Source organism: Saccharopolyspora sp. NPDC002686 (assembly GCF_040295745.1).
GTDB classification, from domain to species: Bacteria; Actinomycetota; Actinomycetes; order Mycobacteriales; family Pseudonocardiaceae; genus Saccharopolyspora; species Saccharopolyspora oryzae.
The window spans coordinates 1-42940 of record NZ_JBEOVY010000015.1 but is presented as its reverse complement, the minus strand read 5'-3'; the positions used below and the strand labels follow the sequence as shown (position 1 = coordinate 42940).

General features: G+C 69.4%; 39 protein-coding genes and 1 pseudogene. 9 read left to right on the top strand and 31 right to left on the bottom strand.

Annotated features, from left to right (window positions below; all coding sequences use genetic code 11):
* The 7 genes from ABTZ89_RS03870 to ABTZ89_RS03840 form a co-directional block, all read right to left on the bottom strand.
* Positions 1-181 (bottom strand): hypothetical protein (locus ABTZ89_RS03870; RefSeq protein WP_351039784.1); only part of this gene is annotated, 181 nt, incomplete at its 3' end.
* 23 nt (positions 182-204) lie between these two features.
* The gene (locus ABTZ89_RS03865; RefSeq protein ID WP_351039781.1) at positions 205-1626 is read right to left on the bottom strand and encodes a TRAP transporter large permease subunit; all 1422 of its coding nucleotides are present in this window, start codon (positions 1624-1626) and stop codon (positions 205-207) included.
* Entirely contained in the window at positions 1626-2972 is a 1347-nt protein-coding gene (locus ABTZ89_RS03860; RefSeq protein ID WP_351039778.1) for an RraA family protein, read from the bottom strand. Before ABTZ89_RS03860 ends, ABTZ89_RS03865 begins: the two co-directional genes overlap by 1 nt.
* A gap of 426 nt (positions 2973-3398) precedes the next feature.
* On the bottom strand, positions 3399-4070 hold the full coding sequence (locus ABTZ89_RS03855; RefSeq protein WP_351039776.1) for an IclR family transcriptional regulator: 672 nt from the start codon (positions 4068-4070) through the stop codon (positions 3399-3401).
* A 154-nt stretch (positions 4071-4224) separates the two neighbouring features.
* Positions 4225-5607, bottom strand: coding sequence for a 2-hydroxycarboxylate transporter family protein (locus tag ABTZ89_RS03850; RefSeq protein WP_351039773.1), 1383 nt, complete (start codon positions 5605-5607; stop codon positions 4225-4227).
* Between the two features lie 120 nt (positions 5608-5727).
* On the bottom strand, positions 5728-6606 hold the full coding sequence (locus tag ABTZ89_RS03845) for a hydroxymethylglutaryl-CoA lyase (RefSeq protein WP_351039771.1): 879 nt from the start codon (positions 6604-6606) through the stop codon (positions 5728-5730).
* The gene (locus ABTZ89_RS03840) at positions 6606-7841 is read right to left on the bottom strand and encodes a CaiB/BaiF CoA transferase family protein (RefSeq protein ID WP_351039768.1); all 1236 of its coding nucleotides are present in this window, start codon (positions 7839-7841) and stop codon (positions 6606-6608) included. The genes ABTZ89_RS03845 and ABTZ89_RS03840 overlap by 1 nt, the downstream gene beginning before the upstream one ends.
* A 342-nt stretch (positions 7842-8183) precedes the next feature.
* On the opposite strand from ABTZ89_RS03840, the gene ABTZ89_RS03835 reads away from it, so the two are divergent.
* Both ABTZ89_RS03835 and ABTZ89_RS03830 read left to right on the top strand, forming a co-directional pair.
* Positions 8184-9155, top strand: a complete 972-nt coding sequence (locus tag ABTZ89_RS03835) for an aldo/keto reductase (RefSeq protein ID WP_351039765.1) — start codon at positions 8184-8186, stop codon at positions 9153-9155.
* A 117-nt stretch (positions 9156-9272) separates the two neighbouring features.
* Complete coding sequence (locus tag ABTZ89_RS03830) at positions 9273-10076, top strand: aminoglycoside 3'-phosphotransferase (RefSeq protein WP_351039762.1); 804 nt, start codon at positions 9273-9275, stop codon at positions 10074-10076.
* Between the two features lie 45 nt (positions 10077-10121).
* Here ABTZ89_RS03830 and ABTZ89_RS03825 read toward each other — a convergent pair whose 3' ends face one another.
* The 8 genes from ABTZ89_RS03825 to ABTZ89_RS03790 form a co-directional block, all read right to left on the bottom strand.
* Positions 10122-10499 carry a Rieske (2Fe-2S) protein gene (locus ABTZ89_RS03825; protein ID WP_351039759.1) on the bottom strand — a complete coding sequence of 126 codons (378 nt, stop codon included), beginning with the start codon at positions 10497-10499 and terminating at the stop codon, positions 10122-10124.
* A complete protein-coding gene (locus ABTZ89_RS03820) occupies positions 10496-10786 on the bottom strand; it encodes a hypothetical protein (RefSeq protein WP_270948187.1) in 291 nt (96 codons plus the stop codon). The genes ABTZ89_RS03825 and ABTZ89_RS03820 overlap by 4 nt, the downstream gene beginning before the upstream one ends.
* Position 10787: 1 nt before the next feature.
* On the bottom strand, positions 10788-12053 hold the full coding sequence (locus tag ABTZ89_RS03815) for an amidohydrolase family protein (protein ID WP_351039755.1): 1266 nt from the start codon (positions 12051-12053) through the stop codon (positions 10788-10790).
* A gap of 22 nt (positions 12054-12075) precedes the next feature.
* The gene (locus ABTZ89_RS03810) at positions 12076-13239 is read right to left on the bottom strand and encodes an ABC transporter ATP-binding protein (RefSeq protein WP_351039753.1); all 1164 of its coding nucleotides are present in this window, start codon (positions 13237-13239) and stop codon (positions 12076-12078) included.
* Between the two features lie 46 nt (positions 13240-13285).
* Positions 13286-14401 (bottom strand): ABC transporter substrate-binding protein, encoded by a 1116-nt coding sequence (locus ABTZ89_RS03805; RefSeq protein ID WP_270948184.1) that lies wholly within the window; start codon positions 14399-14401, stop codon positions 13286-13288.
* Positions 14402-14417: 16 nt separating this feature from the next.
* Positions 14418-16181, bottom strand: coding sequence for an ABC transporter permease (locus tag ABTZ89_RS03800; RefSeq protein WP_351039751.1), 1764 nt, complete (start codon positions 16179-16181; stop codon positions 14418-14420).
* Positions 16182-16380: 199 nt separating this feature from the next.
* A complete protein-coding gene (locus ABTZ89_RS03795; RefSeq protein ID WP_270948182.1) occupies positions 16381-17430 on the bottom strand; it encodes a pyridoxal phosphate-dependent aminotransferase in 1050 nt (349 codons plus the stop codon).
* A gap of 87 nt (positions 17431-17517) precedes the next feature.
* On the bottom strand, positions 17518-18246 hold the full coding sequence (locus ABTZ89_RS03790; RefSeq protein ID WP_351039747.1) for a FadR/GntR family transcriptional regulator: 729 nt from the start codon (positions 18244-18246) through the stop codon (positions 17518-17520).
* Between the two features lie 119 nt (positions 18247-18365).
* On the opposite strand from ABTZ89_RS03790, the gene ABTZ89_RS03785 reads away from it, so the two are divergent.
* Entirely contained in the window at positions 18366-19571 is a 1206-nt protein-coding gene (locus ABTZ89_RS03785; protein ID WP_351039744.1) for a M20 metallopeptidase family protein, read from the top strand.
* A 15-nt stretch (positions 19572-19586) separates the two neighbouring features.
* Here ABTZ89_RS03785 and ABTZ89_RS03780 read toward each other — a convergent pair whose 3' ends face one another.
* A complete protein-coding gene (locus ABTZ89_RS03780) occupies positions 19587-21197 on the bottom strand; it encodes a thiamine pyrophosphate-binding protein (protein ID WP_351039741.1) in 1611 nt (536 codons plus the stop codon).
* A 132-nt stretch (positions 21198-21329) separates the two neighbouring features.
* Between ABTZ89_RS03780 and ABTZ89_RS03775 the strand changes: the two genes are divergently transcribed.
* Together ABTZ89_RS03775 and ABTZ89_RS03770 are read left to right on the top strand one after the other, a co-directional pair.
* Positions 21330-22493 (top strand): PucR family transcriptional regulator, encoded by a 1164-nt coding sequence (locus tag ABTZ89_RS03775; RefSeq protein ID WP_351039739.1) that lies wholly within the window; start codon positions 21330-21332, stop codon positions 22491-22493.
* Positions 22494-22574: 81 nt separating this feature from the next.
* On the top strand, positions 22575-23963 hold the full coding sequence (locus tag ABTZ89_RS03770; RefSeq protein ID WP_351039737.1) for an aldehyde dehydrogenase family protein: 1389 nt from the start codon (positions 22575-22577) through the stop codon (positions 23961-23963).
* Between the two features lie 53 nt (positions 23964-24016).
* On the opposite strand, the gene ABTZ89_RS03765 is transcribed toward ABTZ89_RS03770, so the two are convergent.
* From ABTZ89_RS03765 to ABTZ89_RS03710, 12 genes are all read right to left on the bottom strand, one after another.
* The gene (locus ABTZ89_RS03765; protein ID WP_351039734.1) at positions 24017-25666 is read right to left on the bottom strand and encodes an FAD-dependent monooxygenase; all 1650 of its coding nucleotides are present in this window, start codon (positions 25664-25666) and stop codon (positions 24017-24019) included.
* A 10-nt stretch (positions 25667-25676) separates the two neighbouring features.
* Complete coding sequence (locus ABTZ89_RS03760) at positions 25677-26654, bottom strand: flavin reductase (RefSeq protein WP_351039731.1); 978 nt, start codon at positions 26652-26654, stop codon at positions 25677-25679.
* 4 nt (positions 26655-26658) lie between these two features.
* A complete protein-coding gene (locus ABTZ89_RS03755; protein ID WP_351039728.1) occupies positions 26659-27309 on the bottom strand; it encodes a 4-carboxy-4-hydroxy-2-oxoadipate aldolase/oxaloacetate decarboxylase in 651 nt (216 codons plus the stop codon).
* Positions 27306-27959 carry an RraA family protein gene (locus tag ABTZ89_RS03750; protein ID WP_351039725.1) on the bottom strand — a complete coding sequence of 218 codons (654 nt, stop codon included), beginning with the start codon at positions 27957-27959 and terminating at the stop codon, positions 27306-27308. Before ABTZ89_RS03750 ends, ABTZ89_RS03755 begins: the two co-directional genes overlap by 4 nt.
* A complete protein-coding gene (locus ABTZ89_RS03745) occupies positions 27959-28627 on the bottom strand; it encodes an RraA family protein (RefSeq protein ID WP_270948172.1) in 669 nt (222 codons plus the stop codon). The genes ABTZ89_RS03750 and ABTZ89_RS03745 overlap by 1 nt, the downstream gene beginning before the upstream one ends.
* 2 nt (positions 28628-28629) lie before the next feature.
* On the bottom strand, positions 28630-29646 hold the full coding sequence (locus tag ABTZ89_RS03740) for a DODA-type extradiol aromatic ring-opening family dioxygenase (protein WP_351039722.1): 1017 nt from the start codon (positions 29644-29646) through the stop codon (positions 28630-28632).
* A gap of 22 nt (positions 29647-29668) precedes the next feature.
* Positions 29669-30670 carry an amidohydrolase family protein gene (locus tag ABTZ89_RS03735; protein ID WP_351039719.1) on the bottom strand — a complete coding sequence of 334 codons (1002 nt, stop codon included), beginning with the start codon at positions 30668-30670 and terminating at the stop codon, positions 29669-29671.
* A gap of 30 nt (positions 30671-30700) precedes the next feature.
* Entirely contained in the window at positions 30701-32161 is a 1461-nt protein-coding gene (locus ABTZ89_RS03730; protein ID WP_270948169.1) for a 4-hydroxyphenylacetate 3-hydroxylase family protein, read from the bottom strand.
* Between the two features lie 159 nt (positions 32162-32320).
* Positions 32321-33769: an aldehyde dehydrogenase family protein gene (locus tag ABTZ89_RS03725; RefSeq protein ID WP_351039715.1), complete on the bottom strand. Its 1449-nt coding sequence runs from the start codon at positions 33767-33769 to the stop codon at positions 32321-32323.
* Positions 33770-33930: 161 nt separating this feature from the next.
* Positions 33931-35421, bottom strand: a complete 1491-nt coding sequence (locus ABTZ89_RS03720; protein ID WP_351039713.1) for a sodium:solute symporter family protein — start codon at positions 35419-35421, stop codon at positions 33931-33933.
* Between the two features lie 115 nt (positions 35422-35536).
* A complete protein-coding gene (locus ABTZ89_RS03715; RefSeq protein WP_351039710.1) occupies positions 35537-35827 on the bottom strand; it encodes a hypothetical protein in 291 nt (96 codons plus the stop codon).
* A 400-nt stretch (positions 35828-36227) separates the two neighbouring features.
* Complete coding sequence (locus tag ABTZ89_RS03710; protein ID WP_351039707.1) at positions 36228-37223, bottom strand: LacI family DNA-binding transcriptional regulator; 996 nt, start codon at positions 37221-37223, stop codon at positions 36228-36230.
* Positions 37224-37335: 112 nt separating this feature from the next.
* Here ABTZ89_RS03710 and ABTZ89_RS03705 point away from each other — a divergent pair.
* The 3 genes and pseudogenes from ABTZ89_RS03705 to ABTZ89_RS03695 form a co-directional block, all read left to right on the top strand.
* A pseudogene (locus tag ABTZ89_RS03705) lies at positions 37336-37482 on the top strand (hypothetical protein); the annotation flags it as partial.
* Positions 37483-37763: 281 nt separating this feature from the next.
* On the top strand, positions 37764-38285 hold the full coding sequence (locus ABTZ89_RS03700) for a Rid family detoxifying hydrolase (RefSeq protein WP_351039705.1): 522 nt from the start codon (positions 37764-37766) through the stop codon (positions 38283-38285).
* Between the two features lie 58 nt (positions 38286-38343).
* Entirely contained in the window at positions 38344-39726 is a 1383-nt protein-coding gene (locus ABTZ89_RS03695) for an aminotransferase class V-fold PLP-dependent enzyme (protein WP_270948165.1), read from the top strand.
* A gap of 63 nt (positions 39727-39789) precedes the next feature.
* Here the strand turns inward: ABTZ89_RS03695 and ABTZ89_RS03690 are convergent, their stop codons facing one another.
* From ABTZ89_RS03690 to ABTZ89_RS03680, 3 genes are read right to left on the bottom strand one after another with little or no spacing between them, the layout of a single operon-like run.
* The gene (locus tag ABTZ89_RS03690; protein WP_270948164.1) at positions 39790-40050 is read right to left on the bottom strand and encodes a hypothetical protein; all 261 of its coding nucleotides are present in this window, start codon (positions 40048-40050) and stop codon (positions 39790-39792) included.
* A gap of 2 nt (positions 40051-40052) precedes the next feature.
* Positions 40053-40637, bottom strand: a complete 585-nt coding sequence (locus ABTZ89_RS03685; RefSeq protein ID WP_351039700.1) for an RNA polymerase sigma factor — start codon at positions 40635-40637, stop codon at positions 40053-40055.
* Positions 40618-42168 carry a sodium:solute symporter family protein gene (locus tag ABTZ89_RS03680; protein ID WP_351039698.1) on the bottom strand — a complete coding sequence of 517 codons (1551 nt, stop codon included), beginning with the start codon at positions 42166-42168 and terminating at the stop codon, positions 40618-40620. Before ABTZ89_RS03680 ends, ABTZ89_RS03685 begins: the two co-directional genes overlap by 20 nt.
* A gap of 396 nt (positions 42169-42564) precedes the next feature.
* On the opposite strand from ABTZ89_RS03680, the gene ABTZ89_RS03675 reads away from it, so the two are divergent.
* Positions 42565-42940: carbon starvation CstA family protein (locus ABTZ89_RS03675; protein ID WP_351039695.1), on the top strand; the 376-nt coding region annotated here is incomplete at its 3' end.

The following is a 42940-nucleotide window of genomic DNA, read 5'->3' as shown; positions in this document are numbered from 1 at the left end:
GGTTACGTGGGTGGGCGGCCGTGGCATCACCAGCGGCGAGGATCGCGATCTGCCCGATCACGATGGCCGCACCCGCGATCAGGAAGAACACCACGGAGATGACGAACAGGGCGGTCGCGATGCGGGTCGGGCGGGCCGGCGCCGATGACGTCGGCGCGGGAGCACTTGTCGTGGAACTCATCGTCGAGTTGCCTCCAGATTCGGCTAAACGGGGAGTGCGCCGATGGCGATCAGGACGCCCATGCCGAGGATCGGCAGGCAGTAGTAGCTCAGCAGCGGGAGGAACGTCTTGACCGGATCGACTCGGGCGATGCCGGAAGCGACGTAGATCGGCGCCCCGGAGGGCGGTGATGCTCCCTCCGTGGAAGCGAAGATCAGCACCGCGGCAGCCGCGATCGGGGCCGGGATCCCGGCTCCGACCAGCGCGGCGACCGCCACCGGACCGACTGCCGCCATGGTCGCGCTCGCGGTGAGCGGGATGGCGATGGCCACGATGATCACGCCGATCGCGATGGCCATGATCCAACCCGGCGCCTGCAGGCCGGAGAGCACGGTCTTGAGCTGGTCGGCCAGTCCGAGGTCCGCGAGCAGGTTCGACGCCGAGAACGCCGCGACGATGGTGATGCCGATGACGCCGAACGACGGTGCGGCCTTGGCCACCGTCGACCACCAGCCGGACGCGCTGCGGGGCAGGTGCTTCCGGCCGAGGAGCAGCACCAGCACGATCATCAGCACCGGGATCCAGGTGATCAGGCTGATCACGTCCGGCATCGCGTAGGCCTGCGCGGGCAGGGTGGTGCCGTCGGCGAGCTCGACCGGTTTCTTCAGTGACTCGCCCACGCCGGAGTAGGTTCCGAGCAGCTCGGCGATCGGTCCGCGGGTCAGCAGCAGCGGGACCAGGATCGGCACGAACAGCAGCAGCGACGTCCACCCGGTGCGCAGGCTGCGCCCGAACGGCGTCCGATCCGCCGCCGAGATCGGCTCGATGTCGTGCCGGCGGACGAGGAAGAACACCAGCACCAAGCGGTAACCGAGGCACCACAGCCCGGCCAGCGCCAGCGGTTTGACGATCTCGTCCGGCTGCATGATGCCCTGGGCGGCGAGACCGCCGACGAGGATGAACATCGTCGAGGAGAACGGGAAGGTGACCCCCATCCCGGCACCGCCGGCGACCACGGTCGCGGCGAGCTCCGGTTTGACGCCGGAGCGCTTCATCCACGGCACGGTCACGGATCCGACCGCAGCGGTCACCGCCGCGCCGACGTGGGCGATCGCGCCGAAGATGCCGCCTGCGACGGTGGCGGTGTAGACGGGTCCGCCGCGCAGCCGGCCCAACACGGAGTTGAGCAGGTCGATCAGCTTGTCCAGCACCGGGGTCCTGGTGAGCAGGTAGCTCATGAACACGAACGCCAGCCCGGCGAAGGTGACTTCCTCCTGCATGGCCTCGAGCACCGCGGCACCGATGGACTCCAGCGGCGACCCGCCACCTTCGACCCCGCCGAACAGGGCGAACGCGCAGACGGCGAGGAAGCCGAGGATCATGGCCTCCCCGATGTTCCGCTTGAACACCGCGTTCCAGATGATGATGACGCCGACGAACGCGACCAGCGCCCACACCCCGGCCATCACGCTCTCCCGGCGAGGATCGCGGCGCGGCGCTGCGCCTCGTCGGCTTCCACGGCACGACCGCCGAGCAAACCGGCGACGGCCTCGGCCGCCGGTACGACGATGACGCCGTCGTCGTCGGCCACCACCACGTCCCCGGGGCAGGCCACCACACCCCCGACGGCAACGGGCACGTCCAGCTGCCCCGGGCCGTGCTTGTACGGGCCGGCCGGGGAAACTCCGCGAGCCCACACGCCGAAGCCGATGCGCTCCAGCTCGACGACGTCCCGCGCGGCACCGTCGATGACCATGCCCACGACGCCCCGCGCCTTGGCGCGCTCGGCGATCAACTCGCCGATCAGCGCACGGCTCGTGTCGCCCTGACCGTTGATGACCAGCACATCACCGGGCTGGGAAACCGCGACCGCGCGTTGCACCGCCAGGTTGTCCCCGCTGCGCACCGACACCGTGCGGGCCCGCCCGACCAACCGGGCCCCCTTCCACAGCGAGTGGATTCCGCCGTCGAGCATGCCCATCCGGTCGCGCGCGTCACCGATGTTGGCCACGGCCAGCCCGGCGTACCCGGCCAGCACGTCTTCGACCGGGGCTTGCGCCGCATCGGCCAGACCGCGGTGCAGCTCAGCGGTGGCGCGGGTGAGGATCGGCCGCTGGCCGAGCGAGTCGAGCAGTGCCGTCGCCGCATCGGCTTCGACGGAGCGCCGCTTGGCGTGCTTGTACGTGCCGTCGTGCAGCCGGTCCAGCGCGCCCGCTCCCCCGCTGAGCTCGTTGGAGATCTGCTCGCGCACCCACTCCTCCGCCCCGGCCGCACGGCCCGCGGCAACGGATTCCACGATCAACGCGCCAAGACCTTTCATGAACGTGCTGCGCAGCAACTTGCGCGCAGTGGCCTCGCCCGGACGGCCTCCGATGTTCTCGACCTCGGCGCCGAGAGCGGCGAACACGCGCGCAGCCGCCTGCGCACCCGCTCCGCTGATGACCACGCTCGTGGCCTCACCGTTGGTCGGCACCGAACCGATCACCGAGACATCGGCGAACCGGTCCTCGCCGACCCTCGCCGCGATCTGCGCCTTCACCGCGGGGTCGCCCGCGTTCATGTCCGCGTAGACGGCGTCCGGGTGGAGGAACGCTTCGACGGATTCCGCCGCCGAGAGCGCTGCTGATCCGCCCACCAGGCTCAGCACCACCTCGGCGTCGTCGACGGCCTCCCCCGGAGTGCTCGCTCTGACGACTCCGGGCGGCGTGGCGTGGTCGGCCGGATCGTAGCCCGAGACCGTCCAACCCTGCTTGACCAGCCCGGAAGCGTACAGGCTCCCGGCCTCACCGAGCCCCAGCACTGAAGCACGCATGCCATACTCTTTTCACACAGTGGTAAGTACTCTCAATGTGTGAGTAGTATTGCCGCAAGATGAGAGGATGGTCAACAGATCATTTCGAGCAGGGGGATCTCGACGCCCAGACGACGGGACGCCTCCTCGGCTCGTTGACCGCGCAGCGTTGACGAACACCGACGCCGCGGATTCGACAGAAGCCCCGGACGATCATTCGTCCACAGTGGACGCGCGATTCCAGTGCAGCGATGCATGCCGGGGTTGCCCGCATTCGGTGTCGGGCCAAGCTTTTTCGTGGCCGCGCGCATGCTGCCGGGCTCGGCAGAGACTCGCCCGGAGGGCGGCAGAAGTGGAGAACATCGCTCCGGCTGCACGGCAGCTGCGATTCGATCCCGGCCCGATCCAGCTAGGAGACCTCAGGCGGGAGGTGCCGACGCGCGCCGGTCAGTGCCGGTGGAGCGCGTCCGAGAGCTGCGCGGCTGCCGCGAGGACGTCATCGCCGTAACGGGCACCGGGGCCGTCGTCGCCGACCCGCAGGAGCGGCGCGGAGACGCACACCGCGGCGACGACCTCGCCTGAAGGCAGCCGGACCGGGGCGCTCACCGAGCAGAGTCCGGGAGTGCGGTCGGAGATGCTGTCCACCCAGTCGGCTGCGGGTGTCGACTCGCCCAGCACCCGGGCAGCCGACCCACCGGCGGACAACGGCAGCAGAGTCCCGACCGGGACCGATGCGCGCAGTTCGGCGGGAGATTCGACGCTGGCCGTGCAGAGCCGGTGCTCGCCGCGAAGGACCCAGACCTGAGCGGTCTCCCCGGTCTGCTGCTGCAGCGTCGACAGGACCGGTGTGATGACCTGGTCCAGGTGGGGCAGCGAGAACCGCGCCCCGAGGCGCAGACGTCCGTCCTCGTCACGGCTGAGCAGTCCGTGCGTCATCATCGACCCCACCAGCCGGTGCGCGGTGGGGGTGGACAGCCCCAGGTGGCGTCCGAGCTCGGACGCCGTCAGCCGGCGGACCTCGACGACGTCGAGGACGGCGATGACCCGGTCCAGCACTCCGACCCCGGTGGACCGGATGACCGGGCCGCTCTCGGCGCCGGCGAGCGGATCAAAAGTCACCGCCCCAGCATAGGGCTGGGAACCGCCCGGGCGCGGCGGACTGGCGTTCATGGCGAGTGGCTCCCTCCCCGCAGGACCCGGGAGCGGACGTCGATGCCCCGCTCCCGGGTCCCGGCTCGTCAAGTGGTTGGTGTCGGCGACCGCGGTGAGCGGATCAGAGGGGAACCGCCAGCAGCGGGGCGATGAGCGAGGTGATGAACAGGACGACCGCGCCGCCGAGGCGGTTGGTCAGCGCTGCGAACGGCATGAGGTGCATCCGATTCGCCGCGCTGAGCACGGATACGTCGCCGCTGCCGCCGGTGTCGGCCATGACCAGGCCCGGGGTGATCGCCGCTTCCACGAAGTAGAACTTCACCAGCCAGCCCAGCAGACCGGAGGTCAGCGTGGCGATGATGACGGTCGCGGCGGTCAGGACGAGGAACTTCGGGCTGCTGACCGCGGCCAGGACATCACCGATGTCGATGTAGGTCACGCTGACCGCGACCAGCAGGGCGGGCACGAACAGCGCGGTCGCCATCTCGCCCCAGCAGGTGCTCGATTCCTCCAACTGCCCGGGCAGCAATCCGGCGATCTTGACCGCGGCCGCGGCGATGATCGTCCAGGCGTAGGGGTGCAGCACCGGAACCAGGCCGCCGAGCAGCTGACCGAACACGAAGAGCAGCCCGGCGATGAGCAGGCCTTGGCCGAGCGCGACGAAAGTGGCGCCGCTGCGGGCGGAACCGGTGTCGATCTGGATGTCGCGGCGCTGGATCCGCATGAGCTGGCCGTTGCCGTTGAAACCGACGAACAGCTGCTTTCCGCGCCTGCCGAGACCGTTGTAGATGCCGGCGATCACGATGCAGAGGATGTTGGCGATGACGACGGCCGACATCAACTGGCCCATGAAGGCATCCGCGTTGCCGCCGCTGGCTCCGGCGTACATCTGCGACATCGGAACCGCGCCGATCCCCAGTCCACCGGCCATGATCGGCGCAGCGACGAGCAGGATCCCCGGCACGAACCCGAATCCGAGCGCTGCGCCGAGCGCGCCGACCAGCAAGAAGGTCAGCACGAGGCAACCCAGCAACGGCACCGCGAACCGCGGTCCGGCTTTGAGCAGCAACGCTCGGGGCATGCCCAGGATGCTGCCCGCGATGATGGTGATCACCAGGAAGTCGAGGAACCCGCTGTCCTCGACGAAACTGCTGACCACGGTGGCGGCGGTCTGCGGGAAGAGGCCGAAGAACAGCAGGATCGCCGGGATGAACGTGCAGAGGATGGTCGGCAGGCCGTAGTCCCGCAGAACCGGCACCTGGTGACCGGCCGCCATCAGCAGACCACCGCACAGCATCGTGACGGCGAATCCGGACAGCAGGGAGTTGGGCAAGTTTCCGGTCAGCGCGGCGGCCAGCACGACACCGGCGCCGATCAGGAACACCGCTGCCGGCAGACCGGCGAGGCGGGGCCCGCGCAGCAGGAACGGCACCTGGCGCTCGGTGGCCGCGCGGTCCGGCCGCGCTTCCGAAGGGGCTGGGGTTCTGTCGTGGGAAGTGGACATCGTTGTCTCCCAAACGCATCGGCCTCGGGCCGACAGACAGTGTGAAGGTGATCGCGCAAACGCGAATGCGAGTGGTGTGCTGGCCCGCCACGCGCGGGCCGACCGCCGATGTGCTCCCGATCAGCTGATCGGGCTGCCGCGGAGGAGCGCGTTCTCGACTGCGGCGAGGGCTTCGGCGAGCAAGCCGACGTCGATGCCGGTGTCCACTCCCCGCTCGTGGAGGTGCTCCACGAGGATCTCGGTGGCGATGTTGCCGTGCGCACCGGGTGCGAACGGACAGCCGCCGTAGCCACCGGTGGCGGCGTCGAACCGGGTGATGCCCAGCCCCAGGGCCAAGTCGACCGTGCGCAGGGCCTGCCCCAGAGCATCGTGCAGGTGCAGGCCGACCGCGGCGTCCGGAACGGCTTCTCGCACCGCGCCGACCGAGCGCACGACGTGCTGCGGATCGGCGGTCCCCAGGGTGTCCGCGAGACCGAGATCGGTGATGCCGATCCGGGCATAGGCACGCGCGACCTCGGCCAGCCGCGCCGGTGCGATATCGCCGTCGAAGGGGCACACGAACGCGGTCGCCACTCCGCCGGTGAACCTCACTTCCGGGTGCTCGGCCACGACGCCGTCGAGGTCGGCCAGCGCGTCGGCCACGGTGCGGCCGGCGTTGGCCCTGCTGTGCCCCTCGGCGGCGGACACGACGACGCACACGTCGGTGACACCGGCGTCGATCGCCCGCTGCACCCCGCGACGGTTGAGCGCGAGCGCGCTCCAGCGAACCCCGCGGCGACCTGGCAGCGCGGCGACGAGCTCCTCGGCGCCGGCCATCTGCGGAACCCGGTCCGGGTTCACGAACGACGCTGCCTCGATCCGGGTGACCCCCGCCGCGACCAGCGCCTCCGCGATCCGGACCCGGCCCTCGACGGCGACCACGACCGGCTCGTCCTGCAGGCCGTCCCGCAGCACGACGTCGGTGATCTCGACCCCGTCGACACTGCCCGGCCCGGTCATCAGACGACGCCTTTCGCTCGCAGCGCCGCGATCCGGTCGGCATCGAGCCCCAGGACGCCGCCCAGCACTTCTCCGGTGTGCTCCCCGAGTTCGGGGCCTACCCACCGAACGTCACCGGGCGCACCGGGCAATCGGGGGACGACACCGGGGAACCGGATCTCCTCCGGGGCCTCCTCGACGACGACTTTGAGGGGGCGCACCATGTCCCGAGCCTGGAAGTGCGGGTCCTCGGCGATACCCGCGGCGTCGTACACCGGGCCGACCGGAACCCCGGCCGTTCCGAGGACCTCGACGACTTCCGGGGCCGTGCGCCGACGGGTCCAGTCGCTGATCGCAGCATCGAGCTCGCTCTCGCGCGCGTCGCGGGCGCTGCCATCGGCCAGCGCCGGGTCCTCGCCGAGGTCCGGGCGTCCGACCGCGGCCATCAGCCGGCCGAACACGCCGCTGGAGTTGCCCGCGATCATCACCGACTGCCCGTCGGAGGTCGGGTAGACGCCGCTCGGCACGACACCCGGGAGGTTCCCCGCCGTGCGCCGGCGGATCTCGCCGTACGCGTCCATGTCCGGGACCAGCGACTCCATGGCCATGAACACGGACTCGTAGAGCGCCACATCGGCCACCCTCGGCCCGACGTGCGGCCGCCCGTGCGCCCTGGCCAGCAGGAGCATCAGCGCGCTGATCGCACCGTAGAGCCCGGCCAGCGCGTCGCCGATCGGAGCCGCGGGCCGTACCGGTGGGCGATCCGGGTGCCCCGTGACCTGCCGCAACCCGGCGAACGCCTCGGCGACCCCGCCGAACCCGGCTCGGTCCCGGTACGGGCCGGTCTGCCCGTACCCCGAGATCCGGACCAGCACCACGTCCGGGTTCGCCGCGGTGAGCTCCTCCGGACCGAGGCCCCACCGCTCGAGGGTCCCCGGCCGGAAGTTCTCGATCACCACGTCGCAGGAGCGGGCCAGGTCGAGGACCAGCTCGCGCCCCTCGTCGGTCCGCAGGTCCAGCGTGATCGACTTCTTGTTCCGGGCGATCGTCCGGAACATCATCGAGGTGCTGCCCCGGCTGCGCCGCCAGCCCCGCAGCTCGTCACCCGCACCCGGGCGCTCGATCTTGACGACTTCGGCACCGAAGTCCGCGAAGATCCGGCTCGCGAACGGTGCTGCGATGAAGTTCCCGAGTTCCAGCACCCGGAATCCGGACAACGGTGGATCGACCTGCGACGCACTCTTCGGGTGGGCCATCGCCGACTCCCTGAGTTTATCAATATATGAGCATCGCTGCTCAATTAGCGAGAGGGACGCTACAGTCGGCTCCAACACCCGGTCAAGACTTCCCTTGCAAGCCAACGAAAGTCGTTGCTCGATATATGAGAAAGCGCGGGATCTCTGTCCACAACGGATGCTTCGGGCCAACAATGCCGGGCAGGAATCCGCCCGCTCCGGAAAGCGAAGTCCGTTCCCACGTCGGACTGGAATCGCGTCCTGGGGTCGGCTGCGTTCTGCGCAGGATGCGGGCTGAGTTGAACAGCGGTCCTCCGACCGGTAGGTACTGGAGCAGCAAGCAGGACCAGTAGGAGGACGAGCATGCGCTACACCCGACTCGGAACGACCGGCCTGGAGGTCTCGTCGATCTGCGTGGGCTGCATGAGCTTCGGGGAGCCGGATCGCGGCAGCCACACCTGGACCCTTCCGGAGGAGCCCAGCCGCGAGATCATCCGCGCCGCGCTCGACGCGGGGATCAACTTCTTCGACACGGCCAACGTCTACTCGAACGGCTCCAGCGAGGAGATCGTCGGACGTGCTCTGAAGGACTTCGTCCCGCGCGAGGAAGTCGTGATCGCCACCAAGGTGCGCAACCGGATGCGCCCGGGGCCCAACGGCGCCGGGCTGTCGCGCCGGGCGATCCTCGCCGAGATCGACAACAGCCTGCGCCGGCTCGGGACGGACTACGTCGACCTCTACCAGATCCACCGGTGGGACTACGACACGCCCATCGAGGAGACCATGGAGGCGCTGCACGACGTGGTGAAGGCGGGCAAGGCCCGCTACATCGGTGCCTCCTCCATGCACACCTGGCAGTTCGCCAAGGCCCAGTTCACCGCCGAGCGCAACGGCTGGACGCGGTTCGTCACCATGCAGAACCACTACAACCTGCTCTACCGCGAGGAAGAGCGGGAGATGCTGCCGTTCTGCGCGGACCAGGGGGTCGGTTCGATCCCGTGGAGCCCGCTGGCGCGGGGTCGGCTGACCCGCCCCTGGGACGTCTCGACCTCCCGCTCCGAGACCGACGAATTCGGCAAGACCCTGTACCTGGACAGCGATCGGACGATCGTCGAGCGGTTGCAGGAGATCTCGGGCAAGCGCGGGGTCCCCGCGGCGCAGCTCGCTCTCGCGTGGCTCCTGCGCAAGCCGGTGGTCTCCGCGCCGATCGTGGGGGCGACCAAGGTGACCCACCTCCAGGACGCGATCGCCGCCGTGGACGTGACGCTCGACGACGAGGAAGCGCAGTACCTGGAAGAGGCCTACGCCCCGCACACCACGGCGGGCTTCGCGTAACCCTTCCTCCGCAGCAGCGCTGCTGGTGCGCCCGTTGCCCACCACACCGCGGGTGGGCGACGGGCGACGCCCAAAATTGGCTGGCCGACCACGGGCGGGTCCGGCGAGAATGAGCGGGTGATCGCCGCAGCACCTCAAGGCCCCGTGGACATCCCGCGCATCGTCACCGAGCTCGCGGCAGGGCGGCCGACGCGGGCCGTTTGGGAGAACGAGCTCGGTGGGCTGACGTTCCAAGTCGGCCTGGGTGACCAGCGGCAGTTCGTGAAGTGGACACCGGCAGGCAGCGGCATCGACCTCGCGGCCGAGGTGGCACGCCTGCGCTGGGCGGCGAAGTTCACCGTGGTGCCGCACGTGCTCGACGAGGGCGCTGACGAAGCAGGCTCCTGGATCGTCACGCGCGGCCTGCCCGGACGCACGGCGGTGGACGACCGCTGGAAGCGCGACCCCGGCACAGCAGTACGCGCGATCGGAGCCGGGCTGCGCGCGCTCCACGACGCGCTGCCCGTCGCGGACTGCCCCTTCGACTGGTCCGCCGAAAAGCGCCTGGAAGCAGTGCGATCACGAGCAGCGGCAGACCGCATCGATCCGGCGGACTGGCATGAAGACCTCCAGCACATCGGCACCGTCGAGCGCGCGCTCGGCGTGCTCACCGACATCCCGCCTGCCGACGAGCTCGTCGTCTGCCACGGCGACGCCTGCGCCCCCAACACCCTGGTCGGCGACGACGGCACGTGCACCGGACACGTCGACCTCGGTGCCCTCGGCGTCGCCGACCGCTGGGCCGACCTCGCCATCGCCACGTGGAGCACGCAGTGGAACTACGGCCCGGGCTGGGAAGACCCGCTGCTCGAGGCCTACGGAATCGCCCCGGACCAGGAACGGATCACGTACTACCGGCTCCTGTGGGAACTCTCGGACTGACCAAGTCGCCGGGGCAGCAAGGTCCCGGGGACGTGCCACCAGTCGTCAGATCGTCACGATGACCTCGTCGTCCTCCACGCGTACCGGGATCGGCCGCAGCCCGACGTCAGGATTCGCCGGATGCCGGCCCGTGAGGACGTCGAATTCGAAACCGTGCCAAGGGCACACGATGTTGCGGTCGGCCGGGTGGAAGGCGGGTCCGGCGTTCTTCCGGTCCTCGCGCAGCGGCTGGATCGTCCGCGGCATGATCTTCCCCTGGCAAACCGGGCCTCCCTGGTGCGGGCACGCGTTGTGCCATGCCCGCACCTCGCCTTCGTGGAAGTAGACGCCCAGTTCCAGACCGTCCACTTCGACCACGATGCGTTCGCGTTCGCGGAGGTCGGCCAGTCCGGCGACGACGACGTCGCGGTGCGCGGTGCTCATTCCGCCCTCCGGTACCAGATTGCCATGTCGAACAGGTTCACGTCGGCGGCGTCCAGCAGCGCTGTCACCAGAACGACCGTCTCGGTCGCGGTCAGGGCGTCCTCGTGGACCGGCCACGCGATCTTGCCCACCCGGTCGGTTTTCGCCGAGAACAAGCGTGCTGCCGCGTAGAGGAGGTCGGCGATGTCCTCATCGGCGACCTCGGCGGCCCGGTCGTGCTCGGTGACATCGCGGGTCAGCTCGCCCAGGCGCGCGACCAACGAGGTCAGTTCAGGAGTCGAAGTCATGTCACGAGATCCCGGGGCGTTCCTGGAGCACGCTCTTCGCGGCGGGCTTCCGGCGGTCGGTGGGGAGGTTGAACACGCGGGCGGCGTTGAGCCCGAGGATGTTGCGCTTGGCCTGCTCCGACAAGAACGGCAGGCGCGCGATCGTCGACGGCGCGTCCCAGTCCCAGTGCGGCCAGTCCGACGAGTACAGCAGCTGCGTTTCGGCGTTGAACGCCTTCATCCCCGCTTCCAGGAGCTCCATGCTGGTGCGCTCCATCGGCTGGCTCGTGTACCACATCTCCTTCATGTACTCGCTCGGCAGGCGAGTCAGGCCCGGGGCCTCACTAGGGCGCATCAGCACCTCGTGGTCGAGCCGCTGCATGAGGAACGGGATCCACGCCAATCCGCTCTCCACCCAGACCATCTTGAGGTCCGGGAACCGCTCGGGCATCGCGTTGATGATCCAGTTGGTCACGTGGATCTGGTTGTAGTGCGTGAAGGACAGCGCGTGCATCGACAGGAACCGGTTCAGCTGGGCGAAGGACGGGTCGCCCCAGTGGTAGCCGGAGTGGAACGCCAGCGGTTTGCCGCTCGCTTCGATCAGCCCGTACAGCCTCGTGTACACGTCCGAGTGCACCGGGTTGTTGCGGGTCGAGCACACCGTGTACCCGATGATCCCGTCGTCGCCGGCGTACTTCTCCACGAGTTCCTCGCAGACCTCCGGCGTGTTGTACGGCAGGTACAGCATGCCTTTGAGCCGATCGTCCTGCGGGAGCACGACTTCGGTCAGCCAGCGGTTGAACGCCCGCCCCAGCACGACCTCGATCTCGTCCTGCGGGTGCATGCCCAGCAGCAGCATCGCGCTCGGGAACACGACCTGGTAGTCGAGCCCCATCGCGTCCATGCCGCGCCGCGCCGCGGTGACGAACGGGTGCCCGGACTCGCCGTCCAGCGGCTCCTTGCGGCCCTGGTGCCCGATCCGCCCGCCGACGCTCTGGTGCGACATCCCGGGCTGGATGTTCAGCAGCGCGTTGTTGCCGGCGAACTTGCCGAGCTGATCCATCCCGATGTGGCGCCACACGTCGTTGTCGATGAGTTCGAGGACCTCGCCCCAGAAGTGGTCCTCCGAGACGTGGGCGTCGATGTCGACGATGAAGTAGTCGTCGTACTCCCGCTCCGCCTGCTTGGTCGCGTGGGAGAGGACGTCGCGGGTGTCGGTGCGCCCGCCGATCTCGGCGAGCTCCCGGATCCGCGGCCCGTCGGAACGGGGCGTGGGAAAGTCGGGCACGGATTCGTCCCTTCGTCCGGCGTCAGCGGGGCGCGACGACGGCATCGGTCATCGTGGTCAGGTAGTCGTCCGCGGCAGGCGTCGCGCCCTCGCGCACGATCACGACGGCCCGGTCCGGGTTCACCGCGAAGGTGTGCTCCTCACCGGCCGCCGGAACCGCGTCCGCGGACAGCTCCGCCGTCTCGGCGCGCACGCGCATCGGGAGCCCGTCCGACCGGACCAGGAGGTTGACCGCGCTGCCGAGGTAGGTCGTCCGCTCGACGGTGCCGCGGAACTTTCCGGTTCCGGTGCTTCCGGCGGGGCACAGCCGGGCGTGCGCCGCGCGGAACGCGATGTCGGCCCGGTCCCCCACCGACGCTTCGCCGGTCGTGATCCCGGAGAACACGTGCGAGGTGTCGTCGACGCGCACTTCTGCGGTCTTGCCGCGCACCCCGACAACGGTGCCCGGCAGGATGTTCTGGAAGCCCATGAAATCCGCTACGTACGCGGAATTCGGCCGGTCGTACAGAGTGCTGGGCGTGCCGTCCTGCACGATGACGCCCTCGTTCATCACGATGATCCGGTCCGACAGCGTGATCGCTTCCTCCTGGTCGTGCGTCACGTAGACCGAGGTCGTCTCGAACCGGTTGTGCAGGGCTCGCACCTGCTGCCCCATCTGGTACCGCAGCTTGCTGTCCAAGTTGGACAGGGGTTCGTCGTAGAAGATGATGCCCGGCCGGGCGGCCAGCGCGCGGGCCAGCGCCACGCGCTGCTGCTGGCCGCCCGACAGGGCGGTGACCGGGCGCTTCCCGAGGTCGGAAAGGCCGACGGCGTCGAGCATCTCCTGCACGCGCTGCGCGCGCTCCCGGCCAGGCATCCGGGCGACCTTGAGCGGGTAGGCGACGTTGTCCGTGACGTTCAGGTGCGGCCAGAGCGCGTAGCTCTGGAACACCATGCCGACCCGCCGCTTGTCCGCGGGTACGAACGTGCGCCGCGCGGTGTCGACCACGACCCGGTCGCCCATGGCGATCCGTCCCGAGGTCGGCCGCTCCAGCCCGGCCAAGCAGCGCAACGTGGTCGTCTTGCCGCAGCCCGAGGGGCCGAGCAACGTCACGAACTGCCCGGACGCGATCGTCAGATCCAGTTCGTGCAGCGCCGCCTTCGCGCCGTACTTCTTGGTGAGTCCGGATACCTGGACCTCGGTCATCGTGATCTGCGCTTTCTCCTCGGCCGCAACGGGAACGACGCCTGCGTCACTTCTTGAACGCCTGGTTGATGAAGTCGAAGTAGGGCTTGTTGAACGCGGGGTCGGGGTTGGAGAACGGCAGCCGCGGAAGCTTGTCCAGCGGCGGCAGGCCGGCCGGGCCGGGCGCGGTCGGCGTCCGGCCGTAGGAGTTGTCCTTCTCCGCCAGCGCCTGCTGGCCCTCCGGGGAGTAGAGCCAGTTGACGTACAGCTGGGCGACCTCGGCGTTCGGCGCGTCCTTGATGAGGCACAGGGCCGACCGGGCCATGAAGTTCCCGCCGTCCTGGAGGGGGAACACCATGTCGATCGGCGCCCCCTTCTTCTTCTGCTGCTCGTAGTAGCCCTGGTACACGGCGATGCCGACCGGGAACCGGCCGCTGGCGACGTCGGTGGGCACCACCGGCTCCGACTGCGAGATCTGCAGGTCCTGGGCCGCCAGTTCCTGGATGTAGGAGCGCCCCCACTTCTGCTCGTTCTCGGGCACCATCAGCGAGGTCAGGATGTAGCGGATGCCGCCGGGGACGGTCATGTCGCCGACCGCGATCTTGCCCTTCCACTTCGGGTCGAGCAGATCGTGCCAGGTCTTCGGCGCGTCCTGCTTCTGCACCTGGTCGGTGTTGTACACGAACCCGAAGTAGCGCAGCGCGAAGTAGGTGAGCCTGCCGTCGTTGTCGGTCGGCACCTGAAAGCCGGGTTCGGCGGTGCGCACGTCCGCGGGCGTGCAGATGTTCGGCTTCTCCGCCGCTTGGGGCGATTCGCCGCCGACGTAGATGTCCGCGATGCGGTTGCCGCTCTGCGCCTCGGTGTCGAGCTTGGTGAGGATCTGGGCGTCGGCCTGGTCCTGCGGGAGCAGCTTGATGCCGGGGAAGCGCTTCACGAACACGTCGTTCATGGCCTGGTTCGCAGTCACCCCGGGCCCGTACAGCACGAGCTGGGTGTGCCCGGCCGCGAACGCCTTGTCGTACAGCTCGTTCATGTACTTGTTGGCCTCGGCCGACGCACCGGGCACCTCGACCGGCGTGCTCGACTTGGTCGCGCCCGCCGACGTGCAGGCGGTGAGCGCGGCGAGCAGACCGGCGGTGAGCGCCAGCGCCTGCGTGCGCAGCTTCGTGCGGGAGAACTTCATTGTTCTTCCTCTCGGGTCAGGCGGTGATTCGGGAGAGCGGGCCCGCGGACCGGTCGGAGCGGCCGCGGAGCCGGCCGCCGATCTTGGCGGAGAGCGCGGCGAGCGCGAGGACGGCGAACGCGGCGATCAGGATGATCATGAAAAGCGCCGCGCCCCGGGACATGTCACCGGTGAGGAACTGCTGGAACGCGGTCAGCGACACGGGTTCGAGGCCGGGCGGGGCCAGCAGCATCGGCACGGCGAGGTTCCCGGAGATGAAGAGGGCGGAAAGGAACCACCCGGCGAGGAAGCTCGGGATGACCAGGCGCAGCACGATGGTCACGAGCACGCGTCCCGCGCTCGCGCCGGACATGCGGCCCGCTTCCTCCAGTTCGGGCGACAGCTGGGCCAGCGCACCCTCGGCGATGCGGCTGGAGACCGGAATCGTGGCGACGATGAGCACGAGCGTCATCAGGAACGCCGAGCCGTAGAGCCCGCGGAAGGCGGGAATGTAGAGCACGGCGAACATGTAGGCCAGCCCGAGCACGACGCCGGGAAGCGCCCAGGGGATCCACACGGCGAACGAGGTGTAGCCCCGCAGGAATCCCTTGCGCCGCGCGGTGACGTAGGTCGTGAGCAGTGCGATCGAGATCGAGCCGAAACCACCGATGACCGCGAGCCACGCGGTGAGCGCCAGGCTCGAGCTGAACTGCGGATCGGTGAGCATCGTGACGTAGTTGTCGAGGGTGAAACCGGTGCTGGCGACGCCGAAGATCGGCTGGAGGCTGCCGAGCACCATCGCGAACAGCGGGAGCAGGAAGTTCAGCAGCACGACCACGACGATGAGCGCGGACAGGAGCCACCGGATCGGGCCCAGCTCCTGCGGATCGCGCCGCGAGGTCTTCCCGGTGAGCGTGGTGAAGCTGCGGCCCCGCAGCATCCAGCGCTGGGCGAGGAACAGCAGCAGCACCAGCACGATCAGCACGAGCGAGAGCGCGAACGCCTTGGTGTACTCGGCGGGTGCTTCGTCCCGGACGTAGCGGTAGATCTGCGTCGAGAAGACGTAGATGCCCGCCTGGCGACCGATCAGCTGCGGTCCGTCGAACGACTGGAACACCAGCACCGCGATGAGCAGGGCAGCGCCGGTGATCGCCGGGCCGACCGACGGCACGGTGATGGTGAAGAACGTGCGCACGGTGCCCGCCCCGCTGATCGCGGCGGCCTCGTCGAGCGACTGGTCCCGGTTCTTGAACGCGCCGAGCAGCAGCAGGTAGGCGAACGGCATGTACCCCAGCGAGGTCAGCAGGATCAGCCCGCCCCAGCCCTGGACGTCGATCAGCGGACCGTGCGTGCCGAGCGCCCGGCCGACCTGGTTGAGCAAGCCGTTCTGCGCGTTGCCGAGCATGATCCAGCCCAGCGTGTGGAACAGCGGCGGGACGAAGAGGTTGATCACCATGATCGGGGTGAGCAGCCGCCGCCCGGGAACGTTCGTGTTGGCGGCGATCCAGGCGAACAGCCCGCCGCCGGCGACCGAGATGGTGCCGCACACGACGACCAGCACGACCGAGTTCCACAGCGTCTGCCAGGTCTCGGGCGTTTCGAACGCCGCGAGGAAGCCGCCGACGGTGAACGGCATGTCGTCCGACGGCAACCCGTCGCGGAAGGCCCCGAGCACGATCATCGCCACGGGGTAGACGAAGATCAGCGTGAGCCCGGCGAGAAGGGTTGCTTTGAGCACACCGCCGGTGACCGAGCGGCGCAGCGATGCCCGCCGGTCCTGCACGAATAGGCGCTCCGTCACTGCCACACCTCTCCCTGCGAACGATCGGAGCCCCGCCGCGGGGACAGACCGCTCCGTCTGTCTTGCCTGTGAGCGTAAGAACTCGGGTGTGGCGCCTCTTCGAGCGGCGCTCCGAAGTCCTTCCGGTTTCCTCCGACACGGTGTCGGAGGAAACCCGCGGCCGCACGAGCGGAAAAGCGCGCCGGACCGCAGCGTCGGATCAGAGGAGGGCGGCGAGCACGGCGTCGTTCTCCTCGGGCAGCCCGATCGTCACCCGCGCCCCGCCTGCCTTCGGGAACGGCCGGGCGAGAACGCCGCGCGCTTCGAGCCGGGCCAGCAGGTCCGCAGCATCACCGTGCAGGAAAAGGAAATTCGCTTGACTGGGGACGAAGGAGACGTTTCCGGCCTCGAGCGCGGCCTCGACTCGGGCGCGTTCCGAGACGATGACCGCGGTTCTCTCCTTCGCCACCGCCAATCCGTCCGGTCCCAGTGCCGCGATGACCGCGGCTTCGGCCACGCTGTTGAGCGCGAACCCGACCGAGGTGCGGCGCAGCGCTTCCGCGATGCGCGGCGCGGCCGCGGCGTAGCCGACGCGGATCCCCGCCAAACCGTGCGCTTTGGACAGCGTCCGCAGCAGCACGAGGTTCTCGAACTCGTCGAGCAATCCGACAGTGGCGTCGACCGGTTCGGAAGACACGAACTCGCGGTACGCCTCGTCGACGACGACCAGGACGCTCGGCGGGACTCGCCGCAGGAAGTCCCGGATGTCCTCGACGCCGCGCATCCCACCCGTCGGGTTGTTGGGATTGCAGAGGTAGACGATGCGGGTTTCCGGGCCGACCGCGGCGAGCATCGCGTCGAGGTCCATCGCGCCGTTCCCGTCGAGACCGACCTCTGTGGACTCCGCACCGGCCAGCGACAGCGCGGCCGCATATGCCTCGAAGGACGGTGCGGGGCGAACGCCGTGCACTCCTGGTTCGCACACGAGCCGGGCGAGTGCGTGCAGCAGGGTGCCGGAGCCGTTGTCGATCGCGATCCGCCCGGGGTCGAGCCCCATCGCCCCGGCGACCGCGGCGCGCGCCGCGGAACGGTGGTAATCGGGGTAGCGGTGGGCGTTCCGGACCGCCTCGGTCATCGCGGCGACGATCACGTCCGCGGGCGCCCACGGCATTTCGTTCTGCGACAGGCGTATCGGCGGAAGTGCGCCGCGGGCCGAGCGATCGGGGGCGGCGAGTACGCGGTCGACCACACTGCGGAGCTCCAGCAGCATGCATCCTCCTCGAGCCGGAGATTAGCTGTAATGAATATACACAATTTTGAGCGCGCGTACATCCACGAATTTCTCCGGCTCGAGGAGTCAGGAGGGCCGGGAGGCCACCACCAGGCGGCGATGCCGCGAGATCGCCGAGTCCGCGAGCTCGTGGTCCCGGCGGGCGACCGCCTCGGCGAAATCGAGGTGGGTACGCAGCCGCTCCTGGGTGGTCGGCGCGGTGACGCCTTCGAGCCCCGCCGCGATGATGTAGTCGACCAGGTTCGTGTACAGGCTGCGCAACAGCTCGTTCGGCGACACCTGGGCGATCCGCGCGTGCAGCGCCCAGATCGCGGTCGGCGCCTCGGCGGAATTCCACGCCGCCTGCAGCGTCTCAGCGCACGCGGCGATCTCGGCGATGTCCTCGTCGTTCGCGTTCTCGACCGCGTCGTGCAGCACCGAACCGTCGAGCGCGTCGAGGACGCGGAGGCAGTTCTCCACGGTCGCCTTCCCTTCGCGCAGTTGCAGCAGCTGATCGCTGAGGTGCATGAACGGCGAGCGCGTCGCGACGAAGATTCCGCCACCCGGACCGGGTTTCGCGTCGACGATCCCGCGGGCGCGCAGCAGCTGGATCGCCTCGCTCAGCGTCGCCGGCGCAACCCCGAAGCGTGCCATCAGCTCTTGGCGGCGCCCGATGAAGTGCCCGGCGCTCCAGCCCTCCGAGATGATCTCGTCCTCGAGCGCGCGGGCGACCTGGACGGCGGCGACGGTGTTCGTGATCTGCGGCAAGAAGTCCTCCGAAGTGCTCGTTCCGGTGACGTCGCCAACGCGGGTCACGCGTAGTAACAGATTAGAGGCGGACCGGAGCCCCGCACACTCGGGATCATCTATATTGATTGTAGTCATTAGCCAGGTGTGTCTCCAGCGCGGCGCGCACCCGTGTCGAAGGAGCCCCGATGCCGGTGTCCGCCCCGATCCTCGCCGACGCCGCCGCGCTGCTGCCCGACCTGATCGCCTTCCGCCGAGCCCTGCACGCCCATCCCGAAGCCGGGTTCGCCCTCCCCCGCACTCAGCGCGCCGTCCTGACCGCGCTGGACGGGCTCGATCTCGAAGTGACGCCCGGCCCGCACGACTTCACGTCGATCGTCGCAGTGCTTCGCGGCGTGCGTCCCGGACCGTCCGTCGTGCTGCGAGCCGACATGGACGCGCTGCGCGTCACGGAGGAGACCGGGTTGCCGTTCGCTTCGCAGGAGCGCGGCTTGATGCACGCCTGCGGGCACGACCTGCACACGGCTGCGCTCGTCGGCGCGGCGAAGCTGCTCAGCGCGCGCCGTGCGGAAATCGAGGGCTCGGTGGTGTTCATGTTCGAGCCCGGCGAAGAAGCGGGCGGGGGCGCGCGGCGGATGATCGAGGAGGGCGTGCTCTCGGCAGCAGGAGAACGCGCCGAGGCCGCGTACGGCATCCACGTCCTGCCCGGCCGGGCAGGCGTGTTCTCGACCCGCCCCGGAGCGGTCATGGCCGGAGCCAGCAGCTTGACCGTGCGCGTGCTCGGGCGAAGCGGCCACGGGTCGCGTCCGCACCAGGCGGTGGATCCGGTTCCCGCTGCGGCGCAGATCATCTCGGCACTGCACACCTACGTCACCCGGCGGTTCCCGGTGTTCGACCCGGTCGTGCTGTCGGTGACCAAGATGCAGGCGAGCGAGATCATCAACGCGATCCCCGACGAAGCGACGCTCGGGGCGACGATTCGCGCGCTTTCCCGGGACAGCGTTGAGATCCTCTCCCGGGAGCTGCCGTCGCTCGCGGACGGGATCGCCTCGGCGTTCGGTTGCGGTGCGGAATCCGAGATCCGGTCGGTCTATCCCGTCACGGAGAACGATCCGAAGACCGCAGCGCGCGCTTTGAACGTCCTCGGCGATCTGTTCGGCGCGGATCGCGCGCTCGCTCTTGAGCATCCGGTGATGGCGTCGGAGAGCTTTTCCGCTGTGCTGGACGAAGTTCCCGGCGCCTTCGTCTTCCTCGGCGCCACTCCGGACGGGATCGACCCCGACATGGCGGAGATGAACCACTCGCCGCGTGCGCTGTTCGACGACAGCGTGCTCGGCGACCAGGCGGCGTCGCTGGCGTCGCTCGCGCTGAGCCACGTCGGCGCCGCCGCCTGACCGAGCCGGTCCGCCTCAGTGCCTTTCGTGGATCAGCGGCCACGGGGACGGGAACACGTCGACCGGCACCTTCACGATCGCCGGGCGGCGGGCCGCGATCGCTGCCGCCACGTGCTTCTCGACGGCTTCGGCGTCTTCGGCGAGCGCGAAGTCCAGCCCGAAAGACTGCGCGAGGACGCCGAAATCGGGATTGGTCAGGTCTGAGCCGATGAACCGGCCGCCGTAGGTATCGCGCTGGATGCGCCACACGTTGCCGAACCGGGAGTCCTCGAACAGCACCGTCACCAGCGGGATGCCGTACTTCTTGGCCGTCGCGAACTCCTGCATCGACCAGCCGATGCCGCCGTCACCGGTCACCGCCACGACCGGGCGGCCGCCCGCACCCACCGCAGCGCCGAGCGCGGTCGGCATCGCGTAGCCGAGCGTGCCCTGGTATCCGGGCCACACGTAGGACCTCGGCGCCTGCACCGGAAAGCCGTACGTCGACACGTATCCGATCTGCGTCAGCTCGTTGACGTAGATCCCGTCTTCGGGCAGTGCCGCGCGGATCGCGTCGACGAATTCCATCTGCGGAGCGGCCTGTTCCCGGATGCGGGCATCGCAGTCCTCGCGGAGCCTGCGCAGCTCGTCGCCCCAGGTCGAGCGAGGCACGAGCCGCTCGACCAGTGCCGCCAGCACGGTCACCGCGTCGGCGTTGACCGCGAGGTCCGGGCGACGCGGCGGGCGGAGGTCGGCCGCGTCGATGTTGACCAGCGCGAGCCGCGCGTCGCCGATGTTCAGCTGCTGCCCGAACGGTGTCAGGAACCGGCTGCCGAACGAGACCACGAGATCCGCTGCGGCCCGCAGCTCCCACAACGCGAACGCGGGCAGCGCGTGCGGATCCCGCGCGTCGATCGCACCGCGTCCGTTCTCGCTCATGACCACGGGAGCGTCGAGCAGTTCGGCCAGCCGTGCCAGGAGTTCGAACGCACGCGGGTCCCGCATCCCGCCCCCGACGTGGATCACCGGCCGGCTGCTCGCCGCCAGCAATCGCGCGAGTTCGGCGACTTCCCCCTCCGGAGCTTCCGGCTGCTGGACCGCGAACGGCTCGCCAGGATCGAGGTCGGCCACTGCGTGCAGCAGATCAGGACCCAGTTCGAGCGCGACCGGACGCGGCCGCCCGGTGCGCATCTGCCGGAACCCCTCGTGCACCAGATCCGGGATTTCCTCGACCCGCGTCGGCCGCGCGGACCACTTCGTCAGCCCCTCGACGGTGTCGGTCTGCCGCGGGATCTCGTGCAGCGCACCGAGTCCCGAGCCGACGAGCGGCGACGGAATGGTCCCGGCCAGCAGCATCACCTGCGACGAGCACGCGTAGGCCGTCGCCATTCCCGCGCCGGCGTTCAGGACACCCGGCCCGGGCACGACCATCGCAACCCCAGGCCGCCCGGACGCGCGGTAGTAGCCGTCGGCCATGTAGCTGGTGGCCTGCTCGTGCCGCGGCACGAGCAGCTCCAGCTCCTCCCGCACGCGGTACACGCCGTCGGTGAGCCCGTCCAGCTGGACCCCGGGAATGCCGAAAACCGTGTCGACGCCCTCGCTGATGAGCGCCCTGGCGAGCGCGTCACCGCCTGTCATCTGAGCCATGCGGATCCCTCTCGTCAAATGTCTATAATGAATATAAGCAAAGCTCGAGCGGACTGGCAACGGGCGGCGGATCACCGCGGAGCCGACCTGCGCTCGGCCGCGCGAGCACCGCGGCCATCGGAAAGGCGGGCGATGAATCTCGAAGGACAGGTCCAGGCCTACGCCGACCGGCTCGGCCGGCCCATCATCGTGTTCGACGTCGATTTCACGGTGATCGCGTTCAGCGTGCACGACCAGGACGTCGATCACGCGCGGCTGGCGATAATCTTGTCCCACAAAGGATCTTCGCGGGCCCGGGAGTCCATCCGGGACTACCGGGTGAGCCGAGCGCAGGGCCCGGTCCGCATCCCGCCGCTCGACGGCGGCCAGTCCCGCCTGGTCGCACCGGTCCGGCACGAGGGACGGCTCGTCGGCTACCTCTCCTCGACGATCCCCGAGGACGACGAATCCGCCTACGAGGACGACGACGAGCTCCGCGAGCGCCGGGCCCAGATCGGACTGCTGCTGGCCGCCATGGCGCTCGGCAACCGCGAAGACGAGGATCGCGCGCTGCGACTGCTCACCGGACTCCTGGAGGGCAACGGCGACCAGCGCGTCCGAGCGGCCGACGAACTGCTCGCGAGCGGCCTGCTCTCCCCGGTCCCGCACTACACGGTCATCTCGATCGCCACCCCGCCCCGAGCCGAACCCAGTTCGGCAACACTCCGGCTGGTGCTGGACCGGGCGCTGTCGACGATCCCCGGCTTCCCCACCCTGAAGGCGGTCGGCGCGGTGCTCGGCGGCGAAGCGGTACTGCTCGTGCCGTACGAGGTCGACACCGAGCGGTTGTCGACCCTCCTTGCGCAGCCCGCCTTTTCCGGCCTGCACGCCGGAGTCGGCGGAGCGCACGCGCCGCTGTCCCGCGCGTACCAGTCGCAGCGGGAAGCCCGGATCGCCCTGCGCGGCGGCATCACCGATCCAGGGTGCGACCGCGTGGTCCACTGGTCGAACCTGGGACTGGACCGGCTGCTGCTGCAACTCCCGCTCGAGGACCTCGGCGCCGCGGACCTCCCCGACGCCGTTCGGCTGCTGCTCGACGCGCAGTCCGGGCCCGATCTCGCGCACACCCTGGAGACGTACCTCGACTGCGGCTGCGACGCGCAACGGACGGCTCAAGCGCTCCACATCCACCGCAGCACCCTCTACTACCGGTTGGACCGGGTGCGCGCGGTCGCCGATGTCGACCTCTCCGACGGAAAGGTGCGGCGGGAACTCCACACCGGGTTGCGCGTGGCAACCCTCGCGGGCCTGCGCTGAACCGGGCCGCGGACTTCGGCGGTGGCCCCGTCGCCCGTAATTCACTATATTCAATGTAGTCTTTTACCGAAGGGTCCCCTCATGAACTCACTGCTGACCACCGTCTCGGTTCCGGAGGGCCGCGGGCGGCCGATCCTGGACGCCGCGACGCGCGAAGTCATCGGCCACGCACCCGTCCACACGGTCGACGAGCTGGACGCCGCGATCTCCGCTGCCGCTGCCGCACAACCCGGCTGGGCCGCTTCGGGACACGCCGAACGGTCGCGGCTCCTGCACGTCATCGCCGACGACATCGACGCGCACGCCGAAGAACTCGGCGAGATCATCACCCACGAGCAGGGCAAAGCCGGTGGTGCCGGTGAAGCCCACGCCGCTGCGCACTGGCTGCGGGCCGCGGCGGACGCGGTGCTGGAACCGCAGGTGCTGGAGGACGATGGCACGTCGCGCGCGGAGCTGCACTACGTCCCGCTCGGTGTGGTCGCGTCCATCGGCCCGTGGAACTTCCCCGTGATGATCGCCGTGTGGCACCTCGCCCCTGCGCTGCGGATGGGGAACGCGGTGGTGCTCAAGCCTTCCGAGAACACCCCGCTGAGCGTGCTCGCCCTCGCCGAGATCTTCCGCCGGCACCTCCCCGCGGACGTGCTCACCGCGATTTCCGGGGATCGCGAGGTCGGTGCCGCGCTGGCCGCACACCCCCGGATCGCCAAGATCGTGTTCACCGGGTCGACCGCGACCGGGCGGCGGATCGTCGAAAGCTCGGCGGGCAACCTCGCCCGCCTCACCCTGGAACTCGGCGGGAACGACGCCGCGATCGTGCTGCCCGGCACCGACGTGGACGCCGTCGCGGACAAGCTCTTCTGGGCGGCTTTCATGAACACCGGCCAGGTGTGCGCGGCGCTCAAGCGGCTGTACGTGCACGAATCGATCTACGCCGACGTCGTGTCGGCGTTGGCCGAACGCGCCGAGAAAGCACCCATGGGACCGGGTAGCGACAAGGCGAACCGGCTCGGACCGGTGCAGAACCCCGCGCAGTTCGAGATCGTGTCCCAGCTGGTGGACGACGCCCGAGAACGCGGCGCCCGCATCGTCACCGGAGGCGAGCCGGCGGCGGAACTTGGTCCGCTGTTCTACCGGTCGACGATCATCGCCGACGTCGAGGACGGCGCCCCCGTGGTCGACGAGGAGCAGTTCGGCCCGGTGCTGCCGGTGATCCGGTACTCCGAGGTGGACGACGCGGTGCGCCGGGCCAACAGCACCGACCAGGGCTTGGGCGCCTCGGTGTGGGGACCCGATCCCGACGAAGCGGAGGTGGTGGCGCAGCGGCTGGAGGCCGGCACCGTGTGGATCAACCAGCACGGCGGGGTCGATCCGGCGATTCCGTTCGGCGGGACGAAGTCCTCGGGCTACGGGCTGGAGTTCGGCGTCGAAGGGCTGAAAGCCATGGCTGCCACCAAAATCATCCGCCGCTGAGCAGCAGGAAGGGCGGGGCCGCTCCCCAGGAGGCCCCGCCCTTCCGCTGCCGATCACCCGGCGTTCGCGCCGCGCAGCTGCTCCCACAGCTGCGCGGCCTCCTCCCGATCCGGTGCACCACCCCGCCAGACCACCGTCTGGTCCTGGCGAACCAAGGTGATCGGGTGCCGGTACTCCCCCGGCGCCACATCCACCTCGACGACGCCGAACGGGATTCCTCGGCGTTGCGCCTCCTCGGTCAGCACGGCAACGTCGGCACCGAGCCTGACGACAGCCGTGTATCCGGGCGAGAGGTGGTCGTAGAGCGAAGATCCGTCGGCCAAGGTGAAGTGCGGTGCGCGACAACCCGGCACGGTGGACGGAACGTAGGTGCCCATCGTGTAGCCGGGAGCGTCCTCGCCGTCGTAGGCGATGATCGGGGAGCCGTGGTAGGCGTACCCGTAGTTCAGCCCGGCAGCGGCGAACTGCGGCTCGTTGAGCTCGCGCACCGCGGCACCGAAGGATCGACGCGCTGCCTCCCCTTCCGGGGTGTCGTCTTCGAGCGCTCCGGGGAGTCCCGGCCGCGCGAGCTTCCGCTGGTGGTCCATCGCGAAGTGCGACACCTGCTCGGTGATCGGCCGCCGCTCGGCTTCGTAGGCGTCCAGAATCCCTTCCTCGGCCCAGCCGCCCAGATGAGCGCCGAGCAGCCAGGTCAGGTCGAGCACATCCGCGATACCGGCGTTCATCCCGAAACCCGCGAACGGAACCCACAGGTGGGAGGCGTCGCCCGCGAGGAACACCCGGCGGTCCCGAAAGCGGTCGGCCAGCAGGCGACGCGCGACCCAGTCCTCCTTCGAGACGACGTCGTACTCGAACGCCTCGTCCACCCCGAGGATCGCGCGGATCGCCGCGTCGCGGTCGACCGAGCCTTCGGTCTCGGCTTCCTCGGGGGACAGGTAGGTGTGCACGAGGAACGTTTCGGTGCCGTCGATCGCATACACGTGGCCGACGCGCCGGGCGTTGAACGTGTAGTAGCCCCACGCGCGCGGCTCGTCGGCCGACATCAGCGAGTACAGCTTCGGCGCGCGGATGCAGGTGGATTGCACGTGCTGGAGCACCGGATCACCGCTGAGCTTCGCGCCGATCTGCTTGCGCACCGCCGAGCGGCCGCCGTCCGCCCCGATGAAGTACCGGGCGCGCAGCGTGCGTTCGCTCGAACCGTCCACATCGGACACGACTGCCGAAACCGACGACGCATCCTGTTCATGCGAAAGGAACCGAGTCCGGTTGAGCAGCGTCACGCCGGGCGCGGCCGCGGCACGTCGGGCGAGGATCGGTTCCAGGAAGGTCTGGTTGATCCGGTGCGGCGGCTCCGGCGTCGCCCAGCTCGTGTCGGGGCCGATGCGGGAGGTGTACCGCACCCCGCTCGCCGGGATCGGGATGCGCGACAGCTCCCGGCCGGTCAACGAGGTCCGGAACGCGACGTCCTGCGGGTAGTCGTGCGGGAGTCCGGCCGCGCGCACCTCGGCGGCGATCCCGAGCCTGCGGAAGCTCTCCATGGTGCGCGAGGCGACGTGGTTGCACTTGACGTTCGGCGGTTCGAGGAACTCCCGTTCCTCCACGACGATCGCCGAGACACCCCGGCTGCTCAGGTCCAGCGCGGCGACGAGGCCGACCGGCCCGGCGCCGATGATGAGGACGTCCGTGTCCGTGGTCTGCGTCATGTCACTCCGTTCAGCACTGCATCCCCTGCGCGACGACGCCGAGGTGCTCGGTCATCAGCCGGCGGGCGGCGGTCTCGTCGCGGCCCTCGATCGCTTCGAGGATGCGGCGATGCGCGCCCACCGCCCTGGTCGCTCGCTCGGCGTTGGTGTGCACGGCGTACGCGCTTTCCCGAGGGCGGTTGAGCGCACCCACCGACGCGGCGATCGCCGGGTTCCCGCTGAGCAACCCCAGCCGGGCGTGGAATTCCAGCGACAGCGGGTTGTACCGGCCTGCGTCCTGCACGTGCTTTTCCGATTCGTCGACCAGCGCTCGCAACTGCGCCACCTGGGCGTCGGTGGCCTCGCGAGCGGCTAGCGCGGCGGCGGCGGGTTCGACCGCGTGCTGCGCTTCCAGGAGCTGCTCGGTCCGCATGCCGTGCAGGTGCAGCTGGACCGAAAGCGAGTCCGAGATCCGGCCGATGTCCGCCTCGACAGCCCGATCTTCCTCCTCCACGCTGAGTTCGCGGTATTCGCCCGACCAGTACAGCAACGGCTGCCCGGTTCCACCGCCCGCCGAGACGACTTCCCCGACCAGGATGATGTGGTCGCCGCCGCCCAGCATCGTGTGCACGGTGCAGTCGAACCAGCTCAGCGCGCCGGTGACGACCGGCGCTCCGGTGGCCTCGGTGCGCGTCTCGACCTCGTCGAACCGCTCCTTGCTCCGGCCGCGTCCCCGGCGGGCGAAGCAGGCGGACACCTGCTGCTGGTGGCGGCCGAGCACGTTGATCGCGAAGACCCCGCTCGCCCGGATCTCGTCGAGGATCGGGCTGTGCACGTTGATCGAGACGGTCACCAGAAGCGGGTTCAACGACAGGGAGACGAACGATGTCGCCGTGATTCCGTAGAGGTGCCCGTCCAGTGCCGTTGTCACGACGGTGACGCCGGAGGCGAACCTTCCGGCCGCCTGGCGGAAGCTGTCGATTCGCCGCTGCTCCTCATCGGCAGTCATGGCTTCACCTCGCCGGGTCGGATTCGCGGACCGGGGAGCCGAGGTGGCGGAAGCCGTAGACGTCCAGCGTCGTCTCACCGGAACGGAGGCGGTCCATGATGGCCCCTTCTTTCCCCGCGCGAGCTCGAGAGGCCTCCAGGACGCGGTCGTACTCCCCCGCCGGGAGCACGACGATCCCATCGCGGTCGGCCACCACGATGTCGCCCCGGCGGACGACCCTGCCGCGCAGGGTGATCGGGATCCCCACCGTGCCCGGCCACTGCTTGATCGTCCCGCGGATCGAGATCGCCGTGCTGAACGCCGGGAAGCCCAGCAACTCGAGCTGCTGGGTGTCCCGCACGCCGCCGTCGATGACCAGGCCTCGGATGCCGCGCGCCTGCGCCGCGACGGCCATCACCTCGCCCCAGTACCCGAACGGCGCGCCACCAGCGTCCACGACGAGCACATCGCCAGGACCAGCCGCCTCGATTCCGTGGTGCAGCGCGAGGTTGTCGCCGACCTGCGCCGATACCGGCACCGCGCGGCCGACCACCTGCGCACCGTCCCAGGCCGGCCGGAACGCGGCGTCCAGGAAGCAGTCGAGGCCGGAGGCCTCGTACAGGGTGGCCGTGCCCAGCGCTAGCAGTTCGCGATCGTCTTCGTCCAGAGTGGTCATGAGTCCGCCCGCTGCAGATCGTGGTAGCCGTACTTCGCGCGGGCTTCGGCGATCGTCGCGCCGCCGAGGGCAGCGGCGAGGATCGCTTCTTCGCGCGCGTGGATCATCTCGGCGGTCTCGAGCACCTGTTCCTCGCAGTCCCGCGGGATCGCCACGACGCCGTCGGAGTCGCCGAGCAGGAGGTCGCCGTGCCGGACGGTCACACCGCCGATGGTCACCGGTCCGCGTTCTTCGGCCACCTCGACCCGGTCCTTGCCGGTGCGCATGAAGCGGCCGCGGCTGTAGATCGGGTAACCGATGGACAGCGCCCGGTGCGTGTCTCGGCAGACGCCTTCGATCACCGTGCCCGAAATGCCGCGCTGGTGCGCCACCGCGGTGAGGATGTCGCCCCACACGGTGCAATCGAGTCGGCCGTCGTTGTCGAGCACGATCACCTGCCCGCGCTCGACCTGGTCGATGAAGTCGCCCACGGTGCCTGCGGGGACCTGCGCGCTCACGTACCGCACGGTGAACGCGCGGCCGATCATGCGCTGGCCGTCCGACAGCGGAGCCAGCCCGAGCAGGCTGCCCGGGCGCTTGAGCTTGTCGAGGGCGTCGGAGACCGTCGCGGTGCCGAGCACCGCGAACCGGTCGAGGATGGGATCGGACATCAGCGCTGCTCCGCGGTGACTGTGGGGAATTGGGAATCGTGCATGACTTCTCGCACGTCGCGGCCCGAGCGGACGGCCTCGGCCATCCGCGCTTCGCGTTCCGCGATGCGCTGTGCGAGGCCGCTGACGCGTTCGGCGTCACCGGCGGCGATGAAGACCACACCGTTGACGTCGGCGATCACGTAGTCGTGCGCTGCTACCGAGACACCGGCCACCTGGATCCGCTCGTCCATGGCTTCCTGCACGATGCGGCCCCGCGCGCTGACCGGAACGGCCGTCCGCGCGAAGACCGGGAGCGCGAGCGCTTCGCTCTCCTGAACGTCGCGGCAGGCGCCGTCGACGATGACGCCTGCCACCCCGCGCCGCACCGCAGCCTCGGCTAGCAGGCCGCCCCAGCAGGACACATCGGTGCGGCCGTGGTTGTCGATCACCACGACGTCGCCGGGCTCGGTGGTCGCCACGAGCGGCGACGCGATGTGGGTCGCGGGTCCGTCCGTCGCTTTGGGAGCCGCGGTGACGGTGCGCACACGGCCGGCCAGGACCGCGCCCGCGGGCCACATCGGGGTCAGCGCGGTGACCGCGCCGGGCAGTCCGAGGGTGTCCAGCGCGTCGGAAACCGCACAGCTGTCGAGTCCGCGCAGCGCGGCGACGATCTCTTCGGGAGACATGATCACTTCCGTTCCCAGGTGAGGAAGCACATCGCGTTGCCGGTGCCCGCTTCCGTGCGGTAGCACGGCACGTAATCGGCGCTCGTCACGTCGAGGCCGGCCTCATCGGCGATCCCGGCCACCGCGATCCAGTTGCGCAGCTCCGACGCGCCGGACCGCATCTCGGCGGCCGGGACCACCGAGAGGTAGCCGGCGTCGTGGTCCCGCAGCGCCTGGATGAACTCCTGGTCCAGCTTCTCGTCGATCACGAAGTGGCTGAGCCCGCCCGAAGCGACGACGCCGACGCGCAGATCACCGGGGAACGACCGGATCGCCCGGCCGACGGCGCGGCCGAAGTCGTAGCAGCGCTTGGCCCCCGGCGGATTCGGCTCCCAGAAGGTGTTGATGAAGATCGGCACCATCGGCACCGTCGACTCCTGGCCGAGGAACCGCTGGTAGATGAAGCCGAACCCGTGCGGGATCGTGTGGTTCCCGTACCGGCCGGCCGGGATGACCTCGGTGGCCCCGGTGTCGAAGTCCTCGGCCTGGGTGGACTGGATGATGTGCTTGCCGAGTTCGCGATGCGTGGGCCGCATGATCGTGCGGTCCGGGACGTCGCCGGCCGCGGCGTCGGCGAGGCCGGGAGCCATCGCGTCGAGCTGCTCCTGCGTGAACGGCACGTGCGCGACCTCGTCGCCCCAGTACACCGAGAACGGCGCCAGCCATTCGTCCCCGTAGGTCTCCTTGTGGTCGCTGGAGACGATGACGAGGACGTCCACGTCCTGCGCGTGGACGAAGTCCGCGAGCCGGTCCATCGACCGCTGGCAGCTGTCCCAGCGCCGCCGCATCACCTCGGGGGTGATCTCGTGGGAGAAGTCCTCGCGCAGTTCGCGCAGTTCCTCGTAGGTGTACGTCCCGCCGCGGAACTTCAACCCCTCGCTGCGCCGGTCGGCCTTCCCCCTCGTCTCCCAGGCTTCCGGCGGCGGGGCTTTGAGCTGCGGTCCGTGCGAGGTGCCGAACCCGGCGACGATCTCGGTCATGACCGTTCCTCCCTCTCGCCGCTCACAGCCGGAAGAGCGCGCGTGCGTTGTTCTCGAGGACGTCGGCGCGACGCTCGTCGTCGAGCCAGTCGATGTCGTCGATGAGCAGGTGGATGTCGTCGAACCAGCGGCCGGTCTCCGGGTCGATCTGCGAACCGGTCCCCGGTTTCTCCGACCCGAACAGCACCCGGTCGGTGCCGACGACCTCCATGAGCAGCTCCAGGCTGCCCCGGGTGTACAGGCAGGAGTCGAAGTGCAACCGGCGGAGCTTGTCCAAGTAGGACACCCCCGTCCGCACGACCGACGGGAGGAAGCGGCCCACCTGGTACGGGATCGCTCCCCCGCCGTGCGAGACGATCACCTTCAGCTCCGGGAAGTCCTTGAGCACGCTCGAGTTGACCAGGCTCCACACCGCTACGGTCTCTTCCTGGATGAAGTGCAGGCTGTACGGCTCCCGGGCCGGTGGCTTGCACCCGGCCGCGTGCAGCAGGACCGGCACGTCGAGTTCGCACAAGACCTCGTACACCGGGTACCAGTACCGATCACCCAGCGCCAACGGGGCTTCCGTCCCTTCATGCGGATCGGTGTTGAGCATCGCGCCGACGAAGCCGAGTTCGGTCACCGCGCGGCGCAACTCGGCGGTCCACTCGCGCGGCGTCAGGTCCGGGCTTTGCGGGAGTCCCGCGACGCCCTTGAACCGGCCGGGGAACAGCTCGGTCGCGCGGTGGATGAGGTTGTTCGTCTCCTCGGTGAACCACTGCACGAGCTTGGCTGGCCGTTCGCTGTGCATCATCTGGAACGGCCGGGGCGAGATCATCTGCAGGTCGATGCCGGCGCCGTCGAGGTGCGCGAGGTGCGAGATGTCGCCGAAGCTCGGATGCGGGTGGTGGTAAGCGGCGACGAGCGCGTCGTCGCTGATGGCCGGTGGTTTGCTGCCGTGCGCGCCGCGGTGCGAGAGCAGCGAGGCCTTCCAGGCGTAGAAGGCGTCCGGCGCGGACATGTGGCCGTGGACGTCGATGATCACGGAACGCTCCTCTGCGTCTGTTCGGATGTCTCAGGCACTCGTGAGCGGTTTGCTGATGAGTTCGTCGACCCGCGCGTCCGTCGCCGACGTGTCGTAGAAGCGCAGCAGCCGCGTGCGGCCCGCGCCGGGGTCGCCCCGGTGCAGGTACTCGTAGAGTTCCTGGCGCATGCCGAAGCTCGAGCCGGCGAGTTCCCAGCCGAGCCGGAACAGCCGCGCCTTCTCGGCGGCGCCGATGTCGTGGCCGCGCATGTAGAGGTCCAGGAACGGGCGCAGCTCGGGGTTCGCGAGATCGGCTTCCGTGGGCTGCATGATCAGTCCGGAGGCGGCGATCTGGCGCAGGATCTGCACCATGCGCGCCGAGATGTCGGCCGACCAGAAACCCACGCCGTTGCTGTTGGTCGGGGCGAGGTGCCCGGCCGGGGTTGTGGTGACGTCGGCCTCGGCGCCCTTGATCGCGAGTTCGAGCGTCTGGACGTAGGAGATGAGTTCGCCGAGCTGTTCCTGGATGCCGCGGAAGGTGTCGACGCCGATGGAATGGGCGAGCTTCTTCGCTACCGAGGTGAAGAACTTCATCCGGGCGAGGAAGCGGATGTGCGTGCTCTGCAGGCTCCAGACGTTGATCCGGCTCAGGCCCTTGAGCGCGCGCAGGGAGTCACCGAGGAGGAAGATGCGTTCGCGGGGCAGGAAAACGTCGTCGAAGAACAACATCGCGTCCTGCTCGTCGTACCGGTTCCCGAGCGGGTGCGCGTGTCCGCTCTGCGGTGCACCGAGCGGTTCGCGCAACAGGATCTTCAGTCCCGGCGCGTTCATCGGCAGGGCGAACCAGATGACGAAGTCCTCCGCACCGCGCGCGGCCGTGACACCGTTGAGGTACACCAGGACCTCGTGGGAGAACGGGGCGAGCGTGGCGAGTTGCTTGGCCCCGCGCAGGACCACTCCGTCTTCACGCTCCTCCACGACGCGCAGTGCGAGATCCGGGTCGTCGAGCGGGCTGGCGCTGCGGTCGATCTGCGGATCGCCGAGTGCGTGCGTCAGCACGAGGTCGTTCTCCATGGCGAAGCGGCGGTAGTTCCGGGCGTTCTCCCCGAACCCCTGGCGGTTGCGTTCGAGCTCGTCGGCGTAATCGGCGAGACCCGCGACCACGTTCGACATGAAGTCGGGCGAACGACCGAGCTGCCCGAGGCTTTCGCGCATCCACCACTCCGACGCGGCGAACTTGGCGCGCAGCTCCTCCCGGGTCTTCGGCAGCGAAAAGGCGTAGCTGACCTCGTTACCGGTCTCGTCCGACTTGAACAGCGTCGCCTGCCGCGCTTCGGGGGTGGCGAAACGCAGGTCGAGCAAGCGGGCGAACTCGTCGACGGCCGGTTGCAGCGCCGGGTGCTCCGCGACGTTCTCGATGCGCTTCCCGTCGAGCCAGACCTCGCGGCCGTCGTCGAGGCTCCGCTTGTACTGCTCGCCGGTCAGCGCCCCAGCAGCACTGGAAATGTCCATGTACTCCGACTCCTTCGTCCGTCTTGGCGGGCCCGCACCGGGCGACGATTCGAAGCTACGGAACCTGCTCCGCCGCGGAATCGGGCCGCTGCGGGAATCTCCTCCGCACTTGTCCGACACGGTGTAGGAAGGTGCGACGCGGTGTCGGAAACGCTGGGCTCAGTCCTGGATCGTCGGAACCGTCACCCACTGCCAGCAGGTGAACTCGTCGAGGTTCCAACGGCCTCCGTGCCGTCCGCCGTTGCCGGACGTGCCGAGCCCGCCCATCGGGATGTGGGCGGCGTCGTAGATGGTCTGGCCGTTGAGGGCGATCATCCCGGCTCGCAAGCGCGCGGCGAAGCCGAGGGCGCGTCCGATGTCGCGGCTGTGGATCGCTGCGGAGAGGCCGTGATCGGTCGCGTTGGCCAGCGCGAGCGCTTCCGCTTCCGTCGAGAAGCGGGTGACCGGGGCCACCGGACCGAAGATCTCACTCAGGAATGCCGCGTTGTCAGCGGTCACGCCGTCGAGCACGGTTGGTTGGTAGAACGCGCCCTCGTGCGCGGCGCCGCACACGACCCGGGCGCCGCCGGCGATCGACGCCTCGACGATTCCGTGCACGTGCTCGGCTTGCGCGGCCGTGATCAGCGGGCCGAGGGTCGTCCCAGGTGCCCGAGGATCGCCGAGGCGCAGCTCACCGGCAGCTGCGCTGAGCCGTTCGACGTATTCGTCGGCGATGCTCTCGTGCACGAGATGCCGTCCGGTTGCCATGCAGATCTGCCCCTGGTGCCGGAAAGAACCCCCTGCGCCGCCGACCACAGCGCGGTCGAGATCGGCGTCCGCCATGACGATGAACGCGTTGTTCCCGCCGAGTTCGAGCACCACCCGCTTCAGCAGGCCGCCCGCGACCGCCCCGACCCGCCTGCCCGCGGCCGACGAACCGGTGAACGAAATCGCGGCCGTGTGCGGCGAACGCACCACGGCCTCCCCCGTTCCGACACCGCCGGGCAACACGTGCAGGACGCCTTCGGGCAGTCCGGCGCGCTCGAAGACGTGGGCGATCACCGCACCGCCGGAGAAAGCGGTCTTCACATCCGGCTTGGCGAGCACGGCGTTGCCGAGCGCGATCGCGGGGGCCACCGAGCGCATGGCCAGCATCAGCGGTGCGTTCCACGGAGCGATCACACCGACGACGCCGACCGGGATCCGCCGGGCCAGGCCCAGCGTCGCCGGATCTTCCACCGGAAGGAGGTCGCCCTGCGACATCGTGACCAGACCGGCTGCGCCGACCAGTTCATCGATGGCCTTGTCGACCTCGTGCTTAGCCTTCGCAGGCAGCGAGCCGCTCTCGCGCACGAGCAGGTTCTCGACGTCGGCGCGGATGTCGCGCAGCGCGTCCGCAGCCCGCATGAGGACGTCGGCGCGGGTGCGGTACGACGCACAGTTCCACTCGGCCTGCGCCGCCACCGCAGCCACACCGGCCCGCTCCACGTCGTGCTCGTCGGCGATCCCGGCCAGCCCCACCAACCCGCCATCTCCGGGCGAGACGACCGGCACCGTGCCTCCGCCACCGCCCCGCCAGCCGCCGGAGTAGATGCGCCCGTCTGCTTCGTCCAGGTCCCACCGGGCCATCGCCGTCCCTGCCAATCCTGTTGCGGTTGCGGAGATCAGCGCGATGCTAGGTCGGGGCAGGTCTTCGCTTCATGGGCTCAGCGAAGCAAATCCGGCGCTGGCGGCTCGACACGGTGTCGGAATGGCCGTCACTGCGCGATCGCCTCGGCGGCGCTTCCGGTTCAGGTCCTCGCTGCTGGTGCGGAGTTGTCGTCGCGGGCCAGCGACTCGGTGATCTCTTCGGCTGCTGCGGGTGCGTCCCGGCGGAGGGCGCCGACGCCGATGAACAGGGCGAGCGACACGAGGACCGGGGTGACCACGGTGATCGCGTCGTTGAGGTGCCACACGTACTTCGTCAGCGCGTAGGAGATGATCCCGCCGCCCCACGAGATCAGCGCAGCGGTCGGGCCGATGTGCCGGAACGGGCGCAGCATGCCCAGCATCATCGGGATGGAGATCGGTCCGATCAGCGCACCCACCCAGGTCACGATGATCGACAGCACCCCGCCCAGGTTCTCCGCGTTGATCGCGACGACGACGCTCAGCAGCACGAAGACCACGGTGAGGTAGCGCCCGGTGCGCAGCGCCTCCGCGTCCGTGAAGCTCTTGAAGCGCTTCCAAACGTTGGGCAGCACGTCGCGCGTGATGACCGCGGAGATGGCGTTGGCGTCTGAGGCGGCCATGGCCATCGTGTGCGAGAACACGCCGACCAGGACCAGCCCCAGCAGACCCGCGGGCAGGAAGTCCAGGGCCATCTGCGCGTAGACGTCCTCCGACTTCGTGACGTGCACCAGCAAGGGCGCCGCGAACATCGGCAGCATCAGGACGATCGGCCACACCAAGTACAGGAAGCTGGACAGCAGCGCGGTGTTCCGAGCCTGCGCGGGGCTGGGCGTGGCGATGTAGCGCTGCGCGAGGTTCCACATGCCGCCGTTGTACTCGAAGGTCTTGACCACGATGTAGACGATCACGAAGTACATCGGGTACTTGCTGGTCGTCGGGTCGGTGTGGCCCGCGGGCAGCGCACCCCAGAAGTTCAGGTAGTTCAACCCCTGCGCGGACAGCGCGGAACCGACGGCGATGAGCATGGCGAACGCGGCGAGCCCCTGGATCACGAACTGGCCGAGTTCGGTGAGCGCGTCGGCCCAAAGACCGCCCGCGGTGCAGTACAGCAGCGTCACGCCTGCCGTGATCACGACGCCCCACACCAGCGGGATGCCCACGAACTTGTCGAGCAGCAACGCCACCGCGGACCACTTCGCGGCCACGTCGAAGATCTTGAGCAGCGACCCGCTCCAGGCCAGCACCTGCTGCGTCGGCACGTTGAACCGGGTGGCCAGGTACTCCAGCGGCGAGGCGATGTCGTAGCGGGCGCGCAGGCGGTTCCACTTCGGCGCGAACAGGAAAGCGCCGATGCCGGTGGCGACCGCGAGCGGGAACATGAACACGATGTAGGACACGATGCCCTGGTCGTAAGCGACCCCCGCGTAGGCCACGAAGACCACCGCGCTGTAACCGGACATGTGGTGCGAGATGCCTGCCAGCCACCAGGGCATCCGCCCGCCTGCGGTGAAGTAGTCGGCGGAGCTGGATACCTGGCGGTGCGCCCAGACCCCGATCACGACCATCACGACGAAGTAGCCGGCTATGACCGACCAGTCCAACAGGTGCATGTCGACACTTCCCTTCCCCTGGCTGGCGAGGGCGGCTCCTGCCAGCAGTCACGTCGTTGTGCGGGACAGCTCGGGCGAGTCGGAACGGGCGGAACCGGATCCCGGTCATCGCGCGTCAGCGGGGCACGCGGGTGTTGCTCAGCGCGGGGCGGTCTTCAGCGGCAATTCCGCTTCGATAGCGGATAATGATCAGCGGAAGGACCCACATGCTCTCGTGGAGCCGCCGTGCGATCGCGCGCTGCGCCGGATCACTTGGAAACAAGCGGTCCGAATGCGGGTTCAGCGGTGCGGGACGCCGAGCCGCCTCCACTGCATTCGCGTGCGCAGTTGATGTCGTACGACCGTCCATGCGCCGCAGCATCATCGTCGGCGACCGCCCGTGGCAACAGGTTGCCAACAGTTGCATCGAGGTTCTCCAGCCGCGTAGCAGCGCGATGGTCCGGGTAGCAGAACCCGGACCCCGCCAAGCTGCGGAATCGGTGTTCTGAGCCATGTCCTGCCCGAACGCGAACTGCCGTCGGCGCGGTGGAAGTGCTTGGTGGTGACCGGAACGCTCTCAGACGAGAGCCGCTCGCCCTGGAAACCGCGCACCACGGCACCGATCACGTCGGCAGCGAGCTCGGGGTTCTCCCCGAACGTGCCGCTCGCCCAGCGCGGGATCGTGCGTCGCGGCCAGCCCGAGTTCACCGGGCCAGGTCGAGGACTGGCCGGTCGCCTCGGCTACCCCGAACCGACCGCCGGAGAGAATCGCCTCACTCCGAACCGCTGTACTCCACTGTGGACACCGACTGAGCGGCGCGCCCGCCTCACCCCTGCGGTGCTGGCCCGGTGGAGCCCCTGATCACCAGGTGGGACTCGAAGCTGCGCGAGCCTTGCAGGTCACCTCGCCCCGTCAGTCGCTCGTGCAAGATGTCGACCGCGCACCAGCCGAGCTTGTCCGCTGGACCGGCGATCGTGGTCAGGCCCGGGACGGTGAAATCCGCGCCGAAGATGTCGTCGCAACCGACCAGGCTGAGGTCCTCGGGCACCCGAACCCCGACGGCTTGCAGCCGGTGCAGTGCGCCGATGGCGATGAGGTCGTTGTAGGCGATCGCCGCCGAACCCTTGCCCAGCATCAACGCCTCCGCCGCTTCCTGCCCGCCCTGCCGGTTCGGCGCGAACGGTCCCAGGAAGGACACCTGGAGGCCCAGCGACGACGCTTCGTCCTGGACCGCGCGCCAGCGCTGCCCGTTGATCCAGGAGTTCCGCGGGCCCGACAGGTAGGCGAGCCTGCGGTGCCCGAGCACCGCCAGGTGCCGGACCGCTTTGCGCATCCCGGCCGCGGTGTCGACCACCAGGCTCGGCACGCCCTCGATCTCGCGGTTGATCATCACGAGCGGCCGGTACCCGGCGAGTTGCTGCACGGTCTCGTCCGACAGCCGGGAGGTCGACAGGATCCCGCCGCTGGTGGTGGCCAGCAGGTGCCGCAGGTTGTTGGCCTCCACCTGCGCCGACTCGTCGCTGTCGGTCAGCGCCAGGGTGTAGTTGCGCTCGATCGCCCTGGCCTGCGCCGCCTTGATGACCGTGACGTAGTACGGGTTGGAGATGTCGGAGACCACCAGGGTCAGCGTCCGGATGCGCCCCGGCGCCTCGGCCCGGGCCAGCGGCCGCGGCTCGTAACCGATCTCGCGGGCGGCCGCCTGCACCCGTTCCCTGGTTCCGGCGCTGACCCTGGCGGGGTTGCTGAAGGTGCGGGACACCGTGGAAGCGGCCACGCCGCAGTGGCGTGCCACGTCGTAGATCGTCGGCCGTTCTCGCTCCACGGATCCGCCTCCCGGAATCGGCGACAACAAATGGCAACGAGTTGCCACTCTAAATCCCGGCTTCCCAGGTTGGACCGACTCGGGCCCGTCCGCGAACGCGTGGCGGCCGGCACTGCCACCTCGCGGATCCGGAGGTCCGCTCGATCGATCCGCCGTCAAGAGGAGTGAGCGCGTCGCCCCGCTGCTGGTCGGGCGCGATGCGCACCGCATCGAGGACACCTGGCAGTACCTGTACCGCGGCGGCTACTGGCGCCGGGGTGCACGACGAAACTGACCTGCTCCACCCGGTGGAGCACGACCGGAGGGTCCGCCCACCGCGTTCCGCGCGGACCCTTCGACATTGGACCTGCTGAGTGCGCAGCTCTCCCCCCACTTCATGTTGCGCTGCGGTGTCGCCGGGTTTACCGCGATCGGGTGCGAACCGGTTCAGCCGGTGAAGTTCACATTTCCCGCTGCTGAGCGGTAAACCGGCGCCTCCCGATCGGCAACCAAACAGCCGACCGCACCAACCGGTGAACCACGTCGCGCTGGAGGATGTGCATGGACGATCCGCAAGAAGTGCAGGGAAGCTCCCGAAGTCCTTCCAGGGCCCGCAGGTGGCGGCTCGGAGCCGTTGCCGCGGCGCTCGCGCTGGCGGTCCTCGGCAGCAGCGCCTGGGCCGGGGCCGATCGCCTGGTAGGGCACCGGCCGCTCAACCCGCCCGACGCACCGCAAGCGATCGGCCCGTACTCGCAAGGCATTTCGACCGGTCAGATGGTGTTCGTGTCCGGGCAGCTGCCGATCGACCCGTCCACCGGACAGCTGCTCGCCGATGCGCCCGTCGAGGAGCAGACCCGGCAGGTGCTTCGCAACGTTCGGGCGGTGCTCGCGGCCGACCACCTCGAGATGGCGCAGGTCGTCAGCACCACCGTCTACTTGTCCGACCTCGCCGACTTCGAGCGGTTCAACGCCGCCTACGCCGAGTTCTTCACCGAAGGCGCGCCGCCGGCGCGGGCCACCGTGCAGGTCGTCCGGGTGCCGAAGGACGCCAAGGTCGAGATCTCCGCGATCGCAGTCCGATAGCTCCAGCAGAACCCGAAAGGATCTGGCAGTGCCGAAACTTTCGAGCAGAACGAACGACTTGTCCCGCAGGGGTTTCCTGCGCATCGCCGGGGCCGGTGCCGCCGTCGCCGGGTTGAGCACCACCGGGTTGTCCTCCGCGGCCGGAGCCGCCGAGCTGACACCGCTGGCGGCGAACTTGCCCACCGGATCCAACGACGCCTACTGGCGCGAGGTCGAGCGGCTTTTCATGCTCGACAAGAACGTGCTGTTCATGAACGTCGGCACCGTCGGTTCGCCGCCGCGCGAGGTGGTCGACACCCTGGACCGCGTGCACCGCGAGGTGGCCGTCGGCGCGAAGTCGGCCTACAGCGACTTCGCCGACGTCCGCGCGGTGGCCGCCAAGGGATACGGCTGCGACCCCGACGAACTGGTGATCTCGCACAACACCAGCGATGGCATGTCGAAGATCCTGGCTGGCCTCAACCTGCGCGCCGGGGATGAAATCCTCACCACCAACCACGAACACCCCGGTGGCAACGTCCCCATGGCGCTGGCCAGGGACCGGTACGGCGTGGTGCTCAAGCGGGTGGAGCTGCCGGTCGGCAACGACCAGCGCGCCGAGGACTACGTCGCGGCGTTCGAGCGGGCGATCAGCAGCCGCACGAAGGTGATGCTGTTCTCCGCACCCACCTACAAGACCGGCACGATGCTGCCGATCCAGCTGCTGGCCAAGCTGGCTCAGGCGCACGGTGTGACCACCGTGGTCGACGGCGCCCACATCCCGGGCATGATGGCCTACGACTTCCACGCGCTCGGCGTGGACTTCCTGGCCGGTTCGGCCGCGAAGTGGCAATGCGGACCCGGCGGCACCGGGGTGCTCTACATCCGCAACAAGGTGCTGCCGCAGCACAACCCGAACCCGCTGCCCGAGTTCTGGCCCGTGGTGTCCAGCAGCTACCCGGAGGAGGGCGGCTTGCCCCCGCGTTCCAGCGGGAGCAAGGAGAGCTACGACATCGCGAAGTACCTCCAGTCGGTCGGCAACGGGAGCATCGCGATCATGGAGGGCGTGCGCAACGCCTGCGAGGTGTGGGACCGCATCGGCAGGCAACGAATCCAGGACCACGCGCTCGAACTTTCCGCCTACCTCAAGGAACTCGTCACCGAGCGGTGGGGCGTGGCCTCGCTGTACTCGCCGAAGGACGACCCGCGGCTGGTGTGCGCGCTGTCCTCGTTCAACCCGTTCCGCAACCCGGCCGACGTGCTGGACAAGGCCAAGTCCGACCAGTTCGTGGCGCGGATGAAGGACGAGTACGGCATCGTCATCCGCAACGTCGACTTCCCGGTGATCGGTTCGGCCCAGAAGCACGCACCGGTGCGCATCTCCACCCACCTGTTCCACCAGCGCGACGACGTCGAGCGAGTCGTCGACGCGATGTGGGACCTGGCGGGCAAGATGGCCTGATCCGCGCACTGCGACGCCACCTCTGCTGCGCGCGAGAGCGGAGGTGGCTTCGTGGTGCGCGGATCAGGGCTGGATGACGATCTCCACCGGGTCCCCACCGGGGGCGTGCGGAGGCGGCGGCGCGGACAGCGAGTTCAGCGCCCACAAACCGACGACATCGGCCGCGGCGACGATGAGCAGTGCCAGCACGAGCATGATGAGCCTGCGCCTGCGCTCCCGGCGCTGCCACTCCGACCGGGCCTTGGCGTAGGCGTCGGGTGAGGCCACCACCGACGTCGCGAGCACGTCGAGCGTCTCGCGCAGCTGTTCCTCCGGGTCGCGCACGGTCACGAGTGTGCCCCCATCGCCCGCGACAGCGCTTGCATTCCGCGCGACGTGTGCGACTTGACCGCCCCCTTGCTGATGCCCATGGCTTCGGCGATCTCGGATTCCTTCAGGTCCAGCCAGTACCGCAGCACCAACGCCTCGCGCTGCCGCGCCGGGAGGGAGTTCAGGGCGTCCACCACCCGCCGCTGGTCCTCGTGCAGCAGCGCGGTGGCCTCCGCCGACTCGATGCTGGGTTCCTGGACGTCGACGTGCTTGCGCAGCACCTTGAGGTGGCGGATGCGCATCCGCACCAGGTTCACCACCACGGAGCGGAGGTAGCGCGGGCCCGCTTCGGGATCGCGCAGCCGGTACCAACCGCGGTGCAGCTGGCAGAACGCCTCGGCCACGATGTCCTCGGCGTCCTGCTCCGCGCCGAGCAGCACGGCCAGCCGCAGCAGCTGCGTGTGGTGACCGTCGAACAGCCGCACCATCGCCGATTCCCGCTCCACGTCGCGGATGTCCATGCTCGGCTCGGTGGGCGGCACGTCGTTCGACGACCGCCGATCAGCCGCGGAGTCCGTGCGGTCAGGAGATCCCGGAGTCACGGCGCCGCACCCCCTCCCGGAGCACCCGCGGTGGGTGGATCGGATGGATCACGCCCGAGGGCGCGCGCGGCACCCGGAGTCCGCGCAGCAGCGCCTGCGCCGCCGCGGTCACCGCGATGTTCACCGCCAGAGCGACGATTCCGGTGTAGACGTGCGCGGTGAACTGGCCGAAGTGGACGACGACCAGCGAGGTGAAGCCGCCCTCGTTGACCAGCACGGTGCCCGCGACCATGCCCGTCAGCCAGCCGGCCAGCAGCGCGAACGGGCGCGGGGTGTGCCGCAGCAACCCCAGCACGATCATGGGCAGGGTCTGCAGCACCCAGACCGCGCCGAGCAGGTGCAGGTTGATCGCGGCCTGGTCGCGCAGGCCGAGCGCGAACGCCAGGGCACCGATCTTGACCACCAGCGAGGTCAGCCGCGCCATCCGCGCCTCCTGGGCGTCGGTGGCGGTCGGGTTGACGAACTCGACGTAGACGTTGCGGGCGAACAGCGTTGCCGCGCCCATGGACATCACCGCGGCCGGCACCAACGCCGCCACCACCAGCACCCCGAACAGGATCCCGGCCAGCCAGCTCGGCGCGAGCGCACCCATCAACACCGGAACGGCCAACTCGCTCTGGCCGCTCGGCAGCACCACGCCCGCAGCCAGCGCGGCCACCCCCAGCAGCGCGAACACGGCCAGCATGCCTGCCCAGCCGAGCAGTCCGCCGGCCGTTCGGCGCAGCACGTCCGGACCGCGCGCGGAGAAGGCGACCATCAGCACGTGCGGGAAAGCGAACAGCGCGAGCGCGGAACCCAGTGCCAGCGACGCGAACGCCGGCCACAACGCGGGCGACAGCGCCAACACCTCTGCCCCGCCGGCACGTTCGAGAATCTCGGGCGGGGTCCCCAACTTGGTCACGGCCAGCACCGCCACCACCACGGTGCAGGCCACCACGAGCACTGCCTTGACCACCGCGGCGAACACCGGTGCGCGCAACCCGTAGCGATAGGTCGACAACGCCAGGATCGCGAACACCACGGCCAGCACCAGATCCCCGGCCATGCCACCGGAGTACAGGCCGAGCACGGTGAGCACCGCCCGGATGCCGATCAGCTGCAGCGCGACATAGGGCATCGTGGCGAAGATCCCGGTCAACGCCACGGCCAGCGCCAGCAGCGGCGAACCGTAGCGGCCCCGGACGAAGTCGGCGACGGTGACGTAGCCGTGCGCCCGCGCCACCGAGACGAGCCTCGGGAGGAGCACGAAGCCGATCGCGCAGCTGAGGACCGTGTACGGCACCGCGTAGAAGCCGATCGCCCCCGAGCTGAACACCGCTCCGGGCACCGCGGTGAAGGTGTAGGCGGTGTAGATCGTGCCGCCGAGCAGGCACCACATCAGCCCGCCACCGTGCCGGCGACCGGCCAGCGCCCACCCAGCGAGGTCGTCGGGGACCCGGCCGCGCGCCGATCGCCGGGCAGCGACGAGAGTTCCCACCGAACCGGCGAGCACGACCACCGCGCACGTGACCACCACGACGACGTTGTCCATGGATTCTCCGCACTCGGGCTGGGGCGGCCACCGGTGCGGTTCGCCGCCGGTGGCGAATTCCGTTTCGACCGCCGGTAAACCTTCCGGTCAGCACCGGCAACTGTTGGGCGAGGACGAAAAACGCGGGAGGTGTTCGGACGATGCGGTAGTGAACCCCAGCGAACAGCGAAAAACCAGGGCCGTTCCCACATCGCAGGACGTACGAGCCGATCGACGCCCCGCGGTCCCGGTGTGCCTGAGTGCCTGTCTTTGAACTCATTTTGCGTGGCGGTGCAAGCGCCGAGGGTGGGCTATGCGCCTGCGGCGCATCAAAGACAAAACGAGGAGCAAAGACCGGCTCTCAGAACGCACGGCAAGCACTCCGACGGAGGAGCCACGCATGAAAGCAACTGCGGCATGACCGCGGCCGGCGCACCGCCGGTCGAGGCGGACGACAAACCGCGCTGGACCCCGGTGCGGATCGCGATCTGGGTCGCGATCTCGCTGATCGGTGCCGTGGCGTGGTCGATCTTGGCGCTCTCCCGCGACGAACCGGTGAACGCGGTGTGGTTCGTCTTCGCCGCACTCGCCTCCTACGCCATCGCGTACCGGTTCTACGCCCGGTTCATCGTCACGAAGGTGTTGCGAGCGGACGACAAGCGCGCCACCCCGGCCGAGCGGCTGGAGAACGGCCTCGACTTCCAGGACGAAGGCGGCGTGCTGTTCACCACCGATCCGCTCGGGACCAACAAGTTGAGCTACCACGAGGAGCGCTTCGCCGGGGAGGTGTTCC

Coding starts and splice junctions, on each gene's coding strand:
- ABTZ89_RS03760 (WP_351039731.1), bottom strand. CDS start 26,654: ATGACTGCCGATGAGGAGCAGCGGCGAATCGACAGCTTCCGCCAGGCG.
- ABTZ89_RS03745 (WP_270948172.1), bottom strand. CDS start 28,627: ATGTCTCCCGAAGAGATCGTCGCCGCGCTGCGCGGACTCGACAGCTGT.
- ABTZ89_RS03810 (WP_351039753.1), bottom strand. CDS start 13,239: ATGACCGAGGTCCAGGTATCCGGACTCACCAAGAAGTACGGCGCGAAG.
- ABTZ89_RS03720 (WP_351039713.1), bottom strand. CDS start 35,421: ATGCACCTGTTGGACTGGTCGGTCATAGCCGGCTACTTCGTCGTGATG.
- ABTZ89_RS03860 (WP_351039778.1), bottom strand. CDS start 2,972: ATGCGTGCTTCAGTGCTGGGGCTCGGTGAGGCCGGGAGCCTGTACGCT.
- ABTZ89_RS03785 (WP_351039744.1), top strand. CDS start 18,366: ATGCCGGTGTCCGCCCCGATCCTCGCCGACGCCGCCGCGCTGCTGCCC.
- ABTZ89_RS03750 (WP_351039725.1), bottom strand. CDS start 27,959: ATGTCCGATCCCATCCTCGACCGGTTCGCGGTGCTCGGCACCGCGACG.
- ABTZ89_RS03770 (WP_351039737.1), top strand. CDS start 22,575: ATGAACTCACTGCTGACCACCGTCTCGGTTCCGGAGGGCCGCGGGCGG.
- ABTZ89_RS03835 (WP_351039765.1), top strand. CDS start 8,184: ATGCGCTACACCCGACTCGGAACGACCGGCCTGGAGGTCTCGTCGATC.
- ABTZ89_RS03765 (WP_351039734.1), bottom strand. CDS start 25,666: ATGACGCAGACCACGGACACGGACGTCCTCATCATCGGCGCCGGGCCG.
- ABTZ89_RS03820 (WP_270948187.1), bottom strand. CDS start 10,786: ATGACTTCGACTCCTGAACTGACCTCGTTGGTCGCGCGCCTGGGCGAG.
- ABTZ89_RS03850 (WP_351039773.1), bottom strand. CDS start 5,607: ATGTCCACTTCCCACGACAGAACCCCAGCCCCTTCGGAAGCGCGGCCG.
- ABTZ89_RS03825 (WP_351039759.1), bottom strand. CDS start 10,499: ATGAGCACCGCGCACCGCGACGTCGTCGTCGCCGGACTGGCCGACCTC.
- ABTZ89_RS03755 (WP_351039728.1), bottom strand. CDS start 27,309: ATGACCACTCTGGACGAAGACGATCGCGAACTGCTAGCGCTGGGCACG.
- ABTZ89_RS03740 (WP_351039722.1), bottom strand. CDS start 29,646: ATGACCGAGATCGTCGCCGGGTTCGGCACCTCGCACGGACCGCAGCTC.
- ABTZ89_RS03805 (WP_270948184.1), bottom strand. CDS start 14,401: ATGAAGTTCTCCCGCACGAAGCTGCGCACGCAGGCGCTGGCGCTCACC.
- ABTZ89_RS03715 (WP_351039710.1), bottom strand. CDS start 35,827: ATGCAACTGTTGGCAACCTGTTGCCACGGGCGGTCGCCGACGATGATG.
- ABTZ89_RS03680 (WP_351039698.1), bottom strand. CDS start 42,168: ATGGACAACGTCGTCGTGGTGGTCACGTGCGCGGTGGTCGTGCTCGCC.
- ABTZ89_RS03725 (WP_351039715.1), bottom strand. CDS start 33,769: ATGGCCCGGTGGGACCTGGACGAAGCAGACGGGCGCATCTACTCCGGC.
- ABTZ89_RS03865 (WP_351039781.1), bottom strand. CDS start 1,626: ATGGCCGGGGTGTGGGCGCTGGTCGCGTTCGTCGGCGTCATCATCATC.
- ABTZ89_RS03845 (WP_351039771.1), bottom strand. CDS start 6,606: ATGACCGGGCCGGGCAGTGTCGACGGGGTCGAGATCACCGACGTCGTG.
- ABTZ89_RS03780 (WP_351039741.1), bottom strand. CDS start 21,197: ATGGCTCAGATGACAGGCGGTGACGCGCTCGCCAGGGCGCTCATCAGC.
- ABTZ89_RS03775 (WP_351039739.1), top strand. CDS start 21,330: ATGAATCTCGAAGGACAGGTCCAGGCCTACGCCGACCGGCTCGGCCGG.
- ABTZ89_RS03840 (WP_351039768.1), bottom strand. CDS start 7,841: ATGGCCCACCCGAAGAGTGCGTCGCAGGTCGATCCACCGTTGTCCGGA.
- ABTZ89_RS03700 (WP_351039705.1), top strand. CDS start 37,764: ATGGACGATCCGCAAGAAGTGCAGGGAAGCTCCCGAAGTCCTTCCAGG.
- ABTZ89_RS03795 (WP_270948182.1), bottom strand. CDS start 17,430: ATGCTGCTGGAGCTCCGCAGTGTGGTCGACCGCGTACTCGCCGCCCCC.
- ABTZ89_RS03730 (WP_270948169.1), bottom strand. CDS start 32,161: ATGGACATTTCCAGTGCTGCTGGGGCGCTGACCGGCGAGCAGTACAAG.